This is a genomic window from Prochlorococcus sp. MIT 1011 (assembly GCF_047305235.1).
Lineage (GTDB): Bacteria > Cyanobacteriota > Cyanobacteriia > PCC-6307 > Cyanobiaceae > Prochlorococcus_B.
In genome coordinates this window covers 402236-459906 of record NZ_CP138983.1, presented here as the reverse complement: position 1 = coordinate 459906, position 57671 = coordinate 402236, and the positions used below count along the sequence as shown (strand labels likewise).

The following is a 57671-nucleotide window of genomic DNA, read 5'->3' as shown; positions in this document are numbered from 1 at the left end:
CTTTAGGAGTTGCTCAAATTGAAGATTTGGCAAGCAGAATAGAAAAGAAAAGAAACCTTCACAAGAAATATTCTGAAAAATTTGAGTTGTTTAATGAATTAGAAATTCTAAAGCCATCTGACGATTGTATAAGTAATTATTGGTTGATCACACTTCGTTTAAATTTATCGAAGGCAATCTTAGAAGAATATAGAATAGGTCTTTTAGAGTTAGCCCATGAAAGCGGGATTTTATTAAGACCTGTTTGGAGACTTTTAAATGAATTGCCAATGTATCAAAATTCTCCTAAAGGACAGTTGAAGGTGGCAGAAGATATGTCTAAAAGATTAATCAACTTGCCAAGTAGTCCTCAATTACTTTGATAATATATTTAATAATTTAATTTGTTTGAACTTTATAATTGGCTTTGAAAGAGCTAATTTTGTCTAATATATTAAAAAATTACTAAATATGAAAATAGGTTATTTCGCAGATGGTCCATGGTCATATGAAGCCTTAAATAAGTTGGTTGATGATTCTCGTTTCCAAATCGTTTTTATATGTGCACGTTATAAAAAACCTGATCCTTATTTAAAAAAAAGAGCAAAAGAAATAGGAACAGAGTTCTTAGTAGAAAAAATGTAAATAATGAATCTTTTATTGACAAGGTTAAAAGATTTGATTGTGATCTTTTTGTTTCAATGTCATTTGATCAGATCATGAAAGAGGAACTTTTTTCTATTCCCGATTTTGGAACTATTAATTGTCACTCTGGTAAATTGCCTATGTATAGAGGTAGAAATATCCTTAATTGGGTATTAATTAATGGAGAGGATGAATTTGGAATTACAGTTCATTATATTGATAAGGGTATTGATACAGGTGATATTATTTGTCAAGAAACTTTCGAAATATATTTAAGCGATAACTATAAAAGTATTTTGGAAAAGACATATATCAATTGCCCATTAGTATTAATAAAAGCTATTAATTTAATTTATGATGGTAATGTTAAAAGGATACCTCAAAAAAGTATATCTTTAGAGGGACTTTATTGTAGTCGAAGAATTTCTGGTGATGAAATGATTAATTGGAATCAATCTTCTAGCGATATTTTTAATTTTATTAGAGCTTTGGTGGATCCAGGCCCCTTTGCTACTGCAAATTTGAATGGGAACGAACTGAAAATAATCGAAGCAGAACTAGTGCCAGATGCGCCTTCATATAAAGGTATACCTGGATCAATATTATGCAAAGATAATGCAGGATTTTTGGTAAAAACAAAAGATAGTTATATTAGAATTACACTTTGGAATTGTTCTATCGACCCTTTAACTGGTATGAGGTTTAAATAAAGTGGTTTTAATTATTGCTGAGGCTGGAGTGAATCATAATGGTGATATAAAACTCGCACGCGAATTAATTAGAAAGGCAAAATATATTGGAGCAGATATTATCAAATTTCAAAGTTTTAAGGCTAATTTGCTTGCTACCCCTTCAGCTTCTAAAGCTAAATATCAAATCAAGAATACTAATATAGAGGAAAGTCAAATGAAAATGCTTAAAAGATTAGAATTAGACATTGAAAGTCATACAAATTTAATGAAATATTGTAAAGAGATTGGAATTGAGTTTTTGTCAAGTCCATTTGATCTTGAGAGTATCAAATTTCTTTCGGAACTAGGTGTCTCTCGCTTTAAAATACCTTCAGGTGAGATAACTAATTTACCCTATCTTAGATATATTGGATCTTTAGGAAAACCAATAATATTATCAACAGGAATGTCATCTATGAAAGAAATAGAACTAGCAATTAATATATTAAAATCATCTAGTCTGGATCCAAATTTAATAACAATATTACATTGTACGTCACAATATCCTGCTCCATTCTCAGAGATTAATCTAAGAGCTATGAACACTATTTCCAAAACTCTTAATGTTGCGGTTGGATATTCTGATCATTCAAGTGGAATAGAAGTAGCAATTGGTGCTGTTTCTTTAGGTGCAAAAGTTATTGAGAAACATTTAACACTTGATAAGAATATGCCAGGTCCTGATCATAAAGCTAGTTTAGAACCAGATGAATTTAAGCAGATGGTTCAATCAATTAGAAATATTGAAAAAGCTCTTGGAAGACCAGTGAAAGAAGCAACTGATTGCGAATTAGATAATCGCAAATTAGTTCGTAAGTCAATAGTTGCAAAATGTTTTATTGATATAGGTGAAGACTTTACAGAGGAAAACTTAACAACCAAGAGACCTGGCATTGGAATATCTCCAATGGAATGGGACGATGTTCTTTCTCGAAAAGCTGATAAAAAATATTATGAAAATGATTTAATTGATTAATTTAGATGTCAATTAATAAGTATAAAATTGCAGTTTTTACCGGTACAAGAGCCGAATATGGGCTAATGAAATATCTTATTAAAAAGATAAAATTTGATAATAGATATAAGTTGCAATTGATAGTATCTGGATCACATTTATCCAAAAAATATGGAAATACTATTTCAGAAATTACAGAGGATCAAATTGATATAGAAGAGATAATACCACTATCTTTAGATAAGAAGCCTACACCAAATATGACAATATTGACATCTGAAGTTATGTATGGAATGTCAATAGCATTACAGAAGCTACATCCAAATTTATTATTTTTGTTAGGAGATAGATATGAGACTTTTGGTGCTGCTGCCGCTGCTCATCTACATTCAATTCCAATAGCTCATTTACATGGAGGTGAAACCACACTTGGAGCAGTTGACGATAAATTAAGACATGCTATTAGTCAATTAAGTACTTGGCATTTTACTGCTGCTAATGAATATAGAGATAGAGTAATAAATATGGGTCATTGTAGTGAAAATGTTTTTATGTTTGGTCCAATGGCCATTGATGGTTTAGTAGAAATACCTGAACTATCTAAATTTGATTTTGAAAAGGCTACTGGATTTGTTTTTGCCAGCTGCAATATTTTAGTGACTTATCATCCTGAAACATTGTTGAGTGATAACGGTGTAAAGGGATTTGAGGAATTACTAACTGCGCTTGGAAATGTCAAATGCAATATATTATTTACTCACCCCAATGCAGATGAAGGAAGTGAAGTGATTTTGAAAAAGATGTTTGATTTTGTAAATTTGAACCCTGATAATTGTTTCGCAATACCTTCACTAGGACAGAAATTATATTTGTATGCTCTATCTGTCTTTCAAGTTATGGTCGGCAACTCATCAAGTGGCATAATAGAAGCACCATTAATGGGAATACCTATCTTAAATATTGGTAATCGTCAAAAAGATCGCATTCGATATGGTGAGGTATTAGATGTAAATGCTAAGGCAAAAGATATTAAAAATGGATTAGATAAACTTTTGAATTCAACGGAGGCTAAAGATGTACCAAGACAATACAAATATGAAGATTCTACCCCTAGTGAAAAAATTCTAGGCTGGTTAAATTGTCAAAAACAAAACTAATTTATTAATTTTATGAACATTGACTTCAGGTTGAAAATTTATTTTTATCTTTTAAATATTCTACTTTTTAATCGAAAATGACTAACTGGGAAAAAATAACTTATAAGCTTTTCTAGAGTATAGAAGTGATTGCAGAGATACAACGCATAGAGATTTGAAGAGTTTTAAAACGAGAGAAGCGTTGGCCTTAAGCTTTAACTCCAGCGCAATTGCAGTACCTAATTAGTCTCAAGTCTACGGGAGGGAAAGAAAGTAAAGCCATTAATATAACAAGCATTGTTAAAGTTCCCGATACTTTCCCCGAAGGAAAAGAAGTTTTACCCTAAGGGAAAAAGCTGGGAAATTACCAAACGTCTTTATTTGCAACTGGTCGAGACTAATTACTTCTCCTTTCATGGAGATGGACGACTGCTGACGTTGCAGAGGATCAATTTATTTTTAAATTCAAAACTTTAGTGCAACGTATAATCCCTATCAATAGATCCTTCGCAAAACAAATAATTTGACCGAAGCAAAAAGAAATCAAAAGCAAGCAGGCTCTGAAGTAAAAACATTCCCAGTGCCATTTGCTTTAGAAGAACTAAAAGAAAATATAACTATTACTACTAATAATCCTTCTAAAGAACAAATAATTAAACTAGCATTTAAGTTTCATTCAGAAGGAAAACTATCAGAAGCATCAAAATATTATCAACTTTTTATTAGTCAAGGATTCAAAAATGAAATGGTTTTCTCTAATTATGGAGTCATATTGAATTCTATTGGCAAACTAAAAGAGGCAGAATTGTCATACCGTAAAGCAATTGAACTTAAACCTGATTTCGCAAATGCTCATTCCAATCTAGGAAATATATTGAGAGATCTTGGTAAATTACAAGAAGCAGAATTATCTCAACGCAAAGCAATTGAACTTAAACCTGATTTCGCAAATGCTCATTCCAATCTGGGAAATGTATTGAGAGATCTTGGTAAATTACAAGAAGCAGAATTATCTCAACGCAAAGCAATTGAACTAAAAACTAACTTCGCAGAGGCTCATTACAATCTGGGAAATGTATTGAGAGATCTTGGTAAATTACAAGAAGCAGAATTATCACTCCGCAAAGCAATTGAAATTGAACCTGATTACGCAAATGCTCATTCCAATCTAGGAAATGTATTAAGAGATCTTGGCAAATTACAAAACGCAGAATCATCTCATCGCAAAGCAATTGAACTTAAACCTGATTTTGCAAACGCTCACTCCAATCTTGGAAGTGTATTGAGAGATCTTGGTAAATTACAAGAAGCAGAATTATCTCAACGCAAAGCAATTGAACTTAAACCTGATTACGCAAATGCTCATTCCAATCTAGGAAATGTATTGAGAGATCTTGGCAAATTACAAGAAGCAGAATTATCTCAACGCAAAGCAATTGAACTTAAACCTGATTTCGCAAATGCTCATTCCAACCTAGGAAGTGTATTGAGAGATCTTGGTAAATTGCAAGAGGCAGAATTGTCATACCTCAAATCAATTGAAATCAATCCTGATTACGCAAATGCTCATTACAATCTAGGAAATGTATTTAATGATATTGGTAATTTTCGTGATGCTATAAATCAATTTAAACAAGCGCTAAAATTGAACAATGAATTATCAGAGGCGAAGGCTGCTTTAATTGCAGTCAAAGGCAAAATCTGCGATTGGAGAGATAAAGATATACATACAATTTGGCTGAAGGATCTTGGCATTGAAGGATCTTCTGTTTCACCATTTAATTTACTTTATTACGAAGATAATCCTTTAAAGCATTTAAAAAGATCTAAAAAATTTAATGAAAAAAATTATACTCTACAAAAAAAACATATTAAATATTTCAAAAAAAATATAATTCATATAGGTTATTTCTCTGCTGATTTTAGGGCTCATCCTGTAATGCAACTCATTACTCCTCTACTTGCACAGCACGATAGATCTAAGTTTAAAATATATTTATACTCATTTGTGCCAAAAGAAGATGAATATACTGACAGGGCAAGAAAATCTGAATGCATTTTTAGAGATATAAGCAAGTTAGATAATATCGAAGCTATAGCTTTAGCGATAGATGATAAAATTGATATTGCGGTAGATCTGATGGGTCATACCACACAAAATAGATTTTCTATCTTCTCTTCTAGAGTAGCACCTATTCAAATAAACTATTTGGGATATCCTGCTTCAATTGGATCTGATGTTATGGATTATATTCTCGCAGATGAGATTGTTATTCCAAATGATTATGAGAAATTCTATTCAGAGAAGATAATCAATATGCCAAATTGTTATTTATGCAATGATGATAAAATAAAAATAAATAATGAACCTCTTTCCCGAAAAGATTTCAACCTACCTGATGAAGGATTTATATTTACCTGCTTTAACAGCAATAAAAAAATAACTTCAAGAGAGTTTGATATTTGGATGAGATTGCTTACAAAAATAAAAGGAAGTGTACTTTGGTTAAAAAAGCCAAATAAATTAGCAATTGAAAATTTATATATAGAAGCTGAGAAAAGAAATGTAGATCCGAAAAGATTAATCTTCGCAAATAATGTTCCAATTGATTTGCATTTAGCAAGGCAATCTCTTGGCGATCTCGGACTTGATACTTTTAACTTCAACGGTCATAAAACAACTTGTGATGCATTATGTGCAGGATTGCCAGTCCTAACTAAATTAGGAGAAAACTTCGTAGCAAGAGTTTCATCCAGCTTATTAACTTCAATAGGTATGCCAGAACTAATTACATATAATGAAAATCAATATGAAGAAACAGCCCTAAGACTAGCAAGTAGCGAGAATGAACTTTTGAAATTAAAATCTAAACTAAAAAAACTCAAAAACGAATCATCACTTTTCAATTCAAAATTATATACTAAAGATCTTGAAAAAATTTATCTTAATCTGGTTAAAAACTTATATTAGCCTAAGTTATTAATAGTGTTAAAGTAGTTAAGTTAATATTTTCATAATGATTACTGAAAAATTATCTGAAGAGACCTGGAGAACTTGTGTAAGTTCAATGCCAATATTTGGTATTGATATGATTATATTTTCTCGAAACTGTGGGGTATTAATGGGACATAGAATAAACAATCCAGCTAAAGGTAAGCTTTTTGTACCAGGAGGGAGAATTTATAAAAACGAACGGATTAAAGATGCATTTAATAGAATATTACTAAGTGAAACAGGTTTAACTTTTACATTTAATAAAACTACTTCAATGGGTTTATACGAACATTTTTATAATGTTACATCTTGGTCCGCTTCAGAGAGCAGTACACATTACATTATAGAAGCAAGATTAATAGAAGTCGAACCAAAGGATATTAATTCAAAAATAAATTTAAGTGAGCAACATTCAAATTTCGAATGGGTATCTCTTGAAGATATTCATTCGAATTCTATTCATTCCTATTCAAAGATGTATTTAGATCAAATAAAACATATAAAAATAAATGAATAATTTATTTGGAAAATTTAATTGAATTTAAATCTCATAAAAATTGAAGGGTTCTGCAATTTTTTTAAATTCAGTACATATTCTAGTGACATCGCTTGTATCTATATCTGCATTAATAGGAAGATAAATTCCATATAAATGAATTTGATCTGCATATTTTAGAGAAGTACTTTTTCCATTATATTCCCTCCAAAATGGCTGTTGTCCAATACTCCCAGCAATAAGAGGTCTACTTTCAATATTTTTATTCTTTAAATGAATCCAAACCTCTTCAGGATTTTTTATTAAAGTAGCATAAGCAAAACTTGAAATAAAATCGTTAGATGATTCTTGGCACCAAAAGTTTGATAACTCTTCCCTGTATTTATTAAATAGAATCGAACGCTTTGAACAATATTCATCTAAAATACTTATCTGCATCAGACCCAAAAATGCATTCAACTCAGTAGATCTTAAATTATATCCAGGAAAATAAAATGTATATAAATCTCTAAAGTCTGTGGTGTTGTATTTTGATCTTAAATTCTTATGAAATTCCACATCAAGGTTTCTTCCCCAGCCATGAGACCTTAATGACTTGCTTACTTGATTAAACTCATGATTATTACTACAAACACATCCTCCCTCAATGGTAGAAATATGATGACCATAAAAGAATGAAAATGTTGATGCAAGACCAAATGATCCTAGGCATTTTCCAGCAAGGGTAGAACCTAATGATTGGCAATTATCCTCTAATAAACGGATATTAAATTCTTCGCAAATATCTAGGATTTTCTCAACAGATGAATTATGACCAAGAACATGGACTAGAATTAAAGTTCCAATATCTTCTTCCTTTATTAACTTATATAAGTTATCAACGTTAACACCTAAATTTATAGGATCAGCATCCAATAGATACGGTTGATAACCTAACTGAATAAATGGTGATACTGTAGTTGCCCATGATAAGGCCGGTATACCAACTTTTTTATTCCTTAAATCTTTAAAAAATAGATTTGTAGTTGCCATTAATAAATTGGCAGAAGAACCACTATTAATAAAAGTTGAATCATTTATCCCAATATATTTTGAAAATAAAGATTCAAATTCAAATACTTTCTCTCCTTGAGTCAGTCTTGGGTAAGTTTTAATCCATTCAGATAATTTATCTAGATGTTCTTTAGGTATTGTTTCCGAAGCTAAGCCTATTTTTTTATACATTTTTTAGAAATCAGAAATATTTTTTATTATCATCTATTGCACTCTAAATAATGAGAATAAGTTTTCTTTACACCTAATTCTAAATTATGCCTTGGGAACCAACCTAAATGATTTATTTTCTTAACATCTAACAACTTTTGTTTCATGCCAATAGGTTTACTTAGATTAAATGTAAAAGATCCTTCAAACCCTAAAATCATAGATATTTTTTTATAATAATCAAAAATCGAATAATCTTCTCCTATGCCTATATTAATCATATGAGGCATTTCCTTTATCCTAGTTAAAGAGAACCAAACTGCGTCGGCAAAATCTTTAGCATACATAAATTCTCTTCGAACCTTGCCATCTCCCCAAATCTCAACTGTTTTTTTATTATTAACTTTAGCTTCATGTAGCTTTACTATTATTGAAGCAATTAAATGAGATCTTTTAGGATTATAATTGTCATATTTACCATACAAATTACAAGGCATTAAAGTAATATAATTTCTCGAATCATCCTCTATTCTTAAGTAGTCACATAATCTTTGTGCTGCTATCTTAGCGATTGCATAACCTTCATTTGTTGGCTCCAAAAAACCATTTAATAAATATTCTTCTTTTAATGGATTAGGTCCATTCTTGGGATACATACAAGAACTTCCCAAATTAATAATATTTTTTACTCCCATGGTTGCTGCTTCAGATATTAAATTACAACCTATTTCAAGATTCTCTATTAGAAATCTTGAGGGGTTTGCTATATTTGCATGGATTCCACCAACTAATCCAGCGGCATGAATAATATATTCTGGGCTATTAATCCTCAAATAATTTCTTATTTGTTCTCTATTAGTTAAATCTAGTTCTTGACGAGAGGGCGCCAAAACACAATAATTAATAGCCTTTTGATGTTCCTTTATATTACGTCCAACCATTCCAGTCCCTCCTGTTAGAAGAACACGCATAATAATTTTGCAAAGTTAAATAAAAACTTTCTTAAAAATCTACTTTGAGAAAGTGGTTTTAATAGTTAAACATAGCACCAATAGTCATATTTATTTTTCTTGGTCATTATTTCAATAAACTAATCCTCTGCTAGGCAGAATAGAGAATTGGGTTTTAACTTAAGTTCAAAACAATAAATATTTTCTCGCTTGATTGGCATGTGAGGATTCAGCTGCTAATCCAGCCAATGAAATTATTTGTCTAGCGCAGGCAGCAACACCAGTTAGTTGGTTATGGAGCAATCCTTTTTGCATACCTTATTCGAGATTCACGAGTAGTTTCGCTACCATTTGCGGCCGCTAAATATTGATCTCCTCAAAGTCTTGAACAATCAAGTCCATTGCCTTGGTTTTAATCCTTCGAGCTTGTCATCTGCTAATTGATACTCCTCAGTCACTCGGGTCGTTACTACGGTGCAGCTGTGGCCTTGACCAAGCAAATCAGCAACAAAACCTGCCCTTAATTCTATCTCCTTTTTATTAGCTATTTAAATATTCCCGCCGTATGCATGCAATACGGAGAATTATTTTGCAAATCTACAAAGTTAAGTAATATGCTTTAGAGGCCCTCTTCAGCTGTGAACATAAAAAAAACAAACAAATTCAAAGCACTTTCAATAAATATTGTGGGCTGTCTTTGCATATCTAGCTTGATAAATGCACAAGCACAAGCACAAGCACAACAAGTTGTCACAGAAAGAACAACTGATATAGAGGTATCATACTTAGAATCAACAAATGAACTAAATGACTATATATTAGATACAGGAGATCGTTTGAATATAAATTTTATTAATGCTCCTGAGCTTTCTGGCTTTTATACTATTAATGAACAAGGAGAAATATATTTTGAAAGATTAAAATATGCTTTTGTTAGAGGTTTAACTATTAAAGAGCTTACCCAACTACTTGAAGAGCGTTATAAAGAGTTCCTTTTAAATCCAGAAATATATATAAGGATTGATCAATTCAAACCTATTAGAGTTGCTGTAAAAGGAGAAGTAAGATCGCCTGGAATGATAAAATTTCCTTCTTTTACTTCAACGAATATAAAAACAATATTAGATCCTTTAGATAGAAAAACCTCAGACTTATATTATGATAATCTAACTAAGAATTCTAATAGATCAAGCATTTTACCGTCTTCTAAAGATATTATCTCCAATTTAAATTCTCAAAGAATCTCTACTCTTGATATTAAAAGAGATAATGATTATATAACTACTCTTTCAAATGCAATTCAAGGCGCAGGCGGTCTAACTTCTTATAGTGATATTTCTAAGATAGAAATAGTCAGAGATATACCTATTGGGAATGGAGGAGGCAAAAAAAGAGCCATAATTGATTTCCAATCTTACATAAAGAATGCAGACACTAGTAAAGATATTAGATTATTTGATGGAGACTCTATATTCATCCCCAAACTTCAAACAAAAGATCCAACAATTATTTCAAATTCAATACTCTCTGGCCTAAGTCCAAGATTTATGACTGTAGCTATTTCAGGTGAAATAGAGAACCCTGGAACCATAGAAATTCCAATCGAGGGTACTCTTTCAGATCTAATAGATTTAACAGGCCCAAGAAGCCCTCTCTCAGGCAAAGTGTTTTTACTTAGATATAATCAAGATGGAACATTAACGAGAAGAAATATTAACTATTCCTCAAGAGCCACGCCAGGGTCTAGTCAAAATCCCTATTTATTATCAGGAGATATATTAACTGTTAAATCTAGTATTTTAGGAAGGAGCACAAAAACACTTGGAGAAATAACTCAACCTTTTGTAGGTATTTATACAACCAAAACGCTATACGAAAGTTTAACTAAAAATTGATTAACTTTTGATTCTCTAATTAATTCTTACTAGATATAATTATATTTTCTTTTAATTTTTTATTACTCATTGATACCCATCTGGATTTAATAATTGCCATTTCCAACCATCTAAACACATTTTCACTAAATCTCTTTTGGGGGACCAATTTAAACATGAAAGTGCTAGACAATTATCTGCAATTAATGTGCAACAATCACCAATTCTTCTGTTGGAAAAATTCGTAGATATTTTTACATTATTTACTTTTTCAAATGTATCTACAAGTTCTAAAACACTAGTTCCCAAACCTCTTCCCAGGTTTAGATTAACTATTTTTTTTTCAAAATTATTTAAATATTCTAAAGTAGCAATATGTCCTTCAGCTAGATCCATAACATGAATATAATCTCTTATGCAAGTTCCATCTGAAGTAGGCCAATCTTTGCCAAAGATCTTTAATTCATCCAAAACACCTGCAGCTACTTGGGTAATATATGGAAAAATATTATTAGGGATACCTATGGGAGATTCTCCAATCATCCCAGAGGAATGTGCACCAATAGGATTAAAGTATCGAAGATTGGCAATTTTCCATTTATTAGTGTGGCTATGAAATGTATCACTTAGTATTTGCTCTATAGCCACTTTGGTTCTTCCATAGGGATTTATTGGTTTTATTTTTGCATTCTCTTTAAGGGGTAAACAATTTGATACTCCATAAATAGTTGCACTACTACTAAATACAATTGTGCGACAGTTATATTTGTCCATTACTCTTAAAAGAGTAATGGATCCATTAACATTTATATCCCAATAAAGCAAAGGGTTAAGCACAGACTCTTTAACTGATTTTCTCCCTGCAAAGTGAATAACAGCCTTGATAGGATTACCAAGATCTTTATATCTTAAAAATAATTTATCTAATACCTTTTCATCTCTAATATCTCCTACCTCAATATCAATATGTTTTACTATATTATTTCTTGTAAATATCTCAACAACTCTCTTAAGAGATCGTTTATGACTATTTATATAAGAATCAATTACTATTATCTCATAACCTTTTTCAAGTAGAGCGAGGCATGTGTGGCTTCCTATAAAACCTGCTCCCCCTGTAACTAAGACTCTCATTTATGACATCAATTTAAGTCACCTTTTTCAAAATTCAGTCCCCACTGTTCTTTTGAAAGTTGCAAAAGGTAACCACATTTTTCATCAACAGAAATAGAAACTTTTTCAGCTATTGCTTGAGTATCGATATTTTCAATCCCTTTCTTATTCTTAAAGATAGCCACATTCTCCTTCATAGCAAAATTGACTGCACTTTCTTGTGACAGACCAAAACCAACTCCATTGCAAAACTTTTTTGAAAAGTCTTTCGCAATTCTTTCAATCAATTCATCATTTTGCTTAATAGTGGAGGCATTCACCTCTAAATTAAATAATGAGAAAACAAAAAAGAATCCAAATATAATTAGAAAAAAAGCAGAAGAGAATAGAGTGCGAAACTTTATCATTTTTACTAAATATAAATTATGTAAAATGATTTTAAAACTACGTTATCAAAAACTTTATCTATAAATATAAAAACCATATATTCTTAATATAAAAAAAATTATTTCTAAGAAATAACTTTGATTTACTTATTATTCAACATTGTTTTTTCTCTGTCGAGATAATGAAAATTCTATTCTCAGCGGTGCTTTATGTATATCGCTATTGTATACAATGTACTAAAAGCAAAGAATCAAGCCACTATGGATGGAATCAAAAGTGCCTCCGTGGCCTATATCCATTACTTAAGTTTTATGCTTTGTTTTGGAGCTTTAGTCTTTGAAAGGATTAATTTGAAATCTGATCCCAATAGAAAAGATGCTATCTCTATGGTTATTGCAGACATAATATATGGAATTGCGGGTCTAGCTCTTTTAATCAGTGGAATATATCGAGTAATAAAATTTGGTCAAGGTTCAGAATTTTATACTCATAACCCAATTTTTTGGACAAAAATAACTGGTTTTGCCTTAGTAGGTTCATTATCTTTATATCCGACAATTACTTATGTCCTATGGGCAATCCCTTTAAGCAAAGGGAAATTACCAGACGTTAATGCTAATTTGGTTGCAAGATTAAAATTAATAATAAACATAGAATTATTTGGTTTCTCATTGATACCTTTTTTCGCGACCTTAATGGCCAGAGGTATAGGGATTAATTAAATTAATCTAGAAAATTAATTTGACTATTTATTGAATAAAGTTTCTTCAATCACATAAAATAATTACTAAGAGAAAAACCATTTAGATCAAAATAATTCATATTCAAGAAAATTTGCCTAACGAGAAATCAAAAGAATATATAAAATTTTGATCAATACAAATTAATTGTTCTTTTTTTAGTTCAAGATAACTCACCGCAATTAAGACAACAAAACTGTTTAGAGCAAGAAAAGTACAACTCGAACTTTTCCACAATTTCTTGTTTTCCAAATATTGCAAAATGTTTTGTCTGGGATTTTTAACAAGAACTTGATAATGTATCAAGAGATACCAAGATCCGAAACCAACTGCGGGGAAAGAGATTTGAGTGAAAACCTTTTTTTTGTAATTAATCCACTTATAGAATTGCCATCTCCGCGATTGTGAAAATTTATATATTGTGAATTTGTGGAAAAGTGGAAAACTCTATCAAAAGTCTCCATAATTATTCATCTCGCTATCAGCTTTTAATTTTAAAAATCAATCAATTTAAAACTTTTCACCAAGCGATAAAAGAACCATAACTCAAACAAAAATAAATTCGCAGAGGTAGTTATTCTAGTATTTCTAGGTCAATTCGCTTCTCCCTTTTTCGCTCAACTCAGCTAATAAATCTAATCTCTTTTCTAGAGGATAAATAATTTAAATTAGAAAACTTCGATAAACTCATTACTAATAAAGTTTCCAAAAAAATTTAATGAACATAACTTTCTTAAGTAAAATTAATAAGAAAACGCAAATTAAAAATATTTATATTGAAATATTATTTTTAGAAATACTAAATATTTTATTAATTATTTACTTTCTTTCCCTGACTTTAGTCCTGTAGAAGTTTAATCAGAGTCATAGTGTTTTTATACATAATCCTTTCTCGCTTTATTGGAATAAAGACTGGACCTTTCAACTAGTTCATATGGAAGGAGGAATTTATATAGAAGCAAAAGGGTTAGGAACTCTTATAAGAAAGCCTTACTTTCCAACAGAAAATCTATTAAACGCAGCTGATAATTTAGTCTATGTTGAAGATAAGAATAGAAAATCCTTATTCAAGTATTGGAAGTCTAAAAAATAATTAATTATTAGTTCGTAATTAAAATAGACTTAAGTTTTTCGCCACACAGCGGCCAACTTTCCTTGAATAAGTACTCGTTCAGCATCAATTTCTATAGGCTCATAAGCTGAATTAGCAGCTTCTAGGCGAACTGAGCTACCATCACGAAAAAAATGTTTCAAAGTAGTCCCCAATCCTGGGACCAGTGCACTTACAACAGTTCCGTTTCTCAAACCAGAAGGATCATTAACCGGTTCCATTAAGACCATATCTCCATCGGCAATAAATGAATCAATCATTGAATCTCCATTTACCGTCAAAGCAAAAAGTCCTTTTAATTGAAGAACTGAATTCAAGTCCAGAGTTTCCTGTACATCATCAAAAGTCTCAACCAATCCTCCTGCAGCTATTGATCCCATAACAGGAACACCAGAGATACTTTCTTCTATCAATTGAAGGGTTCTTGCCTGACCTTCTTGCCATTTTATCCAACCTTTTTCTTGTAAATGTCTTAATCTGCTTTGTATTGGTGCTGGAGATCTTAGCCCCATCGCTTGCATCATCTGCCTTATGGAAGGACTATGGTGTTGATCATCAATAAAATTGACAAGCCAGTCATATAATTCTTGCTGAGCAGTAGTTAGAGCTTCACCTGGCATTTGGATAAATCAAGTACATATGTCCTCCAATACATATGTACCTAATTTTTACCGTAATCGCAACCCTAAAGGCCCCCAAGTTGAGCAGCGAGCAAAGCTTGCTGAACATGAAGACGATTCTCTGCTTGTTCAAAGACATTACTATTTTTGCTCTCTATAGCCTCTTCTGTAATCTCTTCTCCTCTATGAGCCGGCAAGCAATGCAAAATAATCACCTCTTTATCTGCAAGACCTATTAATTTTTGATTGACTTTATACTTTTCAAAAATTTCTTTCCTTTTTAATTTTTCTTCCTCTTGCCCCATAGATGCCCAAACATCAGTGTAAATAACTTGAGCTTCCTTTACGGCAATTGAAGGATCATTACTAATAGATATCTTTGCACCAAACTCAGAAAGATATTTGGCTTTCTCTACCATTTTAGGGTCAGCCTCAAATCCTACTGGAGAACAAATTTTTACATTAACTCCCAACAATGCCCCGCATATCATCAATGAATTGGCGACATTATTTCCATCTCCGATGTAAGAAAGATTTATCCCTTCAAGCTTCCCAAATTTATCTTGAATAGTTAAATAGTCAGCTAATGCCTGACAAGGATGCTCAAGGTCAGTCAAGGCATTGATTACAGGAATAGTAGACCACTGAGCATACTCTTCCAACTCTTGCTGAGAAAAAGTTCTAATTGCGAGGACATCACAGTAACGACTCAAAACCCTAGCGGTGTCTTTGATGAGTTCACCCCTGCCAAGTTGTGTAACTTGGGGATTCAAATCAACAGTCTGACCTCCAAGTCTTGCCATAGCCACTTGAAAACTAACTCTTGTCCTTGTGGAGGCTTTTTTGAATATCAAGCCAAGGACTCTGTTTCCAAGGTCTATTCTTCTATGTCCTCTTTTGAGCTGTTTTGCTAATTCAAATAAAGACAAGACTTGATCAGTACTTAAATCAGCTGAGGAGAGAAAATTGTTTTTACGAAAAGAGCCTAAAGTAGAAGCTGAGCCTTTAAATGCTGAAGCCATAGGAAAGCCTCAAATATCCTTTATCGGAGATAAAGGATATAAAAGTCAAGTCTTTTAGTTTAAAACTTTTTCAGGCATAACACTGCTAGCAAGCATTTCTATAAGCTCATCTCCCTCTATAACTTCTTTCTCAAGGATTTTTTGAGAAATATCTTCTAGTAATGAAAGGTTATTTTTAAGAATGTTTAATGCATTTTCATGTGCATCATCTACAAGACTCCTTACTTCTTTATCAATAGCTTGAGCAGTTGCATCACTCAATTCTCTTCTAGGATTGTTATTACCACCAAGGAATTGACCACCACCTTGCTTGTCGTAAGCTAAAGGGCCCAAGATATCACTCATCCCATAAGTACCAACCATTTGTTCTGCTAAATCAGTAGCTCTCTGAAGATCATTTGAAGCACCTGTAGTGATTTTTCCAAAGATTATTTCCTCAGCAGATCTTCCCCCAAGAAGAGTTGCTATTTGACCTTGCAACTCCTCTTTTGAGTTTAAAAATCTTTCCTCAGTAGGTAATTGAAGAGTATAACCAAGAGCACTCATGCCCCTAGGAACAATAGAAATTTTTGCAACTTTGCTACCACCAGGCATCAAATGACCAACTATTGCATGGCCAACCTCATGATAAGCAACAATCTTTTTCTCATCATCTTGTAATACTCTACTTTTTTTCTCTAATCCTGCTACTACTCTTTCAATAGCCTCATTTAGATCTTGTTGTTCAACTGATGTTCTTTTACCTCTAGCAGCTAAAAGTGCAGCTTCGTTAACCATGTTCGCCAAGTCAGCTCCAGCAAATCCACTAGTGGCCTGAGCTATTCGATCTAAATCAATTTCATTTGAAAGTTTTACTTTTTTTGTATAAATTTCAAGAATAGTTTTTCTTCCAGATAAATCTGGTCTATCAACTAATACCTGCCTGTCAAATCTTCCAGGACGAAGTAATGCTGCATCAAGCACTTCAGGCTGGTTAGTGGCGGCAAGAACAATAACAGGTTTGTCAGTTGAGGAGAATCCATCCATTTCAGTTAGCAGTTGATTAAGAGTCTGTTCTCTCTCATCATTTCCACCAACAACGCCCATTGATCCTGATCTGCTTTTTCCTATTGCATCTAACTCATCTATGAAAATAATACAAGGTGCTTTTTTCTTGGCTTGTTCAAATAAATCTCTAACTCTTGCTGCACCAGCTCCAACAAAAAGCTCGACAAATTCCGAACCAGAAATAATGAAAAACGGTACTTCTGCTTCTCCAGCAACTGCCTTGGAAAGTAGAGTTTTTCCAGTCCCTGGAGGACCTACCAATAAAACACCTTTAGGAATTCTTGCACCAATGTCTGTATATCTTTGCGGCTTTTTAAGGAAATCAACTATTTCTGTTAATTCATCTTTAGCTTCATCAACTCCTGCTACATCGTCAAAAGTCACCTTTGATTCATCATCGGGGACATAAACTTTTGCTTTACTTTTAGTAAAACTCAGAGCGCCTTGAGCTCCTCCTCCACCCATACTTCTTCTAGCGAAAAACTGCAATACAAGAATGAATATCAGAGGCGGTACAACCCAACTAAGAATAGTCGTAAAAATGTTTGGTTTCTTGGGAGGAGCAGCTGCAAACTCAACTCCTTTTTTCTCAAGCCTTTGAGGCAACTCCATATCGAAAATTGGAGTTGTTGCAAGAACTGAAGGCGCGCCTTCTTCTGCTGTGGAAAGTTCGTATCTGATTTGATCTTGGGTTATATATGCACGTTTTACTTCTCCATCATCAACTTGATTGATAAACAGAGAATAAGGAACTCTAGGAACTTGTGTATTTTGGCTTGGGAAAAAACTGCTAAAAAGTAGTAGTGCTCCAAAACCGATGAGAACTAAATTAATTATTCCAAAACGCCTATTGGGTTGATTTTCGTCCTGTCGTATTGGCATTAGCAAAAACTTAATTGCTACTAAGTTAAACAACTTTTATCCCAAATCGACTTGTTTAACTGGAGGGAGATCCGAACGAATCTATAATTCTACAAAATTAACCAACTAAAGAAGTAGTCTCCAACAAAGATCCTGCCCTTTTCGATCTAAAAAAGAATGTTGCAATTTGTAGGTAGAATTTATTGATTCAAATCCAAAACTGTTTAAAGGACTCATTGCAGACTTTCCTCCTAAGAGTTTTGGTGCGACAAAAACCACTAATTCCTGCACACAATCATCTGCAATAGCACTTGTAGCCAAAAGGGGGCCGCATTCCCAAAGGATTTTATTACAGCCTTTATTCGCAAGTGATTTTAACAATTCGGATGGATCATTAGAATTTAATCTCAATTTCTCTGGACCATCTTGCAAATCAGAGAAGAAAGCTTCATCCCCCTCTGGCCCATAAGCAATTAATGTTTTAGCAATTTTTGTATCCCAGAGTTTTGAAAATTTAGGTAAATCTAATGACTTAGAGAAGACAACCCTAAGAGGTTCTAAAGTTGATTTTCCTCTAGAAGTCAAAAGAGGATTATCAGCACGAACTGTTCCACCTCCAACTATTACTGCATCACATTTAGATCTTATTTGGTGGACCGAATCCCTTGCAGGAAAATTTGTAATCCACTTACTACAACCATTTTGCAAGCCAATTCTTCCATCCAAGCTCATTGCCCATTTAAGAATGCCCCACGGGCGACCATTACGAACTCGAAAAATAAATTCGCGATTAATTCCTTCACATTCCTGATTTAACACTCCCTCTATCACTTCCAATCCAGAATCTTTTAAACGAGAAATTCCTTTTCCTGAAACTCTTGGATCCGGATCGACCATACCAACAACAACTTTTTTCAAACCAGCTTTTATAAGTGCTTCTGTACAGGGGGGTGTTAAGCCTTGATGGCAACAAGGTTCTAAGGTTACAACTATTGTTCCACCGACCGATTTCTCTCCCGCCTCTGCAAGTGCTTCTATCTCAGCATGAGCCTTACCTGCTCCAGAATGAAACCCCTCTCCAACAAGTCTTTCGCTCGAATCCAGCACGATTGCTCCCACAAGAGGGTTTGGGCTTGTCATGCCCTCTCCTAGTAAAGCCAATTGGATTGCACGCCTCATCCATGGCACCCATATTTTTTTATTCTGAGGCAAATTAATCATTTTTATTCAGCCAATGTTCTCCATTCACTTACTAAGTATGGCGGGATTGGTAACTCATTTATCAGCCCAGGCAATCTGAGTCTCAAAGGTCTATTTTTATCTAACTCAGCAATCAAAATGCTTAGGTCAAATTCTGCAGCAGAATCATTCAAAGCTTGAAATTTCATTTTACTGTTTTTTGTTATGTCTTTCAGATCCCAAGTCTTTCTTCCTGAGGTAACTATCAAGTTAGTGGGATGATCAATCCTTAATGAGCCTGGATAACCAACAAGTCTTAAAATCAACTTCTTGGACCCTATGGAACTTGGATAAACAATAATTTGCCAAGTTTGGTAATCCAAGTCTTTAAGGCTCTCTAAGCTTCTTTTAATTTCTTTTTTTTGATCATTTAAAGTGAAATCTGAATCTGCATAACTTTTATTTGCGTTAGTAAAAAAACAACAACAAATCAAAAGGCAAGAAATTATTAGACGCAATAAATTACTAAATCCTTCCATGACTAATATCGTAATCTTCTGATTCAAGAAGCGCATCTAATGCTACTGCTGAGCGAACTAGTGACTGATATTTCTTAATTATACGTTGATTACGTTCAACTATTTTGCAAGGATCATATTTTTCTGAATGATTAAGAGGATTGTCAAAGACTTGAACATCATCGTCCATTAATTCTAAATCTTTTTGTTGCTTAATCAGCGCTACCAAAATTTCATGCAATCGGGATCTTCTGGTTAAGTATTCCTCAGTTTCTTTATTTTTAAGATTCACAAACCTTCAAACTAACTATTGAAGTTTTAGTTGATTTTCATCAAAAAAATAGTAAAGCTATAAAAAAGAAATTTTTCTACGTACATTTATTTAAACCATGCCTAATGAGTCCAAGCAGATACACGTCATAGGAATTGATACTTCAAGTGCTGAAAGTTTTTTTGAAGCTAAGAAAAACCCCATATTTAAAGCTGAAAGAATCACTGGCCCGCAAAGAATTTTAGATTCATTCAAAAATTGGTTAAAAGATAAAAATATAAAAAACCATAAGTTCGAGTTCATTTCAACTGACAAACTAACTAGCTTTATAGATTTATTAAAAAAAGAAGAAAAAAAAACAATTGTGTTTTCTGGTGGGGATCCTCTTTGGTTTGGAATTGGTAGATTGTTAATTCAAAACTTTCCTTTATCAAAACTTTATTTTGAGCCAGCCGCCACCTCTTTCCAATTGGCTTTTTCCAGACTCGGCAAACCTTGGCAAAATTCAAACTGGATCAGTCTTCATGGAAGAGACCAGCTTTCATTTGAAAAAGCAATTAAGAAGCTTCCTTCTTCACTTGTAGTTCTACCTGACTCAAATAGAGGCGGTGCTGAAGAGGTTTATCAATTACTTCATTCAATAGGGTTAGAGGGTAAATATGAATTCTGGACTTTTGAAAGGCTTGGATATCAAGATGAAAGAATCATAAAAATTAATTCAATTGAAGATTTCCCAAAGGATATTGATCCATTGCATCTTGTTATTCTTTTTGAAAAAATTGAGCCACCAATTCAATCAAAAGATTTACCTTTATTTGGAATTGACGATTCAGTTTTTCTTCAAAATTCAGACTGTCCTGGGTTAATGACAAAAAGAGAAGTAAGAGTTCAACTTCTTGCCGAACTTAATCTCCCAAAGCAAGGAGTAATTTGGGACATAGGAAGTGGGGTTGGGAGTATAGGTTTGGAAGCATTAAGAATATCTCCAAATCTAGAATTAGTATCCATAGATAAAAGGATTGGAAGCAAAAATATAATTGAAGAGAACGCAAGAAGAATTGGAGTTAGACCATCTTTGATAATTGAAGATGAGGTATTAAATATATTCAAAGAAAACAAAATAATTCCTAGTCTTATACATCCAGACAGAGTTGTTATCGGAGGTGGTGGATCAAACTCACATTTAATTGTGGAAGAAGTATTGAAGCTAATAAAAAATGCTTGTATATTAGTAATACCACTAATATCATTAAAATCGATATCAAAATTAGAGGCGATTTTAAAACCCAAAGTTCACAAACTAAATATTAGTCAACATCAATCATATAGAGGTGTAAGTATTGGAGAAGATATAAGGTTGTCTCCTCTAAACCCTGTTTTTATTTTGAAAGGTGAAATCCAATAATTTTTTATCTTTTACCAGGCTTTGCAACGTGCGGTAGTCCCCAACCTAATTTATTCCCAAGAACTTCAAAAAACTCATGATCTGAAAGTCTAATGAATTTAACTGGATGATCACTTTTTCTAATTAGCACACGATCCTCTGGCCATACATAACAACCTGCGCTGCCATCAACAACCATCATCAATCTTTCTGGTGTAGCAGGGAAAACCGTTACTGGTTCTTCATTACTAAATACAAGAGCTCTTGAAGCAAGTGAATGAGGTGATATTGGAGTAAGTTGCAAAACTGGACAATCAGGAGTGATCACTGGTCCCCCAGCACTGAGTGAATAAGCAGTTGAACCTGTTGGGGTAGAAAGAATTACACCATCTGCTGAAATATCTACAGGAGCATGACGGCCAACAGAAATTTCAAAATGACACATGCTTGTCATAGGTTCTCTATGCAATGCCATTTCATTAAGACAAAGTGCTTCCCATCGACATTGATCCCCTCTCATAACACTTACGACTAAACTAGTTCTTTCCTCAATCTTCCATTGTCTTAGAGCTAAATGTTTGAAAATTTTATCTATGTCTGAGAGGTACGCTTCTGCTAAAAAGCCTAAATGTCCAGTATTGATAGTAAGGATGGGAATGCCAATTGGTGCAGTTTGTCTTGCTGCAGATAAAACAGTTCCATCACCTCCTAGTACAACTGCAAGCAAAATCGAAGAATCAAAACCATCAGGGATACAGGAGTTATATCCTTGTGAACTCATGTATTGATCAGGATTAGCAAAACCCAACAAACCACCCGAGCTGCTAACTCTGACAACATCAAAACCAGAATCTTCTAGTCTTTTCTGAAAAGTTTTTGCTGTCTTGACAGCAAGCTCTTTCCCGTCATTAACGATCAGTCCAACTCGGGGCACCGATCATACTTACAAACAATTTTTCAATATTAGCAATTAAATGTGGATAATATTTATTTAATACAATTAAAAATTAATTCAGAAAATATTTAAAGTTAAAATTGTTCTAAAAATCTGAGATCACTTGTATATAACTTTCGAATATCATCTACACCATGTTTAACCATACAGAATCTCTCAACACCAAGGCCAGCAGCAAATCCACTATATTTTTCTGGATCAATTCCTAACCCTTCCAGAACAGCAGGATCGACCATTCCACAACCCATGACCTCTAACCATTTTCCTCTCCATTGAACATCAACTTCTGCAGATGGTTCTGTAAATGGGAAATAACTAGCTCTGAAACGAATTGGCAAATCTCCAAAAAACGCTTTTAAAAAAGCCATTACAGTGCCTCTCAAATGGCTAAAATCAAGGTTTTCATCAATTGCCAATACCTCTATTTGATGAAAAACCGGTGAATGAGTCGCATCAACGGAATCTCTACGATATACCCGACCAGGAGAAACAATCCTTACAGGAGGCTTCTTGCTCTCAAGACAACGAATCTGAACAGGAGAAGTATGAGTTCTTAAAAGATATTCGCCTCCTAAATAAAAAGTATCTTGCATATCTCTAGCAGGATGATCAGGCGGGATATTTAGTGCTTCAAAATTGTAGTAATCATTTTCTATCTCTGGACCTTCAGAGACTTGATAACCGAGACCTAAAAAGAGATCAATGATTTGTTCAGTAGTTGTTATTAAGGGATGCCGATGTCCTTGAGCAAAACCAGTTGGAGGAGCTGTAACATCTATAGTTTCTTTTATTAATATCTGATTTAAATTTTGAGATTTTAAAATTTCAAGCTTTTCCTTTATTAATTCTTGCAATTGGTTTTTTAAAACGTTCGCTCTTTGACCAATTATAGGTCTTTCCTCACCCGAAAGATTCTTCATCCTCCCCAATAGAGATGAGAGTTTTCCTTTCTTTCCAAGAAAACCCAACCTCAATTTTTCTATTGATTCAGAATTTTCAGCAGCAGCAATGTCTTTTGCCGCCTCGCTTTCTAAAATTTCAAGCTCATTAATGAGCTGTTTTAGGGATAATGTTGAACTCAATGAATTCCAATCTCGAGTACTAGTTTAATCGGCAACCAGTCCAAGTTCTAAAAACCAATAGATAAACAATGAAACCATTGAGAATTTTAATTAGTAATGATGATGGAGTTTTTGCAGATGGAATAAGAACACTTGCCTCATCTGCAGCAAAAAGAGGACATAAAGTTACTGTTGTTTGTCCAGATCAAGAAAGATCAGCAACCGGGCATGGATTAACTTTACATTCGCCAATACGAGCTGAAAAAGCGGACGAGTTATTTGGAGAAGGTATTAAGGCTTGGGGCTGTAGTGGTACCCCCGCTGATTGTGTAAAACTCGCACTTAATGAACTTCTTGATCAAAAGCCAGATTTAATCCTTTCTGGAATTAATCATGGACCTAATCTTGGTACGGATATTTTTTGCTCAGGGACTGTAGCTGCTGCCCTTGAAGGGACTTTGGATGGAATCCCCTCGATAGCAGTAAGCATTGCAAGTTTTCAATGGAAAAGTTTTAGTTTTGCGGGAAAACTAGCACTAGATATTGCAGAAAAAGCAATACAACAAAGTTGGCCAAAAAACCTACTCCTAAATTTAAATATTCCCCCTTGTGAAGAAAAAGAGATGAGAGATTTGGTTTGGACAAGACTTTCAATCAGACAATATGAGGAGCAATTCATTCGTAGGGTCGATCCGAGAGGGAACACCTATTTTTGGATGGCTGGGGAGGCTGTAAAAGATCTTCAATCAGCTGGTGAAGGACCTAAAGGCTGGCCAAGTGACGTATCACAAATAGCGTTGCGCTCTCCTTCTTTAACCCCTATTCAACCTGATCTCTTTTGGAGAGGTGATTTAGATGATTTACCAAAACTAATATAAGAGTCAGTTTTTCCTATAAATTCTCTGTAATAACCATAAAGAAAAAATCAACCCTATTAAGTGTGCAAATAAAACTTGTGTATTACTTAAAACAGAGAGCATTTCTAGAGAGGTAATTGGATAATTTTCCATTGCCCTCATACCTGCACCTATAGAAATCCCAGGAGCTTGCATTGAAGCTTGAACAAATAAAGCACCTGCCAAGGATTGATATCCAACTGACGAAAAAACTAATCCCACCAAATCGACAATCAAGCCTCTCTTAAGCAATCGACTTGTTTCTCCTCTGCCCGGACGTGCCTCACTATCAAGTGCTCTCCCAGTCTTAACAATTAACCATCCTTGCCAAAGGCTAAATAGCAATAAAATAAATGCCAATGTCGTGAGAGACAAACCTGGACCCAGTCCTAATGCTCGCTCTGAGTTTCTAGCTAAACTACTTCCAACATTGTTGAACAACAAAACGCCAACTACTACTACACCCAAAATTGTTTGAATCCAAAATCGAATCCAACCAATTCTTCTCAATCCTAAAGAAAGCAATTGAAAGTCACGTTGATCTGCCATCACGATGAATAAGGCTATAAACCAAACTTGCCATCTAAGCATAAAAATTGCACGCCTATCTTGATTCCTCTCTGTGCTCCTGAAAACGCGAAACTACCTACAGCACTAGCTTTAGGTAGTTTCGACGGCCTACATTTAGGTCATAAAAAAGTAATAAAAGCCATATTAAAGGAGCCAATTGGTATCCCAACCGTTGTCAGCTTCTGGCCTCACCCACGAGAAGTTCTCTTCGGAGAATCAAGATTAAGATTAGATTTACCAAATGAGAAAACGTCTTTACTAGAGCCACTTGGAATAGAACAATTAGTTTTAGTTCCATTTAATAAAACTCTTGCTTCTAAAAGTGCTGAGACATTTGTAGATGAAATTCTTGTGAAAACCCTTCAAGCTAAGCACATTGCAGTTGGAGAAAATTTTAGATTTGGACGCAATAGAGAAGGTGACATTTCTACACTCAAGAGAATTGGTGAATCTCTTGGAATAAAAGTTTCTATCGTTCCAATCCTTGAAGACGATAATGGAAGACTCAGTAGTAGCAGAATAAGAAAAGCACTCAATGAAGGTGATTTAAAACATGCAAAATATCTATTAAAGCGTCCATATACCTTTATGGGGATGGTGGAAAAAGGTAGAGGTTTAGGGAAAACAATTGGATGGCCAACAGCAAATTTAAAAATAGATGGGCGAAAATTTCTTCCAACATTGGGGGTTTATGCAGCCTGGGCTTCAATAGCAAACAAAAAAGAACGTTTCTCAGCCGTTATGAACATTGGACCTCAGCCCACTATTGATCCAAACTCATTATCAGCAGTAGAAGTTCACCTTCTTGATAAAAAAATCAACCTGTTAGGACAAGAATTAATTATTGAACCTGTGCAAAGAATTAGACTTCAACAAAAGTTTGAGAGCATTGAAGCACTAAGCAAACAAATAACTTTAGATGCAATATTGGCAAAAGAAATTTTGGCAAACGATCTCTAAATTTAAGTAATTGAGGGATAAGCATTAGATAATCCCCACACAACAAATAAACCAATGCCCCCCAACAAAAAAACACCCCAAATAAGTACAGTCATATTGTTCTCAGAATCATTTTCCACAATAAAATTTAGATACATATCATCTAATAAAGGATGACATGAAATCAATGACTGTCACCCCTCCCTCTGATAATCGTATTGCTCAATTGATTGACGCGAACCTTGATCGAGCTAGAGAAGGGCTTCGAGTTATGGAAGATTGGTGCAGGTTTGGTCTAAAGAGGAGTGATTTTTCTATCCAAATCAAAGATTGGAGGCAGCAATTAGGAGTCCATCACCACAATATTTATAGAAAAGCGAGGCTTACATCCAACGACCCCGCAATGGGGGTTTCACATCCGTTACAACAAGTCAGAACGACCCCAGAGTCTGTATTTATCGCAAATTCATCCAGAGTTCAAGAAGCCTTAAGAGTTATAGAGGAATTTACTCGAACAACAGATCCGAGACTTTGTGAAATAGCCACTAAAATCAGATATAAAGCTTATGAAATCGAGCTAAAAGTACTTAATACCTCGGAAGGTATTGAGAAGAAAAAAACCTTAAAAGATTGTTCCGTATATTTAATTACCACAAACAGAAGGAATCTCGAAGAGGTTGTTCTTCAGGCCCTAAAAGCTGGCGTAAAAATAGTTCAATACAGAGAGAAATTTTTACATGATAATGAAAAAATTTCGCAAGCTAAATGCTTAGCATCTCTTTGCAAAGAATACAATTCACTATTTGTAGTCAATGACCGTATCGATATCGCACTTGCTGTTGACGCAGACGGAATTCATTTAGGGCAAGAAGATATACCAACCAAAATTGCAAGAGAGCTCCTAGGATCTGAAAAGATCATTGGTCGAAGCACACACTGCATTGAAGATATAAAAAATGCCGAAGATGAGGGCTGTGATTATATTGGTATAGGCCCTATTTTTCCCTCTCAAACAAAAAAACAACTAAACCCTATAGGAATTGACTACCTTTCAAAGGGATTAAGCAAAACTCTCCTACCTGCATTTGCTATTGGTGGAATCAATAGCTCAAATATCAACAAATTAAACCATATAAATAACCTACGTATAGCCGTATCAGATGCAATCATTAACTCAAATGACCCATTCTTAAAAACTGAAGAACTTCTCAAACTTTTAACATGAACTTAAAAATCAACGGTGAAATAAAAACTATTGAAAAATCTAACAAAGAAATCCTACTGGAGGGATTACTTGAACGCTTGGGCTTCAAACCTCAATTGGTTGTGGTTGAGTTAAATGGCGTAATTGTTAACCCAAAAGATTGGATAAGTACAAAAATAAAAGATGGGGATTGCTTAGAGGTTGTAACAATTGTTGGTGGAGGTTCCTACAGTTAATTAATACTGAATAAATAAGTGTTCAAAACTATTTGCTTTAACTGGATCAAAAGAAAACAGATTTTTTCTTTTCTGGTTGTTTCAACAATAATCTTCTCTTCTTTCTTTACCTATCCCAACATTGCAGCAGCAGCGAGTGGAGGACGAATAGGCGGAGGAAGTTTTCAGGCACCTTCTTCACCACAGAGGCAAAATTACGGAGGTTATGGAGGCAGTAACTTTGGAGGTTATGGAAGTGGCTATAGAGGAGGTGGTATTGGTTTTCCTTTCTTATTGCCAATATTTGGCTTTGGTGGAGGTGGGATTTTTGGTTTTTTAATAATTATGTCAATCGTTGGTGTAATTGTTAATTCATTTAAAAACTCTTCAAATTTTTCCAATGCAAGTAACGACTCAATAGTTTCTCAATCAATTAATCCCTCCAAAGTTTCTTTAATACAGTTTCAAATTGGATTACTGGCAAGTGCAAAAGAAATTCAAGTGAACCTTAGGGAGCTTGCTGCCTCTGCAAACACCTCAACTTCATCTGGGCTTCAAAGAATTCTTCAAGACACAACCCTCTCATTGTTAAGGAAGCCTGAATTATGGGTCTACTCAAATATAGAAACAGGGTCCGTTCCGTTCGCCTCCGCAGAATCAACATTTAATCGAATATCAATAACTGAAAGAAGCAAATTAAAAGCAGAACTCACATCAAACTATTCCGGTCAAATATCTACATCAACAAATAATGAATCGAATCCTGGTGATTCAGATTCAACAAATGAATACATCGCGATTACGATTTTAGTAGCGACAAAAAAGGATTTAAGACTGAACAACTTCCCAAGCAACGAACTCATCACAGAGGCGTTGAGACTATTAGGCTCAATATCATCAAGCGACTTAATAGCTTTAGAAGTCATCTGGCAACCAGATGGAGAAGGAGAGACCTTGAGAGAAGAAGAACTAATAACTCAATACCCAAATCTTAAGCATTTATAAAGAAGAACACGCCAATCCAACGACCAAATCTTAAAGATTTATAAAGCCAGTGTCTATAGCAACCAAAATCTTGATTTCTTTATATTTTCTTCGCCTAATTTAGGTAAACAACGCGTAAAAAAGATACAAATAAGAGTTAGCATTCGCTCACAGTTTTTTATTTTTTACAGAAGTGTCCGCTTCTTCACAACCAGAACCACGTTCAATGAAATGGGAAAGTTCGGGTGAACTAGCTCAGCGTGATTTGTCCGAGTTGGTTAATCGACTTTTAGATGTTGAATCGAGCAATAACAGTGATGAATTAACAAGACTCAGTAGCAAATATGACGAAGAGTTCTAACTCTATTTTTTTCCCCTTGCGCACCTTCGATTAATAGACCAACTTAGGTCAAAGTAAAAAAGTTGATGAGAAGGAAGCAAATTCAATGGATAAATACACCCGTTATTACTGAAGCAATATTTCGATATGAGAAAGGACTTCTACCTAACTCAATGAAATTATGGTTAGAACAAGTCTTAGAAATAGACTCCAAAAAATCTATTTAACAAGTCGAGATAAAATCCAATAATAATCATGACGACAAAATTCTTGAAGCAGCCATAGCAGCCCCATATCCATTATCAATGTTCACTACTAATAATCCTGGAGCACAGCTTGCAAGCATTCCTTCTAAAGCAGTTTTACCACCACCACTAATCCCATATCCAACTGACACAGGGAGTCCTATTATTGGCTGAGGAATTAATCCAGCGAGGACAGTAGGAAGAGCACCTTCCATTCCTGCGCATGCAATAACTACTTTTGCTGTTTTGATTTCTTCTAATCTCTCTAGAAGCCTGTGAATCCCTGCGACACCAACATCAATCAACAATTTCGTTTTTATGCCATGTAAATTCAATGCGATTTCTGCTTCTGATGCAACGCCTAAATCACTTGTTCCTCCAGTCAAAATAATTACTTCTTCCTTAAGAGAGAGACATTCCTCAAAAGATCCCATAGTTAAACAACCAGATATTTCATGAAATTTTGCAGAAGGAAAGTCAATTAAAAGTTTTTCTGCCTTTTCTTTTGTAAGTCTTGTCACCAAAGCTGTTTCAGAGGCAAGTTGATATTTTTTTAAGATTTCAGAAATTTGTTTAATTGATTTGTGCTCCCCCCATATAGCCTCAACTACGCCCAGTCGTTTTCTTCTCTGAAAGTCAACAATTGATTCATCCATTTTTCACTCTGGAATTAATTCTCCTTCATAAATCAAGGGGAAAGGGTTTCCAGTTGTTTCACCTGTTTCCTTTCTGGCAATATTTTCGAACTCCTTCTGAACAAAATTCACTTCTGACTGAGGGATCTTTTTCCAAAGATCTCTTGACTTCCAAGCAATCAACAAGATTGCCTCCTCATCTTTAGGATCCCAAAAAAGTTGGCGCCCTAAAAAACCATCTTTGTTCAATAGCCATGGTTCCCAACTTCCTTCTTCGGCTTTTAACCAAGCATGTTTAAATTTTTTGGGCACATCAAGCTTAAGGTGCTCGACAATAGATTCCTTTGGGAAATTCACTTTCAACAAAGACTCAGCTTGAATATTTTTCACGTTTCCAAAAACAGTAGAAATAAAAATCAAAGTAACAAATAGGAACCTCAATATTTTTTCAATAAGATTTTTCTTTCTACTTGTTTTCATTTTTTTTTCATCAAAACAACTGCATGACAACATATACCTTCCTCTCTTCCCTCAGCACCTAATTTCTCATTAGTAGTTGCTTTAACTCCTACATCATTAAAGTCAACTCCTATTTTCTTAGATATTTTTTCCTTCATCAAATCGATATAAGGTTTTAATTTTGGCCTTTCAGCAACAATAACTGAATCAATATTTTGAATTTGCCAACCTTTCTTCTCAATTAATTCCATTACCTGTTCAAGAAGAATCAAACTATCTGCATTTTTCCATTTAGGGTCATCTGGAGGGAAATACTTTCCAATATCACCCAAAGATAATGCCCCTAAGATGGCATCCATAATTGCATGGGTAAGAACATCTGCATCACTATGCCCATCAAGACCTAAACCTTCAGGGTGGCTTAACTTGACCCCGCCAAGTATTAAAGGTCGCCCAGCAACCAATCGGTGCATATCATAACCGTTACCAATTCTTATCATAGGAGACTTACAAGTCATAAAATCAATAGATAGATAGACATCAACCTGAATTGATTGAGATTATATATAAAGATTGTTGTTTCAAAAGCCTTCCGAGAAATGCAAAAGGTAATGGCATGTAGAAGTGAAATATAGTTCTAAAACCATAATTTGCTAATGTTGATATAATTTTCTTCTTATCATAAAAAATCTTATGATCTGGGTCACGATTGTATCCCGAATAGCAGGGAACACCTATCAATAATTTACCAGATGGTTTAATTATTCTTTTGATTTCTAGAAGAAATCTATCAGGATTTTCAATATGTTCAAGTACTTGGTCGGTTATAGCAAAATCCCATGAATTTTCACCAACTGGGAAAGTATCATTCTCAATGAAATCAGCATTTAAACCTCTCTCACGACAATATTCTACATTTAATGGATTAACATCTAAACCTAAAGATCTTTTAGAACCAAAGGAAAGAAAATCTCCTAATCCACATCCTATATCTATAAATTTATTGCCAACAATCAATCTTAGGGCTGGGTAAAGATAATATCTTCGGTACATCCTTCCAAAAACAGAAGTTCCCTTTAAATAATTGTTATATTCAATGTAATAGTCACTAACCTCATTTTTGTTTCTCATTTTCATGCAATATTTAATTCAATTTTAGAATTGATAATTTAACGAAAAAAAATACTTTATGATTATTATTTTCAAAAATTTTACAGAATGAAAAATCATTTTTTCATAAGCTAGTGTCATTTAATTAAAAGTATTTCACTTCTCAAGCATCTTTGTTTACAGCTCCAATCTCTTCTGCTCTTATTAATGCATTTACTAAAATTTCAATATTTCATCATTGTTCTGCAATCTTTAAGAGAGTAGATAAATTTGTCCTCCTTTCGGTCACTCTGCGTTAAATCTTATTTTAAGGATCTCCTCCAAAACTGGAACGGTAACTTAACGGTAATTCTCTTATAGCCTATCAGAACCCAGTGCTTGCAATACTTTTACCAGTCTGGATAATGGTTGTCATATTCGTTGCCTATTCGTAAGCTCACATCAGTTTTCAATAATGTGCTTTTCTTATCGAATGATAATTGGTCGAGCTTCCAAAGTTCGAACAAATCGGGTCTACGGGTCTGCGTCCTGATTTCTCTTTGCTTCTGCCTCCATTCTTTAATTAATTTATGGTTACCTCTTAGAAGAACATCAGGAACTTTCATTCCTTTGAATTCTGAAGGTCGTGTGTATTGCGGATGTTCTAAAAGAAACTCATTATGACTTTCATCTTCTAATGATTCGGCACTGCCTAAGGTTCCAGGCAATAGACGTAATACTCCATTAATAACAGTTATTGCAGGAATTTCTCCACCAGTAAGAACAAAGTCTCCAATTGAAATTTCTTCATCAGCTAGAGACCGAATCCTCTCATCAAATCCCTCATAGCTGCCACATATCAGAATGAGTTGATCTTCTTTAGACCATCTAGAAAAATCAGATTGAGATATTTTTCTACCTTGTGGAGTCATCAAAAGTATCTTTTTTTTATTGAGCTTTGGAATTTGATCAAACACCGAAAAATAAGGTTCAGGCTTTAAGACCATTCCAGCGCCTCCACCATATGGTTCATCATCAACTTTCCGATAATTATCTATTGCATGGTCACGAGGATTGTGTATATGAATTGATGCGATCTTCTCTTCAAATGCTTTTTTTATAAGTCCATGATTAAAAAATTTTTCAAATGCTTCTGGGAAAAGGCTTACCACATCGAATCTCAATTTAATCATATGAATTAGCTCCCTTCATAACCAAACTCATTAAGCCGAGAAGATTTACTTCTCCAATCAGGAACAACTTTAACAAACAATTCTAAATAGACATTTCCATTAATTAAAGTTTGAATTTGCAGTCTTGATTGCTGGCCAATTTTCTTTAACATCGATCCCCCTTTACCAATTAAAATTCCCTTCTGACTTTTTTTCTCAACACAAATAGTTGCAAGAATTCCTGTTCTTGACTTCTCTTTAGATTTTTTTTTCGAGAGTATCTCTTCTATTTTATCAATAGAGACTGCAACACTGTGAGGGACCTCTTCACGTGTATTAATTAACACTTGTTCTCTTATAAATTCAGCCATCAAAAACTTCTCAGGATGGTCACAAGTCATATCACTTGGATATAACTGAGGGCCCAAAGGTAGTTTTTTTTCTATTTCATTAATCAATTCATTACATCCCTTTCCTGTAAGAGCGCTACAACAAAAAACTGGCCAATTTGTACTCTCAAGAAAGTCTAAATATTCTTCCTTTCTTTCTTTAAATTGACTCATCTCTAAAAGATCACATTTATTCAAGGCTACAATCACTGGGATTTGTAAATTTCTAATCAAGTTTAAAATAAATGCATCACCCCTACCTGGAGAATGATTGGCTTCAAGAATAACTAAGACTGCATCCACCTCTCCAATAGATCTTTTGGCACTCTGAACAAGTCTTTCTCCTAATAAATGATGTGGTTTATGAATACCAGGAGTATCTACAAAAATAATTTGAGACTTTTTTTTGGTAAGTATTGCTTTTAATCGATTTCTAGTGGTTTGAGCAATGGGTGATGTAATAGCTATTTTCTCACCAATAAATTTGTTTATGAACGTTGATTTCCCAACATTTGGTCTACCTATTAATGCAATAAATCCAGACTTAAAATCCTCTGAATTTAAATCTCCCAAAGACATTTTCTTTCTCTACGATTATCTATAGCCTTACTCTAAAAGAGCAATAAAACCATGAATGAACAGAAACCAACTTTTAAAGAAGCTATGCAAGCATCCATGATTTGGTGCAAAAGTTGGGAGAATGATGAAATAAGTGACGAAGTTATTTCTGATCGAATTGGAGAGCTTATTAAATCGTTTGAAGGTGCAAGAGGGTTTTTTGTTGTAAGTCTTTCAATAGATTGCCCTTTAATGGATAGATTACCTGATGCATTAATTTTTCAACTAAGAAGTGCTGGAGAAAAAGTTATTGACTTAACCGTAAAGAATCTTGCGATGAGTTCAGCGATGATAATTGCACATCGAAAGAATAAAAATCCTCAGGAAATGCAATCAAAAAGAATCAAAATTCGGTGTATTGAATTACTTAAACTATTAGACTCAACTCAGGTAAAAAAACGTTTAGATGTTTTACTTGAAGCAACAAAAGGGAATGGAACGGATTTGAAATTTCTTAATAAATGGGGTTATAACGATGAACAAATCAATGCAATAACAGAAAGTATTTATGAAGTTGCAACATAAAAAAAGAGCCTTTCGGCTCTATTTTTTATGTTTAATTTAAAAGTCTTAATCTCTTCTGCCACCGCCTTGAAGAGCAATAATAAGACGAAGGACAAAAACAAATAAGTTTATATAAGTTAGGTACATTCCCAATGCTCCTGCTAAATACTGTTCGTCGTTATATCTTCTTGGCATAGTGTAGAAATCTACAAAAGACATCGCAACAAAAAGTACAGTTCCAAAGCCAGCAATCATTAATTCAAATCCGCTGCCTCCAAACATACCTGGAGCAAATAAACCTCCAATAAATTGGAAAACCATCGCGATAATCAAACCAAGCAATCCAAGGCCAACTGCACCTTGTAAAGCTTGGCCGACGTTATCACTCATCTTCCTGCCAACTGAAGATGCAATCACGAAAGTGATTCCAGTAGCGAATACAGCTGTTCCTATTGCTCCCATCCCTGCGACTTGAATTGCTAATCCAACAATCCCACTTAGAGTAAAACCAGTTAACAAGCTGAATCCGGTCAATAATGGAAGCGCTTTAGAATTATTTGCGTTGTTGGCAGCGCTGCTTGCCATGAAAAATAGAACTATTTCTGCAATAAAAGCGACTATAAACAGAGGGCCAAATATAGGATTGTTAGTGGCTTGTAAAGAAAGTCCACCTAAGACACCTAGTCCGGTTAATGCCATTCCTCCGCCTACATATGGCAAAGCTTTATTAACTACATTTGGACCAATAAGTGAACTTGATTGTGCTTCACGAATAGCTTGTTGGAAATTGCTGTTTGCTGGCATAACGCACCAGATAATTATTAATACTTATTTTGGCACAAAAAAAATAACTCTCCACGAATGTGAATGCGGATCACCCTATAGTCTGTTTTTTGTCTAGTTCTGCATAAGCATCAACAACGCTTTGAACAAGTGGATGTCTTACTACATCTGCGGATGTAAGTCTACAAACAGAAATCCCATCAATCTTTTCGAGTAAATCTGCTGCTTCAATAAGTCCACTCATCTGTCCGAATGGTAAGTCTACTTGGGTTACATCCCCAGTTACGACCATCCTTGATCTCTCACCAAGCCTGGTAAGAACCATTCTCATTTGTGCTGGAGTGGTGTTTTGGGCTTCATCTAGTATCACGAAAGATTCTTCTAAAGTCCTTCCTCTCATATAAGCCAAAGGAGCGACTTCGATCACATTCTTTTCTAAAAGTAAATTAGTTTTTTCTTGTCCAAGTAAAGAGTGAAGAGAATCATATAGAGGTCTTAAATAGGGATCTACTTTTTGCTGGAGGTCTCCTGGCAAAAAACCCAATCTTTCTCCAGCTTCAACTGCAGGTCTTGTCAAAATAATTTTCTCGATTTTTCTCTCTGTAAGCATTCGCACAGCTAATACTGTTGCTAAGAATGTCTTACCTGTTCCTGCAGGGCCTAAAGCAAAAGTAAGATCACTTTTTTCCATTGCTTCTACATAATTTTTTTGCCTAATTGTTCTTGGTCTTAAAAGATTTCCTCTTTGACTTCTGGCTAAAACTTTATTTGTTGATTTTACGTGATCATTTTTTTTTCCATTATCCAATGCTCGAGCAGCAGCCTGTAAATCAACGATAGAAACAATTTGCCCTTCTTCCCAAATTGGCCTAACTAATTCAACAATTGCTGCCGCTCTTTCTATTTGATAAGAATTTCCTTTTATTTCAAGTTGTAATCCCCTTAAGGCAAAAGATGCTCCAGTAAGGCTTCCCAATCTGTGAAGTGTTGATTGACCAGTTCCAGCTAGAGCAGTAGCAGCATCGGAATCAGGCAGATCTATACAAAAGCGACCTTCAGTGGTTGCTTCAGACATACATTTTCTTGAAGTTATTGATATTAATCAAAACTTCTTATTCAGAAGTTTCAGATGCGGCTGCATCTTTTTTCTTTGCTGATCTCTCTTTTCCCTGTTTTTGCTTTCCTAAAACTTCAGCTGGTCGAACTTTCTTTTCAAGGAGTCCTCCTTTTTCTAATAAAGTTCTTACCGCATCAGTAGGCTGTGCGCCTTGTCCTAGTCGAGTTCTTAAAGCCTCAGTATCTAATCTAGTTTCTTTGGTTCTTGGATTGTAAAAGCCTAGTTCTTGTAGGGGGCGACCATCTCGCCTTGATGTGCTATTACAGGCAACTAGACGAAAACTGGATTCACGCTTTTTACCAAACCGCTTAAGGCGGAGCTTGATCATCTTCTATTTATTTGTAAGTGGATTGAACGCAAAGGTTCTTCACTTTAATAATACTCCACAGATGATTAATTTAGCCTTTTGTTATCTCTAAAGATCACCAAAACCTTTCTTTTTCTTAACTGGTCGCTGTCTTCGGGGCGCCGAACCGGCACCTCCTCTTCCTTTCCTTGCTTGATATGGATTAGAACCTGATGAAGGCATTCCAGGAAGTCCTCCCATTCCAGGAAGTCCTCCATCCATGCCTGGGAGTCCTCCTCCAGTAGACATTTGCTTCATCAAGCCTCGCATCCTCTGAAAATCAGCGAGGACCTTATCAACGTCTGCCGGTTGATGGCCACTTCCACTAGCAACTCTTCGACGTCTTGAAGGTTGTGCTGCCAATAATTCAGGCTTATTCCTTTCCTCTTCTGACATTGAACCAATCATTGCCTCAATTTTTTTAAGTTGATCTTCTCCACTTTTAATCATTCCATCATCAAGTTTATTCATCCCAGGAATCATTTTTAACAACCCCCCTAACGAGCCCATTCGCTTTATCATCCTCATCTGCTTTACAAAATCTGAGAAGTCAAAAGTTGCTTCTTGAAGCTTCTTTTGCATGATTTCTGCATCAGCAATTTCAACTTCTTTCTGTGCTTTTTCAACAAGGGTTAGGACATCACCCATCCCTAAGATTCTGCTAGCCATCCTCTCGGGATAGAAAGGTTGCAATGCCTCAACCTTTTCTCCTGTTCCTATAAATTTGATTGGTTTCCCGCTAATTTTCCTAATAGAAAGAGCAGCGCCACCTCTAGAATCTCCATCTAGTTTTGTGAGAACAGCACCTGTTATTCCTACCTTTTCATGAAAACTTCTGGTAATGTCTGCGGCCTCTTGGCCAATCATTGAATCAACTACCAACAAAACTTCATCAGGCTGAACGGCCTCTTTAATTCGAACCATCTCACCCATCATTTCCTTATCAATTTGAAGCCGACCGGCAGTATCTACAAGCAAAGTATCAAATCCTTCTTCTCTAGCTTTTTCCAGACCTTTTCTTGCAATCTCCTCTGGCTTTAAATTGGAACTTAAACTAAAAACCTCTACATCAATTTGATTTCCCAGAGTTACTAATTGATCAATGGCTGCTGGTCTGTATGTATCTGCAGCTACCAGCAATGGTTTTTGATTTTTTTCTTTAAGGAGCAATCCAAGTTTTGCTGTAGCTGTAGTTTTTCCAGCCCCCTGAAGCCCAGCCATTAAAATCACGGTTGGTTTTTCATCTGAATTTGCCAAGGGATCGTTCTCTACCCCCATGACATTCACCAGTTGCTCGTGAACTACTTGAATAAATTTTTGCCCAGGATTTATACCTCTAACAACTTCTGTGCCAACTGCCTTGACTCTTACTTCTTCGATAAATTCTTTTACGACAGACAAACTGACATCTGCTTCTAAGAGAGCTCGTCTTACCTGCTTAAGTGCTTCATCAACATTTTCCTCTGAAATCTTAGCGTCTCCCTTGAATGCCTTTACGGCATCTTCAAATTGATTGGTTAGTTCATCAAACATTTTCTTATTTTAGATTTTTTAATTACCACTAATGTAATCAACTAATTGCCAGTTATTTTTATTCTTACCTATTATGTACTTCACTTTTAAAGAAGGGTAAACGCTAGACTCTATAATGTCACCAGAAGAACTAATCTTTTTATCTTCATATTTCATTTGAACATCTGCTTCTATTCTTTTATTTGTCTTTTTAATAACCTTAATTGAAGTTATTCTTGCATCAATAATAATATTTTGACCTAAAGTATTGTATTTTTTTCTCCTTTCGATTTCTATATTATATAAGTTTGGAGACGCCACAGAAGAGAGAGTTTCACTTTCTAAACCCTTCAATAGATCTGCTTTTCCCTTTAACCATGATTCAATAAGAAATTTAATTTCTTGATCTGTAGGAGAAGATGAAGTAAGAGGAATTAATAGATTTGTAGCTAATCTTTCTTTATCATTAAATATTTTATTTGAGCTATCATCTTTGATTTTTACATCTTCTTCTTTAACAACTTCAGCGATCGAAATATCATTATTTTCTGATTGTTTTCTCTGTGTGAGTATTCCTAAGCTTGTGCCAACAACAAATAAACCAATAAATGCTAAAGCACTTGTATAAATCGGTCTTTTTAATATGAAAGATTTGAAGTTTGATTTCTTGATAAATTCAAATATTGAATAATATTTTGAAATTATCTTTTTAACTAAATCAGACCTTAAGAAAGCTTCTTTATTTTGCAATCGTGCTTGAAAAGACTGTCCTTTCAAGCTTTCATCGAAAGAACCCCCTGGCATTGGCAAATTAGCTTCTTCTTCATCCAAGTTTTTTAATGAATTATTCTCAATTTCTTGTTCAAGAGCAAAAGACGATAAGAATGAAAATCCTGCTTTTGCAATTCCCAATGCACCTTTTGTTTCCAACTGTTCTATATAAAGCTGAACTTCTTGATTAGCGAACCAATCATCAAGATTTACAGCTTCAATTTCAATATCCCTAAAACCGACTACAACATCTTTTCTCAACCAATTTCTGCAATAGTCACAAAGTGCAGCCAAGGTTTCACCTGGATAATTATTTAACCAGTCTTTTAATTTCTCATCTGAACTGCTTCTAAAACGAGACTCTGCTTGCTTTGCATCTCCTAACAACAGATCCAGGCATCCAATTAATGGCATAGCATCAAAACCATTAATATTGATATTTCGAAGATATTTACGGGCCTCTTGCAAGAGTTCTGGTTTCTTATAAGAAAAGCCAGAAGCTATCAAGGCAAAAGCAGCAAGAAAACCAGCATCTTCGGAACCCCTTCGATACCAATTCACGTAAAGTTTTGTTTGATCTTTTGCAGTTATAAATCTTCTAATTTGAAGGAAAAATAGCTCAAAATCGTTCTGATTTAATCCTGCTATTTTTTCTGAATTTCTTTTCCCTTCTAGTCCGCCCCTTTTGTTAACAAAGTCTTCTAGCAACATCAGGCCTTCCTGATGAAATTTCTCATCTTCTTTCTCTCTACTTATTAAATCAAGAATTCTATATGGAAGTAATATCTCTAAATCGGATTCAAGGGTTTTTCTTTCTTCAACAAGCTTTCCCATCCTTTGAAGCAACTGTATCCCTTCTTGGAGCAAATCAGCACCTGAAGCGTATCTTCTACCCGCCTGCTCATCAATAGAGGCGTCTCTGCAAGACAAAGCTGCTATTAATGTTAAATCAGACTCCCTGCCACTTCCCAAAGCGGGGGCTTGAGGCGGTTGCAATGCTTTTTTTGCAAGTTTAAAAGCCTGAAAAGAAGCATTTGATTCCCACAAAAGAAGTAAACCCGCGACTTCTCTGTTTGAAGACAAGTCAAATCCTGAAGAACCCTCAATGAGAGCAAGTTCGTAAGATTGTCGTTCAGCAGGATTGGATAGAAGATCGGCAGAAAGTCTTAGAAGCTCAGCTCTCTGAGCTAAAACTTCATACGTAAAGCCTTGCTTGGGAGGACGATCTAGCCTTAACTGAAAAGCCCTGAGGACTTCTTCAGCATTTGCAGAAGGGCTAACCCCCAATAAGCGAAAATGATCAATAGGTAATTCCAATCGCTACTTGGTAATTAGGAAAAAAGCTCTAGGCATCGTAAGGGGTTTTATCCATTTTGCATCCATTGACGCTTAAAGTCTAAACAGGATTGACAAGTGAATATGAACAAAGTCATGTCTAACAACCAGGACAAAACCAGCCAAGACCCAAGTCAGCACAGGGAACACGCCGACAGACTAAGCAATCTGGCTAATACCAAACCCGCTAAAATCAATAGAGAAATTGGTTTAAATCTTTTCAAAGACATGACTTTGGGAAGACGATTTGAAGATAAATGTGCAGAAATGTATTACAGAGGAAAGATGTTTGGTTTTGTTCATCTTTACAACGGGCAGGAAGCAATAAGTACGGGTGTTATTGGAGCAATGAAACGCAAACATGACTGGTTTTGCAGCACATACAGAGATCATGTTCATGCTTTAAGTGCTGGAGTCCCTGCAAAAGAGGTTATGAGCGAGCTATTTGGTAAGGAGACAGGCTGCAGCAAGGGGAGAGGAGGTTCAATGCATTTATTTTCAAAAGAACATCATCTTCTTGGGGGTTATGCATTTATTGGTGAAGGTATTCCAGTCGCACTTGGAGCTGCTTTCACCAGTAAATATAGAAGGGAGGCTCTTAAAGAAAATAGTGATTCTGTAACTGCGGCTTTTTTCGGTGATGGTACATGCAACATAGGTCAGTTTTATGAATGTTTAAATATGGCTCAACTATGGAAATTACCGATCATTTTTGTAGTCGAAAATAATAAATGGGCAATTGGAATGGCCCATGACAGAGCAACTAGTGAAACAGAAATCTGGAGAAAAGCTTCTGCTTTTGGGATGTCAGGAGAAGAGGTTGATGGAATGGACGTCCTAGCTGTAAGAGGTGTTGCTCAAAGAGCTATTGAGAGAGCTAGGGCAGGAGAAGGGCCTACTTTAATAGAATGCCTTACTTACAGATTCAGAGGTCATTCATTGGCTGATCCAGATGAACTGAGATCAGAAAAAGAAAAGGAATTCTGGGCTAAAAGAGATCCTTTAAAAAAGTTAAAAAATGATCTAACTAATTCTGGATTAGTTACTGATGAAGAATTAAAAAATATTGAAAAAGAAATTGATCTAGAAGTTAATGACGCTGTTGAATTCGCTCTAAACGCACCAGAGCCTGATCCTAGTGAATTAACTAAATATATCTGGGCAGAAAACTAACTTAGATAAAATTCAAATTCCACTAGGAAGCTTTCTCGTGAGGTTTCTCAACTTCCTAAGAGCTTTTAGCTCAACCTGTCTAACCCTCTCACGTGAAACTTGTAATAATCTTCCTATCTCAGCGAGAGTATGTCTCTCATTCCCTTCCAAGCCAAATCTAAGCCTAATAACGTGCTGTTCTTGTTCGCTTAAATGACTTAGCCACCTGCCAAGTTGTTCTTGATGAATTTTTTGTTCAACTTTGTCTAGTGGCTCTTCTCCAGAACCATCAGCTATTAGATCACCTAAAAAGCTACGGCCTTCATCTCCATTCACAGGAGCGTCAAGACTACTTGTAGTAAGAGCTTGTCTCAAAATCGAATCAAGTTCTTCTAACTCAATTTCCATTGCCTCAGCTATTTCAATACGACTAGGCATTGCACCGAGCTTATGAGCCAAATCTAAGCTTATTTTTCTAATGGTCGCTAATCTCTCACTTAAATGAACAGGTAATCGAATTGTTCTTGACTGACAAGCAATAGCTCTAGTCATGCTTTGTCTTATCCACCAAAAGGCATAAGTAGAAAACTTATATCCACGTGTAGGGTCAAATTTTTCTACCGCTCTTTCTAATCCAAGAGAACCTTCCTGAACTAAATCTAAAAGTTCAAGACCTTTTCCCTGATATTTCTTGGCAACGCTTACAACCAATCGAAGATTTGCCTTCATCATTCTTTCCTTTGCTCTTCTTCCAATTCGAATCAATCTTCTTTGATGAGAGGTAAATTCTTTGCTCTGCTCTTTAATCTGACCATCCTCGGTGAGACTCATCAAAGTTTGAACCTGATTACCAAGTTCAATTTCCTCCGCAGGAGTTAAAAGAGGAACTCTTCCTATAGAGGAAAGGTACCAACTAATTGGATCACTGCTGCGTCGTTTTTGTGATTCAGCGGGCTTGGGTGCAGTTGAAACCATTGTTTCTTGACCCTGTACTTAAAGTAGTAAGACTTTCCTACACAAATCGTAAAAGATGCCCGACTTTCATGAAGGCTTCAGATTCTGTAGACGATTAGTTAACAAATGACACCAAATCCACCATTTAGCGCCCTGAAAATGGTTGTTTCAAAACATTTCAAGAGCTTTCTTTTTTTATTAATTCTCCAAGAAAAGTGCAAATAACACTTGCCGTGCTTCCTCTTGAGCATGATGCGCCAGCATATGCATGCATCAATGCTGATGCAGCGAGCAAATTAGTATCCAATCGCTCAGTACTTGCTAAGCCAAAAGCCCCCATCCCTGAAACGAAACCAGCCAAAACATCGCCAAGGCCAGTTCTTGCAACACTTGAATTCACTTGCCCTATTTGCCAAGTTTTCCCTTCTGGATCAGAGATAACACTATGAGCACCTTTCAATAAGACAGAAGAACTGCAAATTTTTGCAGCTTCAATTCCAGCCTTCAATGGATTGGAGCAATCAATTAAAGGAAATAGCCTTTTAAATTCTTCAAGATGAGGGGTAAGCCAGGTAGGACCTTCTCTATCATTTAGCCACTCCCAACCTTTTGAAGTTATCGACAGCCTATTGATTGCATCAGCATCAAGAACAAGTAGACCTTTGAAATCCTGCAAGTCAGAGCCAAAACAATCTTTTTCTTTTGCAATCCCTAATCCAGGTCCGAGCAAAATCGAGTCAAACCTATTTAAATCAACTTCATTTAAAACTTTGGAAAAATCTGAAGAACCATCCTGAAAAGTATTTAGATCTCCAAGTAATAAAACCTCAGGGTGAGTTACCCAAAGACCCGATGAAACTGACTGAGGCAAAAAAGCGCTAACACTTCCAGTCCCACTTGCTAAAGCACCATTCAAAGCAAGGGATGCTGCTCCCTTGTATTTTTCACTTCCTGCAACAACAAGAACTCTTCCTCTCTGGTATTTACTTTTACTTTTACTTGGCTTAGGCCAAGCAAAAGTAGTCAAGTCTGAAAAAGAAATCCTTAAAGGCTGGGTTTTAGGAAAATCAGCTAAGATTTTATCCGGAATCCCGATATCTAATCTCTCTAAATTACCTACATAATCAATAGCTGAATCTTGAATTAACCCAGACTTAAATAGACCCAATGATATTGTAGAGAAAGGTTTGCATGAAGTATTTGATATTGTTTTTCCATTATCTGAGTCCAATCCTGCGGGGACATCAATACTAATTAATTTATCAGGGCTAAATCTCTTCTTCGAATTCAATAAATGAACTATTTCCTCAGAGATAGTCCTTGATTGTCCTATTCCAAATAATGCCTCAATCCATAATAAATGAGAATTCGAATCGGGTTTACGCTCCAAATTTTGAATCCCAATCTGCCTCGCATAATCAAAATGTTTTTGTGTTAATTCTTTTTTCAATGGGAGTGGACACCAAATGGAGATATCTACGCCGGCCATATAAAGTTCTCTTGCGACAACGAGTCCATCGCCTCCGTTGTGACCTGGCCCTACTAAAACGATTGCACCATTTTCAATCAATCCTTGTCTGTCTAATATCCATGAAGAAATACCAATCCCTACTTTTTCCATCAGGGCTTCAACAGGCATACCCATAGAAAACATTTCTTGTTCTATGTTTTTCATCTGCTCTGAGGAAACCATCAAATGTTCCGAATCAAATTGAGGCCAATTCAAAATCAAAAAGCAATCAAACCCACTATGAACAGAAGCTACTATCAATGCCCATGAATGTGGAAACAAGAGAAACAAAAAAAGTTTTAAATCATTTGACTTCAGAAGAAACAGTCGAGGAAACATTAAAAAGACTGCAAACATTTTCTGGAAATCATTCAGTTGTAGTGGGGCTTTCCGGCGGGGTAGACAGCTCCTTAACTGCTGCTCTTCTCTGTGAAGCTGGCTGGGATGTAGTGGGATTAACTTTGTGGCTAATGAAAGGAAAAGGTTCTTGCTGCTCTGATGGATTAATTGATGCTGCAGGGATATGTGATCAACTTGGAATCAAGCATCACATAGTTGATACAAAAGAAATCTTTCAAAAAGAAATCATCAATAATGTCGTAAAAGGATATGAAGAAGGAATTACCCCTTTACCGTGCTCGCGCTGCAATAAATCAGTCAAATTCTCAGAAATGCTCAAATGGATTAAAGAACATAAGAATATCGAAAAGATCGCGACTGGGCATTACGCAAGAATTAGATACTCAAACGAATCTTTCAATAAAAATGATCTTCCAAGTGATGGAATAAAAAGACATAAGCTCTTAAGAGGTAAAGATCTCAACAAAGATCAAAGCTATTTTTTATATGATCTTCCTCAAGAAATTTTAGGAAAAACAATTTTCCCTCTTGGAGAGTTAACCAAAGAGATAACACGAATTGAAGCTTTTAAACATTCATTAAAAACCGCCGAAAAGCCAGAGAGTCAAGACCTTTGTCTTGCTGAACATTACGGATCAATGAATGCATTTATTGATAAGTATTTACCCCACAAGATAGGAGAGGTTGTCCTTAAAAACGGTCAAATCATAGGTTCCCATAATGGAATTCAGCATTTCACGATTGGACAACGAAAGGGATTAGGTATTGCTTGGGAAGTCCCTTTGCATGTTGTTGAAATTGATGCCTCTTTAAACAGAGTAATTGTTGCCCCAAGAGAAGATTCTGGTAAGTCAGAATGTATTGTAAAAGCTATAAATTGGGTATCAATTGAAGCGCCTCAAGAACCAATTGAAGTTGAGGTCCAAATTAGATATAGGAGTAAAGCAGTGAAAGCAAAATTAATACCAATTATTGATAGTAATAAAGAAAATTATTGTGAAAAATGTCAAGTTCATTTTGAAGAAGATCAATTTTCAATTACTCCTGGTCAAGCAGCAGTATTTTATAAGGGTGATTATGTATTAGGAGGAGGACTTATTTCGAAAGAGTATTGATATCAATCATACTTACGTAAACGCAAAACGACTATTAAACTTACAAGAGTAGCTGTAATCATAGGCAAGTCAGAAGCATATGTATATAAAGTTTTCTTTCCATTTAATTCCAGGTCAACGAGTTGAACAAGTTCTTTATTTGGTTTGAGTAGGGTATCAATTCTTCCATTATTTTTAATCAAAGATGTTGGGCCAGTATTTGAGACAGATATTAAATTTTTTGATGTTTCAATACTCCTTAATTGAGACATAGATAAAAATTGTCTCTGCAAAGAAATAGGATAGGGATCTAAATTTGCAATCACTAAAATCCATTTAGCTCCTTGATTTACTGCTTTAGCTATGGCTTTCCCATTACTCAATTCATAACAAATAACACCTGCAAATGAGGGCCCCTCCCAATCAAGAAGTCTTGATGGATTCCCACTTTCAACTCCTCCTACTGCAGAAAGGCCATTTTTTAAAAAGTTGGGTAATACAGGGATCCATTCTCCCAAAGGAACTAATCTAGATTTATCCAATACATCCGAAAAAGACTCTTCACCTGGATTAAAAACTAATAGTGAACTTCGTAGAGAACCATTTATTTTTCTGAAACCTCCAGAGAGAAAATTAATAGGAAAATCTCGGATCTTTGTTCTATCCAGAGGCAACGTTCCCTCTGGAGCAATTAAAAAAGATGCATTCATTTCAATAGCATCAGTTAATGCTCTATTTACTTTTGAGGGCAAAGCATTTATTTCTTGCTGACTAAATTTTTGTCTTATTGGAATATTTGTTTGCCACATCGCAACCTTCTCTGACGAATCAGTTGAAGAATCCAACAACAATATAAATCCAATTAAATGGGCCAACGAAAAATAAGCAAAGCCAAGAATAATAAATTTCTTGAATTTTTTTCTAGCTTGAAAAGCAATTGAAAGTTGCCACATCCACCATCCAACTAAAAGATGGATAGAGGCCAAGCCGCCCGAACCTATCCATCTTGCTAATCCAGCCAAATATCTATCTTGTGGTAATAAGCTTGGTCCTACACCCATCCAAAACAAAGGACCTCTAGATAATAGTTCTTCAGTAAGACCCCATATTGTTGATAATAAGACGGCATAAATAAACTTATTTTCTAATTTAGAAACCTGCAGTCTTCCAGGAGCTAAACAGCCACTCAAAGCTGACCAAATAAAGACCAGCCCCCCTCCAAAGGCTCCACAAAAAAGCCATATAAAAATGGTAATAGGTAAGCTTAAATTTGAGCTTATCCCTACCCAACTGATTGGATGCAAAGATAGCAACCACTTATGACTCCATAAAATAGCCATCGCACCCCAGCAAAAGCCTCCCCATGGATTTTTACTAGCAGGCCATAGTAAAGATATTCCCAAAAGCATTAATATATAATTTCCCTCACTAAGGGAGATTCCTGCTAGAGCTCCACCAGCAAAAGCTTTAATAAAAAGAGAATAGATATTATTCATAAATCCAATTTAATAAAATATACACCGACAAAATTCATACTCTCTAGTTAGTATTTTTAAATAGATGTAATTTGGGTATTAATCTGCAAGAATATTTCCGACTACTTAATATTGCTGTGAGAGAAATCTTAATTAGCTTTTCTGTTTGCCTTAGCTGCTTGATGATTGCAGTGATCAGCCAAATCATCTCCCCAACTCCAACAAATGCCTTACAGATTGATCAACCAATCCAAGCGGATGTAAGGCAATCCACAAAAACCAGCGAGTCTGTAACTAATCCATTTGAATTAGACCCAGAAGACCCAAATCCATCACTTTTTACTATGGCTTCAGATAAAACCAGTGCAAGCAACGCTTCTCTCGGAGGAGCAGGAATAGAAGCATCTCAAGTCACTTCAAGCGGGCTGAAAATCACTGAATTAGTTTTAGGTGATGGTCAAGAAGCTACTCCAGGAACAAGTGTCTCAGTAAATTACAAGGGTACTCTTGATGATGGAAAAGAATTTGACAGCAGCTATGGAAGAGGTCCTTTTGAATTTTCTTTAGGTGCAGGGATGGTGATAAAGGGTTGGGATGAGGGAGTCGCAGGAATGAAAGTTGGAGGTAAAAGAAAATTAGTCATCCCACCAGAATTGGGATATGGCAGCAGAGGAATAGGTCCAATCCCTCCTAATTCAGTTTTAACTTTTGAAGTGGAATTATTGAGTGTTAAGTGAATTTCTTAAATTATTCAGAAAGCTCTAGAAAAAGTTATGGCGTTTGTTGACAAACGCCATTAATGTAAAAAAAAATGTTCACAAATTATTTTCAGATGTTGAGCGAAACACTTACATCAATCTTTAACAAGCTTCCAGCAAAATCTGTTCACGCTCACTGTGACGGACCTTGCGGCGTATATGACCCTGCTTCTGCAAGAGTTGCCGCAGAGGCAGTTTTGTCTATGACAAAAAAACTTATTGCTCTAACTCCAGCTGGCAACGATCAAGCTTCCATTTCAGCTTATAACAACACTTTTTCTCGCTTCGTTGCGATTAAGGAAGAAGAATCACAAAAGGCCAAAAAAGAACTTCTAATCCTCTGGACTGATTACTTCAAGCCTGAACACTTAGCTACATATCCAGACCTTCATGACACTTTTTGGAAAGCAGCAAAGCTTTGTAGTGCATGCAAGGTAAATATTGATCAAACCAAGGCAGAAGAATTATTAGCAGCTGTACAAAAGATTCACTCGATGTTTTGGTCTTCAAAAGGTAGAAGTGATAGCTGGGTTACCGCAAGCTAATAAAAGTCTTTTCCACAAGCCAGACTTATTTACTTTATTTACTTTAATAATTGGTTACCGACAACATCTACGTGTTGTCGGTACTTCTATGGAAAGAACTCTTAAAGAGGGAGATTTAGTAACGTATAAAAAGTTAAACCCAAAAAATATTAACTTAAAGATTGGCGATATCGTCATCGCCTCTCATCCAAAAACAAAAAATAAGTTAATAATTAAAAGGATTCATAGAATTTATCAGAATAAATTTGATTTAAGGGGAGATAACTCCTTTTCAAGTACGGACAGTAGAGAATTTGGTTTAATTGAATTAGATTTAATTATTGGGAAAGTAGATAAAGTTTTCTCTAAATAGATTTAAGAGATTGATATAGATCTTTTACTTATTTACAACTTACCAATTAGCTTTTTAACTGCACCTAATATATCTTCCTGTGACATAAGAGATTCACCAACCAAAACAGCATCAGCCCCATAACTCTTTACTAAATCCAAATCCTCACGAGTAAATAAACCTGACTCGCTTACCAAAGTAATAGAATTTTCCTTGACTTGGTTAGCATAATTCTCAGCCAACTTCTTTGTAACTTCCAGATCTGTTTTAAAACTCTTTAAATTTCTATTATTAATTCCTATTAAATTAAATAAGTTAATATTTAGTACTCTTTCAAGTTCTTCTGAGTCATGAACCTCTACTAATATTGTCAGTCCCAAATGTTCAGCGACCTTAGATAAGTACTTTAAATCAGAATCAGTCAGAATTGCAGCTATCAAAAGTGCAGCATCAGCCCCAGCAACTCTTGCTTGATAAAGCTGATAAGGATAAAGAATAAAATCCTTACAGAGGATTGGGATTGTGATTTCCTTTCTAACTTCAACTAAGACATCAAAACCACCTTGAAAAAATTTTTTATCTGTTAAGACTGATATACAGTTAGCACCTCCATCTTGATACATTTTACCTATCATTCTCGCGTCAAAGTCCTCTCTAATTACCCCTCGACTTGGACTTGCTTTTTTTATTTCTGAAATTAGTGCTGGTTTCGAATTACTATTTCTTAATGCATCTATAAAGTTTTTTGTTTTAGGTAGATCCTTGATCTTTTTCTTTAAATCTTCAAGCGAAACTTTTTTTCTTGCAATCTCAACTTCGAGATGTTTTTCCCAAACAATTTCCTCCAAAATATTTTTAGGTTGTGAATCTGGGTGAGGAATTGCATACTCTAAATTAGCTACTTTTATACTTGGATTAGGAGGTCTTCTTCGGATTTCCATAGTTTAAATAATTAATAATCTACAAAAATAGAATTTGATTTACTAATTCTTTATTTGTAAAGATGCCTGTTTATAGGCAACTTCAACAACTTCGCTTAATGTTGGATGCGTATGAACTTCTTTTGCTAAGTCATTGACTCGTTGTCTTCTAGAAATTGCATTAGAAACCTCTTGTATAAGATCAGCCGCATGTAATCCATAAATATGAGCCCCAAGGACCTCTCCCGTCTCTTTATTAAAAATCAACTTCATAATTCCATCACTTTCTAATTCAGCCAAGGCCTTAGAGTTCGCTTTAAAATAACTCCTAACAATTCCAAGTTCAAAGCCTTCATTTTTCGCTAGATCTTTTGCTTCTTCTTCCGAAAGTCCAACGGAACTTATCTCAGGGTGAGTAAAAGTCGCTGCAGGGATACTTCTGTAGTCAATTTCTATTGCTTTTCCTAAAATGTTATCTACAGCAATACTCCCTTGCGCTGCAGCGGTATGGGCCAACATCAACTTACCCGTAACATCTCCAACTGCCCATAGATTAGAAATTGGTTTTTCATTTACCAAAACTCTCATCTGATCATCAATTGGGATAAAACCTCTCGTTGTTTCAACTCCAACGGATTGTAGATTTAGATTTTTAGTCGACGGAACTCGGCCTGTTGCGACCAGAACAGCGTCAACTTGTAACTCCTCAATTACTTCTCGACTCTTTGCATCTGTAAGCTCGACCTCGACGGGGCAACCTGGCTTAACTTTAGTAGCAAACACTCCAGCTCGAGTTTCAATATCTCTTTTATCAATTAGGTTTCTTGAAGCAATTTTGGTGATATCAGGATCAAAAGTAGGCATTACTTTATCAAGAGCTTCAATCATGGTCACCTCACAACCTAAAGCTGTATAAATATCAGCGAATTCCAAACCTATATAGCCACTACCAATTATTGCAATCCATTTTGGCAACCACTCCAAATTAATAGCCTCATCACTTGTGAAAACAGTTCGTCCATCAATTTCAATTCCAGGCGGCACGAAAGGGTCTGAGCCTGTAGCCAAGATAATATCTCTGGCGGAAAAGATTCTATCAACTCCATTTGTTTCTCTTAAACCGACCTTTTGATTGCCTTCTAAACGTCCTTCTCCTCTAAGTATCTCAACTCCTGATCTTTCTAATGTTTTAGTTAGATTTTTTCGAATTGTCTCAACTAAGTTTTTTGCATGTTCGGCAATTTTTTTACGTTCAAATCTAACTGGAGCAGAATGTATACCAAATTCAGCAAGATAAGGAACATTTGCAAGCTCACGAACTTTGCCACTGGCTGCTAGTAATGCTTTAGAGGGGACGCAGCCTCTGTTGACACAGGTTCCACCCATATCTCTTGATTCGACAATCGCCACTTTCAAGCCAGCCTCTGCTGCATGCTTAGCTGCATCAAAACCTCCATATCCAGCTCCGACAACAATTAAGTCAAAGTCAAAAGAAATTTCACTCACGATTTTTTTTGGATACCCGTAACCATTTTTACTCTTTGTCGCTCCAACAAGAGAGGAACTGCAGCAGATGCCACATTTAGTGAATCAACTAATGAGCTATGAGGCAACGTAACAAAGTCTGAACAACAGGCCTCAATTGAAGAATGAACACCTGAGCCTTCATTACCAAGAACCAATACTGTAGGGAGATCCCAGTCTAATTCCCAATAAGGTTTCACTTTCTTATCAGTAATTTTATTGGGCGAAATTGTTCCTACTACTTGGTAATTATCATCAATTGCAATATTGAGTTTTGAAACAAGCATTTCAATACTTGAAGAAGATGAATCTCCAATCCTTTCAAAAGGTAAATGAAGAACTGAGCCAGCTGAGGATCTTAAAACCTTTTGATTTAGAGGATCTGCTCCTGATGCCAACCAAATAACTTCATATTCAGCAGCAAGGGCTGATCGGAATAAATTTCCCAAATTACCAGGATCTTGAATCCTATCTAAAGCCAAAATGTGTTTTGGGGCTTCCCCAGGTTCTGGCAACCCTGGCATTGGGAATATCGTTGCGACACCATCAGGTGTAACTGTTGACAAAGATGCTTCTAAAACATTCTTAGTTACAAGGGTTAATAAAGATCTTGAAGCTATTTTTTTTAAAACTTCCTCATGCTCATCACACCATTCAGGAGTTGCAATAACTTCTAATGGCAAAAAATTTGTTTTCAAAGCCTCTTCTAACAAATGAGACCCCTCAAGCAAAAGAGAAGAATGCTCTTCACGTCCAGTTTTTTTCAAAAGACCCCTCAATTTCCTAACCAAAGGGTTTCTTTTACTTGTAATCAATGGCGAATATGACTTATTAATTTTGCAACCTCAAATTATTTAATTTTTAAAAGCAAAAAAGTTTCTTGCATTGAAATAAATATTGAATTTTCTTATTAAATTCAATAAAAACTATATTAAAAATTTTATTCAGACTTTCAACATTATCAATGTTTAATTTGAACCCATCAATTTTCAATAAGGTTGACTGGACTATTTGAAATCCACTTGGCATTATGGCGGGGTAAGCAGTTCGCTCCAATATGAGTAGTGTGGCGACAATTAAAAGTAATATTATTCCGCCACATCTGGAGGTAAAAGGAGGGTGTCCGCTTAATGGGGTCTTAAAAGTTAGTGGGGCAAAAAATTCTTCGCTAGCTTTAATGGCTGCTTCTCTTCTTACGAAAGAAAAACTCCTCATTAAAAATGTTCCACAACTTACGGACATTGAAGTCATGTCAGAGATTCTCCGTAATTTGGGCGCAAAGTTAACTAAAACAAATAATTCTATCGAGATTAATTCAGAATCCATTCATAATGTTGAATTACCCTATCAACTAGTTCATAGCTTGAGAGCAAGCTTTTTCTGTGTTGGCCCCTTACTTACAAGACTTGGAGAAGCAAAAATTCCTTTACCTGGTGGTTGCAATATTGGAGCAAGACCTGTTGATGAACATATCAATGGTCTAAAAGCTTTAGGAGCCGAAGTTGAAGTTATAAATGATGTTGTAAAAGCTCAAGTTTCAACCAAAGACAAAAGATTACGTGGAGCAAATATTACTCTTAAATATCCCAGCGTTGGGGCTACGGAAACCATCTTGATGGCCTCTTGCTTAGCTTTAGGCAAAACAACAATATCGAATCCCGCTAGAGAACCAGAAATCCAGGATCTCGCTAAAATGCTTAATTCAATGGGAGCAAAGGTTTTTGGAGCTGGAACGAAAAGAATAACAATCCTTGGAGTGGACTCTTTAAGCGGGACTTCTCATTTTGTTATACCCGACAGGATAGAAGCAGGAACTTTTCTTATTGCTGCAGCCATAACACGCTCGCCTCTCATTATTGGTCCAGTAATCCCAAACCATTTGAGCGCTGTTATTTCAAAATTAAAAGAATGTGGATGTCTAATATCTCAACATGGGGAGCATCATTTAAAAATCATTCCAAGAGAGATTTCAGGAGTTGACATAACCACAAGTCCATTCCCTGGCTTCCCCACTGATCTTCAGGCTCCATTTATGTCATTAATGGCCACCGCTAAAGGTTCAAGCAAAATCAAAGAAAGAGTTTTTGAGAAGAGAATGCAACACGTTTTAGAACTAAATAAAATGGGCGCCTGTATTTATCAAGAAAACAATACTGCTTATATTAAAGGAGTAAAAGAACTTGTAGGTTCAAATGTAGAGGGAGGAGATTTACGTTCTTCTGCTGCCATTATACTTGCATGTCTCTCTGCTAAAGGAAATAGTATTTTCACGGGCCTAGAACACTTAGATAGAGGCTATGAAAAGTTAGAAGAAAAATTAACTAATGCAGGTTCCATTATTTCTAGAAATTTTGATCAACCAACATCTCAACGTTCTATCTCTAACAAAATAATTAGTGAAGACAATATTAATACTCAAAAAAATGCAGCTTAGTTTCATATTTTTGCTAGTTTTGACATAAAATAAACACATGGGAGCGTGGTGGAATTGGTAGACGCACCGCACTCAAAATGCGGCACCTTCGGGTTTGTCGGTTCAAGTCCGACCGCTCCCACTTCATTGATGAAAACATACAATCGTTTTCCCTTAGACCTCATTAGGGGTAAAGGCTCATGGGTGTGGGACAAAAAAGGCCGGAAATATCTTGATGCTGTGGCTGGCATTGCAACTTGTTCACTAGGCCACAGTGATAAAGCATTAATCAAATCCTTATCAAAACAATTAAGAAGACTTCAACATGTATCTAACCTTTACGGAATACCAGAGCAAGAAGAACTAGCTCAATGGTTAACTTCACAAAGTTTTGCCAAGAGTGTATTTTTTTGCAATAGCGGTGCTGAAGCAAACGAAGCTGCAATTAAATTGGCAAGAAAATATGGGCATATTGAACGTAATATCGACAATCCAGTCATTCTTTGCTCAAAGGAAAGCTTTCACGGAAGAACACTCGCAGCTGTAAGTGCTACAGGCCAATCGAAATACCACAAAGGTTTCGAGCCAATGGTTCAGGGATTTCAGTTTTTTTCTTATAACGACAGTGAATCTTTTGAAAATCTATTTGATGAATTAGAAAAAACAGGTCCGCAAATTGCAGCTGTATTTATTGAACCTATACAAGGTGAGGGGGGAATAAATATTGGGGAAAAATCATTTTTTGAGCTCTTAAGAAAAAAATGTACCCACAGCAATATTTTATTGATATTTGACGAAGTCCAAACTGGAATGGGAAGGACAGGTACTCTTTGGGGATATGAACAACTAGGCATTGAACCTGATGTCTTCACACTAGCCAAAGGGCTTGGTGGAGGTCATGCCATCGGAGCACTATTGGTTAATCAATTGGCTGATGTCTTTCAGCCCGGTGATCATGCCAGCACTTTTGGAGGGAATCCTTTCGCTTGCAGAGCAGCTCTAACAGTTGGGAAAGAAATACAAAAAAGAGACCTCTTAAAGAAAGTCACCGAGAGAGGTTCTCAATTAAAAGAAGGATTAATTAAACTTTCAAATAAATATTCAGACATATTTATTTCCACTCGAGGCGTTGGACTTATTCAAGGTCTCGTTATAAAAGACAATACCAAAATAACATCTCTTGATATTGTCAAATCCGCCTTAGAAGAGAAACTTCTTCTAGTATCAGCTGGTGTAAAAGTATTAAGGATAGTCCCTCCTTTAACTATTACAAAAAAAGAAATCAACGAGCTTTTATCGAGACTAGACAAATGTCTGATGAAACTTTCATAGCACAATCGAATTTCATTTTTGAAAGCAAGAGCAAAGAATATAAAGATATGAATCTGGGCATAGACCGTATGTCATTAGCTATTACTGCTATGGGAGACCCCTGCAAAGAAACACCTGCTATTCACATAGCAGGAACAAATGGGAAAGGCTCTATTGGCGCTTTTATTAATAGTGTCCTTAGCTTAGTAAATATCAAAACTGGAGTTACCACTTCTCCCCATTTAGTTGATTGGGTCGAGAGAATATGTATCAACAGGACTCCAATATCAAAAGAAGAATTTCAATCATTAAGCCTGTCTCTTTCTCCAATTGCAAAAAAATATAGCTTGACTCCTTTTGAATGTGTTATTGCAATAGCACTTAAGTATTTTACTTTAAGGGAAGTTGAACTTCTTATCCTTGAAGTAGGGCTTGGAGGCAGACTTGATGCAACAACGGCGCATCAATATAGACCTATTATTGCATTTGGAGCTATTGGGCTTGATCATTGTGAATACTTAGGCAATAGTCTAGAAAAAGTAGCTATTGAGAAAGCAGCCGTAATAACCACAAAGAGTACTGTAATTACAGCTACTCAACACAATATTGTAAAAAGAGTTTTCGAAGAGACTGCCAAGAGGAAACAAGCTGTCATTCATTGGGTAGATCCAATTCCGTCAGATTGGGAACTCGGCCTATCAGGAGCGATACAGAAAGAAAATGCAGCTGTAGCCAAAGGGGTTATTGAATCCTTAAAAAAGATTGGATGGAATATTTCTGAAGGAGAACTTCGAGAAGGCTTGTCTCTGGCTAAATGGCCTGGAAGACTTCAAACAACAAAATGGGAAGGGATGCCCATCGTTGTTGATGGAGCACATAATCCTCATGCGGCTAAGCAATTATCAATTGAAAGAGACTCATGGACTGATCAAGAAAGTGGAATTATTTGGATACTAGGAATTCAAAAAAGAAAAGATATTATAGGCATTTTGCATAAGCTAATTAGAGAGAAAGATTTAGCTTGGATAGTTCCTGTTCCAGGCCAACAAAGCTGGTCGAAAGATCAAATTTTAAGTTTTTGCCCTGAATATAAAGACCAAATCAAAGAAGCCTTTACTGTTGAAGAAGTTTTATCAACACTTAAAAAACAACATAGATGGCCATCTCCACCACCTATCATTTCAGGATCGCTATATTTAATAGGTGACCTTTTTCAAAGGAAAATATTGATAAATTAAATTGTTTAAATTTAGCAATTAAATCAATTGACTTTTAGATTCCAACCTTTGAGTTTGCCTGGATTAAGAATCCCTTTTGGATCAAAGTTACTCTTAGCTTGCACTTGATCAGAATCAATTACACCTAGGCCTCCATCTTCAACAGTAATTGTATGCGGATTGAAAATCACTGCACCAAGGTCTTTGCATTGAGTGATTAATTTATTCATAGCTTCTTCACCTTGCCATCTAACAAGAGGAAGTGAAGCTAATCTTTGAACTCCATTTTGACGAACACATTCCAAATGCCACAAAAGATTTGATCCCCACTCAGATTTCAATTTTTTCATCATTCCCAACTCAGGCTGAGGAAGAAGCATTTGCAAATATGTCCAAGCAGGATCAATGCCACGCATATGTAAAGTCGTATGGTTCCAAGAAAGCTCTCGAAGGCCTGTCCCTGCCTTAAGATTTTCTGGACCTAAATCATCAAAATCTGCGCCAGCCGATTTCGCAAGTCGCTCAATGGTACTAACACCATCAGGAGAGACCAAAAGTAAAATCCTATGTTTGTTTGAAGGTTTGCCAGACCCAGAGGGAAGACAAGTAACAATTTCTTTCTCTAACAAAGTTCCCAAATAAAGCTCCAGTGCTGCACAACTAAATTTGCATAACAAGTCAACCGCTTGATCCAAATCAAAACAATCGACTACTATTTGTTGCCATTCAACACATGGAGCAGTTGTCAATGTCAATGCAGTAATAATTCCGTTAGTTCCATAAGCATGATTTAAAGCTTCAGAATTGCTTGCGTTCAATTCAAGTTTTCTTGGTGAATCCTCAGTCGTTATTACTTCTAAGGCCTGCAAATGCCCAGGATCTCTAAGGAAGCCCCATCGAACGGATCCTATCCCACCTGAACCGCCAGCAATAAAGCCACCAATGGAAGCGCTTCTCCATGTACTCGGAAGCAACCGTAACTGACGACCATGTTTAATCAACTCATCATTAATATCTCTAAGCAAACAACCAGATTCAACTGTGACTTCACCTGATTTTGAATCGAAATTTCTAATTTTTCGAAGACCAGACATAACCATAACGACTCCACCGTTAAGTGGAACACATTGACCATAATTCCCTGTTCCAGAACCTCTAAGGGTCAAAGGAGTTGAATACTTATTACACATTTGAGCCACAACAATAATTGCATCTACCGAAAGAGGTCGAACGACTATGTCAGCCAAGCAATCTTTTAATTCATTAATCAATATCGGTGAATAATCAAAGAAATCTTTAGAGAACCTTTTTAAATCACTAGTTTTTTGATAGATCTCTAGATCAGGTACTGATTTTAGTTCAATTAAAAGCAATTCTACTTTCTCTTTATTAGTCATGGGTGAGAATTGTTGTATGTTGATTTTTTGTTTTTAGGCAATTCATTCAAGAATTCACCATTAACTACTACTCTTCTTTTAGGTCTTTCAGACAAAGCTTTTACCCAACTATTTGAATCTAACAAAATAAAATCGGCAGGACTTCCATTTTGAAAAAGGCCATCCCATTTAAGGCTAAGTAAATCTGCTGGAGACCAAGTAAATGGAGAAAGGCCCAATCTGTCCCAGGGAGATAGCTGAGCAATTGGCATGGAAAACGACATTAAACTTATAGGATCAAAATTAGATAGGGGGAACCATGAATCATTTATATTGTCTCCTCCTACAGATACATCGACTCCAGCTTTTTGAAGTTGAAAAATAGGTGCTAGTGGTCTTTTCGTTAAAGTGGATCGATCTTTTCTTCCTAAAAGCCAAGAATTAGTTAATGGTAAAGCAACTACTTTTAATCTGTTCTTAGCCATTTTGTTCGCTAAAAATGAAATCTCCTTTTCTCTTAACAAGCCCACGCTGCTTAGATGACTACAAGTTATTGATATCTCATTTTTAACTTGGCCTAATACTTCTAGAAGTAATTTCAATCCCCCAGCCGGGCAAAATTGAGACTCATCAATATGAAGATCGATATCACACTTAAGTCTATTTGCAAGTTGCACTAGGTGAAGTAAGGACTTAAAAGTCTTCCTCTTATTGTAAGGAGGCGCTATCAGCCCACCTAAAAGATCTCCGTTGGAGGCAACTCTTTGAGCTAAAAGCTCACCTTCATCACTTTGCCAAAAATCTAATGGAACCAAAGCCACAAACTGTAAAAAAAGTTTCTCTTGCCATTTTGTTCTAATACTTTCTATCAGACCCCAATCTCTCATTGCTGTTTTTCCAAAACTATCTATGTGAGATCTAATTGCCCTAATCCCATTAACAAGAGCTAAATTGAGACACTTCTCAACTCTGAAAATTAATTCTTCTTCGGACCTCAATTCATATTCACGGAGATTTGCTGCTAAAGCTTCTTGATAACTACCCCTCAAGTTAGGTGAACGTGACCATGAAAATGCTTTATCTATATGTGCATGAGGTTCTACAAATCTTGGCAGAAGGATTTCCTTAGGAACTTTTGAAGTTTCTTGCAAGCCCCCAATTGATGTAATTGTTCCATCTCGCCACTCAAGCTGAACAGAGGACAAGCCTTCTTGATCAATTGAGGTTCCTAACAAATCCTGTCCATTACCAATCAAACATCTTGGAACAAGAACATCTGCTCGCCCAGACTTTGGAGGACTTGCAATCAATTCAACATCTTTTGCGAAATTCACTTTTGAATAGATTTAAATCCCGAGCTTTTACTATTACGGGT

Annotated in this window: 59 protein-coding genes and 1 tRNA gene (1 of these 60 cut by a window edge); 27 read left to right on the top strand and 33 right to left on the bottom strand. The window is 35.5% G+C overall.

All coding sequences use genetic code 11. The features are described from left to right. From SIB75_RS02490 to SIB75_RS02460, 7 genes are all read left to right on the top strand, one after another. Positions 1 to 362: the end of a LegC family aminotransferase gene (locus tag SIB75_RS02490; RefSeq protein ID WP_413683845.1), read on the top strand. Its footprint begins 838 nt before the window's first position; only the last 362 of its 1200 coding nucleotides appear in the window; the start codon falls outside the window, past its left edge; its stop codon occupies positions 360 to 362. 88 nt (positions 363 to 450) lie between these two features. Continuing rightward, the gene (locus tag SIB75_RS02485) at positions 451 to 624 is read left to right on the top strand and encodes a hypothetical protein (protein ID WP_413683844.1); all 174 of its coding nucleotides are present in this window, start codon (positions 451 to 453) and stop codon (positions 622 to 624) included. A gap of 14 nt (positions 625 to 638) precedes the next feature. Next, positions 639 to 1334, top strand: a complete 696-nt coding sequence (locus tag SIB75_RS02480; RefSeq protein ID WP_413684770.1) for a methionyl-tRNA formyltransferase — start codon at positions 639 to 641, stop codon at positions 1332 to 1334. A gap of 1 nt (position 1335) precedes the next feature. Further along, positions 1336 to 2331, top strand: a complete 996-nt coding sequence (gene neuB / locus SIB75_RS02475; RefSeq protein WP_413683843.1) for an N-acetylneuraminate synthase — start codon at positions 1336 to 1338, stop codon at positions 2329 to 2331. Between the two features lie 5 nt (positions 2332 to 2336). After that, positions 2337 to 3467 carry a UDP-N-acetylglucosamine 2-epimerase gene (neuC, locus tag SIB75_RS02470; protein ID WP_413683842.1) on the top strand — a complete coding sequence of 377 codons (1131 nt, stop codon included), beginning with the start codon at positions 2337 to 2339 and terminating at the stop codon, positions 3465 to 3467. A 502-nt stretch (positions 3468 to 3969) separates the two neighbouring features. Further along, entirely contained in the window at positions 3970 to 6417 is a 2448-nt protein-coding gene (locus tag SIB75_RS02465; RefSeq protein WP_413683841.1) for a tetratricopeptide repeat protein, read from the top strand. A gap of 46 nt (positions 6418 to 6463) precedes the next feature. After that, positions 6464 to 6958 (top strand): NUDIX domain-containing protein, encoded by a 495-nt coding sequence (locus tag SIB75_RS02460; RefSeq protein WP_413683840.1) that lies wholly within the window; start codon positions 6464 to 6466, stop codon positions 6956 to 6958. Positions 6959 to 6982: 24 nt separating this feature from the next. Here SIB75_RS02460 and SIB75_RS02455 read toward each other — a convergent pair whose 3' ends face one another. The 3 genes from SIB75_RS02455 to SIB75_RS02445 all read right to left on the bottom strand — a co-directional run bounded on the left by SIB75_RS02455 (position 6983) and on the right by SIB75_RS02445 (position 9405). Then, positions 6983 to 8161, bottom strand: a complete 1179-nt coding sequence (locus SIB75_RS02455) for a DegT/DnrJ/EryC1/StrS family aminotransferase (protein ID WP_413683839.1) — start codon at positions 8159 to 8161, stop codon at positions 6983 to 6985. A 29-nt stretch (positions 8162 to 8190) separates the two neighbouring features. Then, positions 8191 to 9111, bottom strand: a complete 921-nt coding sequence (locus tag SIB75_RS02450) for a GDP-L-fucose synthase family protein (RefSeq protein ID WP_413683838.1) — start codon at positions 9109 to 9111, stop codon at positions 8191 to 8193. Between the two features lie 165 nt (positions 9112 to 9276). Further along, the gene (locus SIB75_RS02445; protein WP_413683837.1) at positions 9277 to 9405 is read right to left on the bottom strand and encodes a hypothetical protein; all 129 of its coding nucleotides are present in this window, start codon (positions 9403 to 9405) and stop codon (positions 9277 to 9279) included. 323 nt (positions 9406 to 9728) lie between these two features. Here SIB75_RS02445 and SIB75_RS02440 point away from each other — a divergent pair, with 323 nt between their 5' ends. Then, complete coding sequence (locus SIB75_RS02440) at positions 9729 to 10985, top strand: polysaccharide biosynthesis/export family protein (protein ID WP_413683836.1); 1257 nt, start codon at positions 9729 to 9731, stop codon at positions 10983 to 10985. A 66-nt stretch (positions 10986 to 11051) separates the two neighbouring features. Here SIB75_RS02440 and galE read toward each other — a convergent pair whose 3' ends face one another. Further along, complete coding sequence (galE, locus tag SIB75_RS02435; RefSeq protein ID WP_413683835.1) at positions 11052 to 12098, bottom strand: UDP-glucose 4-epimerase GalE; 1047 nt, start codon at positions 12096 to 12098, stop codon at positions 11052 to 11054. A gap of 8 nt (positions 12099 to 12106) precedes the next feature. Then, positions 12107 to 12397, bottom strand: a complete 291-nt coding sequence (locus tag SIB75_RS02430; RefSeq protein WP_413683834.1) for a hypothetical protein — start codon at positions 12395 to 12397, stop codon at positions 12107 to 12109. Positions 12398 to 12724: 327 nt separating this feature from the next. Here SIB75_RS02430 and SIB75_RS02425 point away from each other — a divergent pair, with 327 nt between their 5' ends. Further along, the gene (locus SIB75_RS02425; protein WP_413684768.1) at positions 12725 to 13186 is read left to right on the top strand and encodes a DUF2214 family protein; all 462 of its coding nucleotides are present in this window, start codon (positions 12725 to 12727) and stop codon (positions 13184 to 13186) included. A gap of 952 nt (positions 13187 to 14138) precedes the next feature. Then, positions 14139 to 14297 (top strand): hypothetical protein, encoded by a 159-nt coding sequence (locus SIB75_RS02420; RefSeq protein WP_413683833.1) that lies wholly within the window; start codon positions 14139 to 14141, stop codon positions 14295 to 14297. A 29-nt stretch (positions 14298 to 14326) separates the two neighbouring features. Here the strand turns inward: SIB75_RS02420 and lexA are convergent, their stop codons facing one another. The 6 genes from lexA to SIB75_RS02390 form a co-directional block, all read right to left on the bottom strand. Continuing rightward, on the bottom strand, positions 14327 to 14935 hold the full coding sequence (gene lexA / locus SIB75_RS02415; protein WP_413683832.1) for a transcriptional repressor LexA: 609 nt from the start codon (positions 14933 to 14935) through the stop codon (positions 14327 to 14329). A gap of 65 nt (positions 14936 to 15000) precedes the next feature. Further along, positions 15001 to 15957 carry an ornithine carbamoyltransferase gene (argF, locus tag SIB75_RS02410; protein ID WP_413683831.1) on the bottom strand — a complete coding sequence of 319 codons (957 nt, stop codon included), beginning with the start codon at positions 15955 to 15957 and terminating at the stop codon, positions 15001 to 15003. Between the two features lie 54 nt (positions 15958 to 16011). Continuing rightward, positions 16012 to 17886, bottom strand: a complete 1875-nt coding sequence (gene ftsH / locus SIB75_RS02405; protein WP_413683830.1) for an ATP-dependent zinc metalloprotease FtsH — start codon at positions 17884 to 17886, stop codon at positions 16012 to 16014. 105 nt (positions 17887 to 17991) lie between these two features. Next, positions 17992 to 19086 carry a bifunctional diaminohydroxyphosphoribosylaminopyrimidine deaminase/5-amino-6-(5-phosphoribosylamino)uracil reductase RibD gene (gene ribD, locus SIB75_RS02400; protein ID WP_413683829.1) on the bottom strand — a complete coding sequence of 365 codons (1095 nt, stop codon included), beginning with the start codon at positions 19084 to 19086 and terminating at the stop codon, positions 17992 to 17994. Between the two features lie 2 nt (positions 19087 to 19088). Then, a complete protein-coding gene (locus SIB75_RS02395; RefSeq protein WP_413683828.1) occupies positions 19089 to 19583 on the bottom strand; it encodes a DUF3122 domain-containing protein in 495 nt (164 codons plus the stop codon). Continuing rightward, complete coding sequence (locus SIB75_RS02390; protein WP_413683827.1) at positions 19570 to 19803, bottom strand: hypothetical protein; 234 nt, start codon at positions 19801 to 19803, stop codon at positions 19570 to 19572. The genes SIB75_RS02395 and SIB75_RS02390 overlap by 14 nt, the downstream gene beginning before the upstream one ends. A 148-nt stretch (positions 19804 to 19951) precedes the next feature. On the opposite strand from SIB75_RS02390, the gene cbiE reads away from it, so the two are divergent. After that, positions 19952 to 21238: a precorrin-6y C5,15-methyltransferase (decarboxylating) subunit CbiE gene (gene cbiE / locus SIB75_RS02385; RefSeq protein WP_413683826.1), complete on the top strand. Its 1287-nt coding sequence runs from the start codon at positions 19952 to 19954 to the stop codon at positions 21236 to 21238. 4 nt (positions 21239 to 21242) lie between these two features. Here cbiE and SIB75_RS02380 read toward each other — a convergent pair whose 3' ends face one another. Both SIB75_RS02380 and pheS read right to left on the bottom strand, forming a co-directional pair. Then, the gene (locus SIB75_RS02380) at positions 21243 to 22151 is read right to left on the bottom strand and encodes an NAD(+) kinase (protein WP_413683825.1); all 909 of its coding nucleotides are present in this window, start codon (positions 22149 to 22151) and stop codon (positions 21243 to 21245) included. Between the two features lie 95 nt (positions 22152 to 22246). Beyond that, positions 22247 to 23254, bottom strand: coding sequence for a phenylalanine--tRNA ligase subunit alpha (gene pheS / locus SIB75_RS02375; RefSeq protein WP_413683824.1), 1008 nt, complete (start codon positions 23252 to 23254; stop codon positions 22247 to 22249). A gap of 68 nt (positions 23255 to 23322) precedes the next feature. On the opposite strand from pheS, the gene surE reads away from it, so the two are divergent. Further along, the gene (surE, locus tag SIB75_RS02370) at positions 23323 to 24111 is read left to right on the top strand and encodes a 5'/3'-nucleotidase SurE (RefSeq protein ID WP_413683823.1); all 789 of its coding nucleotides are present in this window, start codon (positions 23323 to 23325) and stop codon (positions 24109 to 24111) included. 3 nt (positions 24112 to 24114) lie between these two features. On the opposite strand, the gene SIB75_RS02365 is transcribed toward surE, so the two are convergent. Continuing rightward, positions 24115 to 24678, bottom strand: coding sequence for a DUF3611 family protein (locus SIB75_RS02365; RefSeq protein WP_413684766.1), 564 nt, complete (start codon positions 24676 to 24678; stop codon positions 24115 to 24117). Positions 24679 to 24738: 60 nt separating this feature from the next. Here SIB75_RS02365 and SIB75_RS02360 point away from each other — a divergent pair, with 60 nt between their 5' ends. The 5 genes from SIB75_RS02360 (at position 24739) to SIB75_RS02340 (ending at position 28402) form a co-directional block, all read left to right on the top strand. Beyond that, entirely contained in the window at positions 24739 to 25659 is a 921-nt protein-coding gene (locus tag SIB75_RS02360; RefSeq protein ID WP_413683822.1) for a bifunctional riboflavin kinase/FAD synthetase, read from the top strand. A 157-nt stretch (positions 25660 to 25816) separates the two neighbouring features. Further along, the gene (locus SIB75_RS02355) at positions 25817 to 26863 is read left to right on the top strand and encodes a thiamine phosphate synthase (protein ID WP_413683821.1); all 1047 of its coding nucleotides are present in this window, start codon (positions 25817 to 25819) and stop codon (positions 26861 to 26863) included. Next, on the top strand, positions 26860 to 27078 hold the full coding sequence (gene thiS / locus SIB75_RS02350; protein WP_413683820.1) for a sulfur carrier protein ThiS: 219 nt from the start codon (positions 26860 to 26862) through the stop codon (positions 27076 to 27078). Before SIB75_RS02355 ends, thiS begins: the two co-directional genes overlap by 4 nt. A gap of 18 nt (positions 27079 to 27096) precedes the next feature. Then, positions 27097 to 28062 (top strand): DUF1517 domain-containing protein, encoded by a 966-nt coding sequence (locus SIB75_RS02345; RefSeq protein WP_413683819.1) that lies wholly within the window; start codon positions 27097 to 27099, stop codon positions 28060 to 28062. Between the two features lie 172 nt (positions 28063 to 28234). Beyond that, positions 28235 to 28402 carry a hypothetical protein gene (locus SIB75_RS02340; protein ID WP_413683818.1) on the top strand — a complete coding sequence of 56 codons (168 nt, stop codon included), beginning with the start codon at positions 28235 to 28237 and terminating at the stop codon, positions 28400 to 28402. A 232-nt stretch (positions 28403 to 28634) separates the two neighbouring features. Here the strand turns inward: SIB75_RS02340 and larB are convergent, their stop codons facing one another. The 6 genes from larB to era all read right to left on the bottom strand — a co-directional run bounded on the left by larB (position 28635) and on the right by era (position 32949). Further along, positions 28635 to 29282, bottom strand: coding sequence for a nickel pincer cofactor biosynthesis protein LarB (gene larB / locus SIB75_RS02335; protein WP_413683817.1), 648 nt, complete (start codon positions 29280 to 29282; stop codon positions 28635 to 28637). A gap of 3 nt (positions 29283 to 29285) precedes the next feature. Further along, positions 29286 to 29741: a TIGR03792 family protein gene (locus tag SIB75_RS02330; RefSeq protein ID WP_413683816.1), complete on the bottom strand. Its 456-nt coding sequence runs from the start codon at positions 29739 to 29741 to the stop codon at positions 29286 to 29288. After that, a complete protein-coding gene (gene ispF, locus SIB75_RS02325; RefSeq protein WP_413683815.1) occupies positions 29738 to 30238 on the bottom strand; it encodes a 2-C-methyl-D-erythritol 2,4-cyclodiphosphate synthase in 501 nt (166 codons plus the stop codon). The genes SIB75_RS02330 and ispF overlap by 4 nt, the downstream gene beginning before the upstream one ends. Before the next feature lie 22 nt (positions 30239 to 30260). Beyond that, positions 30261 to 30851 carry a class I SAM-dependent methyltransferase gene (locus SIB75_RS02320; RefSeq protein WP_413683814.1) on the bottom strand — a complete coding sequence of 197 codons (591 nt, stop codon included), beginning with the start codon at positions 30849 to 30851 and terminating at the stop codon, positions 30261 to 30263. A 368-nt stretch (positions 30852 to 31219) separates the two neighbouring features. Further along, positions 31220 to 32002, bottom strand: coding sequence for a tRNA (guanosine(37)-N1)-methyltransferase TrmD (gene trmD / locus SIB75_RS02315; RefSeq protein ID WP_413683813.1), 783 nt, complete (start codon positions 32000 to 32002; stop codon positions 31220 to 31222). 5 nt (positions 32003 to 32007) lie between these two features. After that, a complete protein-coding gene (era, locus tag SIB75_RS02310; protein ID WP_413683812.1) occupies positions 32008 to 32949 on the bottom strand; it encodes a GTPase Era in 942 nt (313 codons plus the stop codon). Positions 32950 to 33000: 51 nt separating this feature from the next. Here era and SIB75_RS02305 point away from each other — a divergent pair, with 51 nt between their 5' ends. Then, positions 33001 to 33513 carry a hypothetical protein gene (locus SIB75_RS02305; RefSeq protein WP_413683811.1) on the top strand — a complete coding sequence of 171 codons (513 nt, stop codon included), beginning with the start codon at positions 33001 to 33003 and terminating at the stop codon, positions 33511 to 33513. A 45-nt stretch (positions 33514 to 33558) separates the two neighbouring features. Here SIB75_RS02305 and SIB75_RS02300 read toward each other — a convergent pair whose 3' ends face one another. From SIB75_RS02300 to SIB75_RS02280, 5 genes are all read right to left on the bottom strand, one after another. Continuing rightward, the gene (locus tag SIB75_RS02300) at positions 33559 to 34296 is read right to left on the bottom strand and encodes a Bax inhibitor-1 family protein (protein ID WP_413683810.1); all 738 of its coding nucleotides are present in this window, start codon (positions 34294 to 34296) and stop codon (positions 33559 to 33561) included. A gap of 70 nt (positions 34297 to 34366) precedes the next feature. Beyond that, positions 34367 to 35350 carry a PhoH family protein gene (locus SIB75_RS02295; protein WP_413683809.1) on the bottom strand — a complete coding sequence of 328 codons (984 nt, stop codon included), beginning with the start codon at positions 35348 to 35350 and terminating at the stop codon, positions 34367 to 34369. Between the two features lie 37 nt (positions 35351 to 35387). Further along, positions 35388 to 35720 carry a 30S ribosomal protein S16 gene (rpsP, locus tag SIB75_RS02290; RefSeq protein WP_413683808.1) on the bottom strand — a complete coding sequence of 111 codons (333 nt, stop codon included), beginning with the start codon at positions 35718 to 35720 and terminating at the stop codon, positions 35388 to 35390. An 87-nt stretch (positions 35721 to 35807) separates the two neighbouring features. Further along, positions 35808 to 37271, bottom strand: a complete 1464-nt coding sequence (gene ffh, locus SIB75_RS02285; protein WP_413683807.1) for a signal recognition particle protein — start codon at positions 37269 to 37271, stop codon at positions 35808 to 35810. Positions 37272 to 37289: 18 nt separating this feature from the next. After that, the gene (locus tag SIB75_RS02280) at positions 37290 to 39338 is read right to left on the bottom strand and encodes an IMS domain-containing protein (RefSeq protein ID WP_413683806.1); all 2049 of its coding nucleotides are present in this window, start codon (positions 39336 to 39338) and stop codon (positions 37290 to 37292) included. Between the two features lie 114 nt (positions 39339 to 39452). On the opposite strand from SIB75_RS02280, the gene pdhA reads away from it, so the two are divergent. Beyond that, entirely contained in the window at positions 39453 to 40529 is a 1077-nt protein-coding gene (pdhA, locus tag SIB75_RS02275) for a pyruvate dehydrogenase (acetyl-transferring) E1 component subunit alpha (RefSeq protein ID WP_413683805.1), read from the top strand. 12 nt (positions 40530 to 40541) lie between these two features. Here pdhA and SIB75_RS02270 read toward each other — a convergent pair whose 3' ends face one another. Together SIB75_RS02270 and SIB75_RS02265 are read right to left on the bottom strand one after the other, a co-directional pair. Further along, the gene (locus SIB75_RS02270; protein ID WP_413683804.1) at positions 40542 to 41483 is read right to left on the bottom strand and encodes an RpoD/SigA family RNA polymerase sigma factor; all 942 of its coding nucleotides are present in this window, start codon (positions 41481 to 41483) and stop codon (positions 40542 to 40544) included. 157 nt (positions 41484 to 41640) lie between these two features. Beyond that, a complete protein-coding gene (locus SIB75_RS02265; protein ID WP_413683803.1) occupies positions 41641 to 43188 on the bottom strand; it encodes an NAD(P)H-hydrate dehydratase in 1548 nt (515 codons plus the stop codon). 44 nt (positions 43189 to 43232) lie between these two features. Between SIB75_RS02265 and mnmA the strand changes: the two genes are divergently transcribed. Continuing rightward, positions 43233 to 44447: a tRNA 2-thiouridine(34) synthase MnmA gene (gene mnmA, locus SIB75_RS02260; RefSeq protein WP_413683802.1), complete on the top strand. Its 1215-nt coding sequence runs from the start codon at positions 43233 to 43235 to the stop codon at positions 44445 to 44447. A gap of 2 nt (positions 44448 to 44449) precedes the next feature. Here mnmA and SIB75_RS02255 read toward each other — a convergent pair whose 3' ends face one another. Continuing rightward, positions 44450 to 45922, bottom strand: a complete 1473-nt coding sequence (locus SIB75_RS02255; RefSeq protein WP_413683801.1) for an apolipoprotein N-acyltransferase — start codon at positions 45920 to 45922, stop codon at positions 44450 to 44452. 116 nt (positions 45923 to 46038) lie between these two features. Here SIB75_RS02255 and SIB75_RS02250 point away from each other — a divergent pair, with 116 nt between their 5' ends. The 3 genes from SIB75_RS02250 to sodX all read left to right on the top strand — a co-directional run bounded on the left by SIB75_RS02250 (position 46039) and on the right by sodX (position 47556). Beyond that, entirely contained in the window at positions 46039 to 46638 is a 600-nt protein-coding gene (locus tag SIB75_RS02250) for an FKBP-type peptidyl-prolyl cis-trans isomerase (protein ID WP_413683800.1), read from the top strand. Positions 46639 to 46712: 74 nt separating this feature from the next. Further along, on the top strand, positions 46713 to 47204 hold the full coding sequence (sodN, locus tag SIB75_RS02245; protein ID WP_413683799.1) for a superoxide dismutase, Ni: 492 nt from the start codon (positions 46713 to 46715) through the stop codon (positions 47202 to 47204). Further along, entirely contained in the window at positions 47179 to 47556 is a 378-nt protein-coding gene (sodX, locus tag SIB75_RS02240) for a nickel-type superoxide dismutase maturation protease (RefSeq protein ID WP_413683798.1), read from the top strand. Before sodN ends, sodX begins: the two co-directional genes overlap by 26 nt. Positions 47557 to 47588: 32 nt before the next feature. Here the strand turns inward: sodX and trpC are convergent, their stop codons facing one another. Genes trpC through SIB75_RS02225 form a run of 3 tightly spaced genes read right to left on the bottom strand, consistent with a single transcriptional unit; the run spans position 47589 to position 50794 of the window. Further along, positions 47589 to 48476 carry an indole-3-glycerol phosphate synthase TrpC gene (gene trpC, locus SIB75_RS02235; RefSeq protein ID WP_413683797.1) on the bottom strand — a complete coding sequence of 296 codons (888 nt, stop codon included), beginning with the start codon at positions 48474 to 48476 and terminating at the stop codon, positions 47589 to 47591. A gap of 42 nt (positions 48477 to 48518) precedes the next feature. Beyond that, positions 48519 to 49961, bottom strand: coding sequence for a dihydrolipoyl dehydrogenase (lpdA, locus tag SIB75_RS02230; protein ID WP_413683796.1), 1443 nt, complete (start codon positions 49959 to 49961; stop codon positions 48519 to 48521). After that, positions 49958 to 50794 (bottom strand): TrmH family RNA methyltransferase, encoded by an 837-nt coding sequence (locus tag SIB75_RS02225; RefSeq protein ID WP_413683795.1) that lies wholly within the window; start codon positions 50792 to 50794, stop codon positions 49958 to 49960. The genes lpdA and SIB75_RS02225 overlap by 4 nt, the downstream gene beginning before the upstream one ends. Positions 50795 to 51036: 242 nt before the next feature. Between SIB75_RS02225 and murA the strand changes: the two genes are divergently transcribed. From murA to SIB75_RS02205, 4 genes are all read left to right on the top strand, one after another. Continuing rightward, positions 51037 to 52413: a UDP-N-acetylglucosamine 1-carboxyvinyltransferase gene (murA, locus tag SIB75_RS02220; RefSeq protein WP_413683794.1), complete on the top strand. Its 1377-nt coding sequence runs from the start codon at positions 51037 to 51039 to the stop codon at positions 52411 to 52413. 39 nt (positions 52414 to 52452) lie between these two features. After that, a tRNA-Leu gene (locus SIB75_RS02215) sits at positions 52453 to 52534 on the top strand. Positions 52535 to 52542: 8 nt separating this feature from the next. Next, positions 52543 to 53724, top strand: a complete 1182-nt coding sequence (locus SIB75_RS02210) for an aspartate aminotransferase family protein (RefSeq protein WP_413683793.1) — start codon at positions 52543 to 52545, stop codon at positions 53722 to 53724. Continuing rightward, positions 53703 to 54941, top strand: coding sequence for a bifunctional folylpolyglutamate synthase/dihydrofolate synthase (locus SIB75_RS02205; RefSeq protein ID WP_413683792.1), 1239 nt, complete (start codon positions 53703 to 53705; stop codon positions 54939 to 54941). The genes SIB75_RS02210 and SIB75_RS02205 overlap by 22 nt, the downstream gene beginning before the upstream one ends. Before the next feature lie 23 nt (positions 54942 to 54964). On the opposite strand, the gene SIB75_RS02200 is transcribed toward SIB75_RS02205, so the two are convergent. Both SIB75_RS02200 and SIB75_RS02195 read right to left on the bottom strand, forming a co-directional pair. Next, positions 54965 to 56317: an FAD-binding oxidoreductase gene (locus SIB75_RS02200; RefSeq protein ID WP_413683791.1), complete on the bottom strand. Its 1353-nt coding sequence runs from the start codon at positions 56315 to 56317 to the stop codon at positions 54965 to 54967. Further along, complete coding sequence (locus SIB75_RS02195; protein ID WP_413683790.1) at positions 56314 to 57630, bottom strand: amidohydrolase family protein; 1317 nt, start codon at positions 57628 to 57630, stop codon at positions 56314 to 56316. Before SIB75_RS02195 ends, SIB75_RS02200 begins: the two co-directional genes overlap by 4 nt. Between the last annotated feature and the right edge of the window lie 41 nt (positions 57631 to 57671).

Coding starts and splice junctions, on each gene's coding strand:
- ffh (WP_413683807.1), bottom strand. CDS start 37,271: ATGTTTGATGAACTAACCAATCAATTTGAAGATGCCGTAAAGGCATTC.
- SIB75_RS02270 (WP_413683804.1), bottom strand. CDS start 41,483: ATGGTTTCAACTGCACCCAAGCCCGCTGAATCACAAAAACGACGCAGC.
- trpC (WP_413683797.1), bottom strand. CDS start 48,476: ATGGAAATCCGAAGAAGACCTCCTAATCCAAGTATAAAAGTAGCTAAT.
- cbiE (WP_413683826.1), top strand. CDS start 19,952: ATGCCTAATGAGTCCAAGCAGATACACGTCATAGGAATTGATACTTCA.
- SIB75_RS02295 (WP_413683809.1), bottom strand. CDS start 35,350: ATGTCTGAAGCAACCACTGAAGGTCGCTTTTGTATAGATCTGCCTGAT.
- era (WP_413683812.1), bottom strand. CDS start 32,949: ATGTCTTTGGGAGATTTAAATTCAGAGGATTTTAAGTCTGGATTTATT.
- ftsH (WP_413683830.1), bottom strand. CDS start 17,886: ATGCCAATACGACAGGACGAAAATCAACCCAATAGGCGTTTTGGAATA.
- SIB75_RS02420 (WP_413683833.1), top strand. CDS start 14,139: ATGGAAGGAGGAATTTATATAGAAGCAAAAGGGTTAGGAACTCTTATA.
- ispF (WP_413683815.1), bottom strand. CDS start 30,238: ATGACTTGTAAGTCTCCTATGATAAGAATTGGTAACGGTTATGATATG.
- thiS (WP_413683820.1), top strand. CDS start 26,860: ATGAACTTAAAAATCAACGGTGAAATAAAAACTATTGAAAAATCTAAC.
- galE (WP_413683835.1), bottom strand. CDS start 12,098: ATGAGAGTCTTAGTTACAGGGGGAGCAGGTTTTATAGGAAGCCACACA.
- neuC (WP_413683842.1), top strand. CDS start 2,337: ATGTCAATTAATAAGTATAAAATTGCAGTTTTTACCGGTACAAGAGCC.
- mnmA (WP_413683802.1), top strand. CDS start 43,233: ATGCCCATGAATGTGGAAACAAGAGAAACAAAAAAAGTTTTAAATCAT.
- SIB75_RS02255 (WP_413683801.1), bottom strand. CDS start 45,922: ATGAATAATATCTATTCTCTTTTTATTAAAGCTTTTGCTGGTGGAGCT.
- argF (WP_413683831.1), bottom strand. CDS start 15,957: ATGGCTTCAGCATTTAAAGGCTCAGCTTCTACTTTAGGCTCTTTTCGT.
- SIB75_RS02300 (WP_413683810.1), bottom strand. CDS start 34,296: ATGCCAGCAAACAGCAATTTCCAACAAGCTATTCGTGAAGCACAATCA.
- surE (WP_413683823.1), top strand. CDS start 23,323: ATGAAACCATTGAGAATTTTAATTAGTAATGATGATGGAGTTTTTGCA.
- SIB75_RS02485 (WP_413683844.1), top strand. CDS start 451: ATGAAAATAGGTTATTTCGCAGATGGTCCATGGTCATATGAAGCCTTA.
- SIB75_RS02395 (WP_413683828.1), bottom strand. CDS start 19,583: ATGGAAGGATTTAGTAATTTATTGCGTCTAATAATTTCTTGCCTTTTG.
- SIB75_RS02355 (WP_413683821.1), top strand. CDS start 25,817: ATGAAATCAATGACTGTCACCCCTCCCTCTGATAATCGTATTGCTCAA.
- SIB75_RS02425 (WP_413684768.1), top strand. CDS start 12,725: ATGGATGGAATCAAAAGTGCCTCCGTGGCCTATATCCATTACTTAAGT.
- larB (WP_413683817.1), bottom strand. CDS start 29,282: ATGGATGAATCAATTGTTGACTTTCAGAGAAGAAAACGACTGGGCGTA.
- sodN (WP_413683799.1), top strand. CDS start 46,713: ATGTTCACAAATTATTTTCAGATGTTGAGCGAAACACTTACATCAATC.
- rpsP (WP_413683808.1), bottom strand. CDS start 35,720: ATGATCAAGCTCCGCCTTAAGCGGTTTGGTAAAAAGCGTGAATCCAGT.
- lexA (WP_413683832.1), bottom strand. CDS start 14,935: ATGCCAGGTGAAGCTCTAACTACTGCTCAGCAAGAATTATATGACTGG.
- SIB75_RS02320 (WP_413683814.1), bottom strand. CDS start 30,851: ATGAGAAACAAAAATGAGGTTAGTGACTATTACATTGAATATAACAAT.
- SIB75_RS02365 (WP_413684766.1), bottom strand. CDS start 24,678: ATGGCAGATCAACGTGACTTTCAATTGCTTTCTTTAGGATTGAGAAGA.
- SIB75_RS02210 (WP_413683793.1), top strand. CDS start 52,543: ATGAAAACATACAATCGTTTTCCCTTAGACCTCATTAGGGGTAAAGGC.
- trmD (WP_413683813.1), bottom strand. CDS start 32,002: ATGATTAAATTGAGATTCGATGTGGTAAGCCTTTTCCCAGAAGCATTT.
- ribD (WP_413683829.1), bottom strand. CDS start 19,086: ATGATTAATTTGCCTCAGAATAAAAAAATATGGGTGCCATGGATGAGG.
- SIB75_RS02460 (WP_413683840.1), top strand. CDS start 6,464: ATGATTACTGAAAAATTATCTGAAGAGACCTGGAGAACTTGTGTAAGT.
- SIB75_RS02450 (WP_413683838.1), bottom strand. CDS start 9,111: ATGCGTGTTCTTCTAACAGGAGGGACTGGAATGGTTGGACGTAATATA.
- murA (WP_413683794.1), top strand. CDS start 51,037: ATGAGTAGTGTGGCGACAATTAAAAGTAATATTATTCCGCCACATCTG.
- SIB75_RS02445 (WP_413683837.1), bottom strand. CDS start 9,405: ATGCAAAAAGGATTGCTCCATAACCAACTAACTGGTGTTGCTGCCTGC.
- pdhA (WP_413683805.1), top strand. CDS start 39,453: ATGTCTAACAACCAGGACAAAACCAGCCAAGACCCAAGTCAGCACAGG.
- SIB75_RS02330 (WP_413683816.1), bottom strand. CDS start 29,741: ATGAAAACAAGTAGAAAGAAAAATCTTATTGAAAAAATATTGAGGTTC.
- SIB75_RS02205 (WP_413683792.1), top strand. CDS start 53,703: ATGTCTGATGAAACTTTCATAGCACAATCGAATTTCATTTTTGAAAGC.
- SIB75_RS02455 (WP_413683839.1), bottom strand. CDS start 8,161: ATGTATAAAAAAATAGGCTTAGCTTCGGAAACAATACCTAAAGAACAT.
- SIB75_RS02305 (WP_413683811.1), top strand. CDS start 33,001: ATGAATGAACAGAAACCAACTTTTAAAGAAGCTATGCAAGCATCCATG.
- SIB75_RS02200 (WP_413683791.1), bottom strand. CDS start 56,317: ATGACTAATAAAGAGAAAGTAGAATTGCTTTTAATTGAACTAAAATCA.